This window comes from Rhodococcus sp. NPDC004095, assembly GCF_053604015.1.
Genome location: NZ_JBSGGS010000006.1, coordinates 57,672 through 113,297, shown reverse-complemented (window position 1 = coordinate 113,297; position 55,626 = coordinate 57,672). Strand labels below are relative to the sequence as shown.

Sequence of the window (55,626 nt, the reverse complement as noted above, 5' to 3'; positions counted from 1 at the left end):
AAGGGCCCGGTCGTGTACTCCACCGCTCACGGTGGGCACTGGATCGTCACGCACTACAAGGAGATTCACGAGGTCCTGCGCGATCCGGAGACCTTCTCGAGCTACCCGAACAACCTCGTCACCGGGCCGGGCGGCATGGGCAAGTTCATTCCGATCGAGCTCGACCCGCCGGAGCACACCGGCTACCGACTCGCCCTGCAGCCGCTGTTCTCCCCCAACCGGATGAAGGCGCTGACCGAGCAGATCCGGGATCTGGTCAACGAGCTGATCGACGGCTTCGCCGCGAAGGGTGAAGCGGAGTTCATCAGCGAGTTCGCGCACGAGCTGCCCACCCGCGTGTTCCTGGCGCTGATGGACTGGCCGGTCGAGGACGCCCCGATGTTCACCGCGGCAACGGACACCATCCTCGTCGGCAAACCCGGTGGAACCGAGGAAGAGTCGCAGCAGGCTCGGGCCATGGCCGGCTTCGAGATGCTGGGCTACTTCCAGAAGATCGTCGACGAGCGGCGGAAGAATCCGGGTGACGACGTCACCTCGGCGCTGATCCACACTGAGGTCGAGCTCGAGGACGGCAAGCGGCTGCTGACCGACGAGGAACTCAACCGGATGTTCTTCCTGCTCCTCATTGCCGGGCTGCACACGGTGCAGGGCTCTCTCGCCTGGGCCGTCATCCATCTCTACAACAACCCGGAGCAGCGCGCGGAGCTGATCGAGAACGACGATCTGATCGCGAGTGCGGTCGAGGAGATCCTCCGAATCGAGGCGGCGGTCGTGCCGGGGCGGTGTGCCACCCGCGACGTCGAACTCGGCGGCGTCCAGATCAAGGCGGGTGACCAGCTCATCCTGATGCTGTGCTCCGCCAATCGGGACGAGGGCGAGTTCGATGACCCGAACGACCTTCAGCTGGAACGGCATCCGAATCGGCACCTCTCTTTCGGCTCGGGCGCGCACCGCTGCCTCGGATCGCACCTCGCGCGGATCGAACTGTCCATCGCTCTCGAGGAACTGCACCGGCGGATCCCGGACTACCGCCTCGTGGAGGCGGATCCGCCGATCCTGCACGGCAGCCAGGTGCGTGGCTGCGCGCGCCTTCCGATCCAGTTCACACCGGCGGTGTGAGCGAGCCTGCCCGGCAGGAGAAGACCAGCATCGCAGGGTAGGGGTCGGCAGAGGGGGCCGGACGCCACCCGGGTGTCCCGGTGCGGCCGCAAGGGGGCGGCCACGCCGGGACACTCCTATGGGGTGGATGCGGCCGAGATACGCTGCGCCCGTGCCTCCTACGGCGCCGAGGGTGCAGTTGTCCCTGGTACCCTTTCCAGAGCCGCATGGCAGTGTCGAACCGGTGAAGTGGAGGGTCGAATGGCGCGCAGGCGCGTCGGCGTCCTGGGTGAGAGCGTGGACGATGCGCGTGCCCAGATCTTCACCGCGGCCGAGTCCGTCTTCCAGCGCTACGGAATCGTCAAGGCCACGATGGGCGACGTCGCCAAGGAGGTGGGCGTGTCGAGGCCGACGGTCTACCGCTACTTCCGGGACCGGGACACGCTGATCTCGGCCATCGTGGAGGCGCGGTCGCGCCGGCTGTTCGACACGGCGCGTGCGTTTCTCCGCGAGCGGCCGACGTTCGGCGAGCAGGTCGTGGACGGAATCGTGCACCTCGTGGACCGTGGCCGGCGCGACCCGATCATGCGGTTGCTGGTCACCCCCGAACACATGGACACCGCCACCGCCCTCCTCGGCACGTCGGGTCTCGCGACCCGGCTGAACACCGAGATGTGGTCACCGCTCATCGACGAGGCCCGCGACCGGGGCGAGATCCGACCCGGAACGACGGACGAGGAGATCTGCGACTGGATCACGATGGTGCAGCTGATCCTGATGGGGCGTAATGACTTCGGTGACAGTGACGATCCGGAGCATCGGCGCATGCTCACCCGGTTCCTGCTGCCCGCGATCGTCCGTGAGCCGGCACGCACGAGTGCCGGCCCGGCTGCGGTGTGCGGTTGAGGGCACCGTGGAATCGGTCGCCGCTCCCCGGCTCCGGCCGGTCGCCGTTTCGGTGACGACTCGTCTCGACCGGAGGTGACGGAGATGGCACGACGACGGGCGGTGAGCGTCCTCGGCACGGACGCGGACGAAGCGCGCACACGGATTCTCGATGCCGCCGAGGCGGCATTCGAGCGGTACGGCGTGGTCAAGTCGACGATGGACGACATCGCCAAGGAGGCGGGCGTCTCCCGCCCCGCCCTCTATCGATACTTTCGTGACCGTGACGCCCTCGTCTCGGCGCTCATCGCGGCCCGGTCCCGGCGCCTGTTCGCGGAGACGCACGCCTTCCTCGCCGGCTGCGACGGCCTCTCCGAGCAACTCGTCGAGGGGCTCGCCCAACTCGTCGACCGCGGGCGCAGGGACCCGCTCATCCGCCTGATCGTCGGCCCGGAACAACTGGGCTGGGACACCGCGTTGACCGGCAGCTCGGGACTGGCGGCGCAACTGACACACGAAATGTGGGCGCCGGTACTCGATGCCGCCCGTGAGCGCGGCGAGATCCGTCCCGGCCTGACCAACCGCGAGATCACCGAGTGGATCGTCGTCGTCGAACTGATCCTGGTGGGGCGCATGGATTTCGGTGCCGCGAGTGACCCCGACCATCGACGCATGCTGGCCAAGCTGCTGCTCCCCGGCATCGTGGCAGATCCGGCACCTCGGGGGCCGGAACCGGGCGCGTGACGGTCGGCCGGGCCGACCCGCGCGCCCGGCGATGTGCTTGTTGCGTGTCCCGCATCACATGCCGTAACGTATGACACAGATTGTTATTTGTAAACCTGTTGTCGGGGCAGGTTCGGGGCCGTGAACGGCTCCGCAAAGACACGCATGTCCACCAGATTCTCCGAGTGCACACCGAGTTCTCCCCGCGGCGTTCAGCCGGCGAATACGAGATCCGGGCAACAACGTCAGGAGCGACCATGGCGCACGTGATCACCCAACCGTGCTGCAACGACGCGAGTTGCGTCGCGGTATGTCCCGTCGACTGCATCCATCCGTCCCCGCGCGAGCGTGCATTCGTCCGAACAGAGATGCTGTTCATCGACCCGGACGCGTGCATCGACTGCGGCGCATGCGTGGACGAGTGCCCCGTGGACGCGATCGTGCCGCCCGAGGACGTCACGCCCGCACTCGAACCCTTCGTCGCGATCAACGCGGCCTACTACTCGGATCTGCCCGGGTCGGCCGCACCGGATGTCGTCGAACCCGTGACCGTGGCCGCGACGAGCGGCCCACTCCGGGTCGCCGTCGTGGGAAGCGGCCCGTCGGCCTGCTACGTCGTGGACGCGCTGAACACGATCCGAGGACTCGACGTCGAGATCACCGTCCTCGAACGGTTGCCCGCGCCCGGAGGGCTCGTCCGCTACGGAGTCGCACCCGACCACGCCGCCACCAAGAGCATCGCGACGTTGTTCGGCCGTACCCTCGGCAAGCGCGGATGCACCGTGCACCTGAACACCGAAGTGGGCGTGCACGTCACGCATGACGAGGTGTTGCGTCATCATCACGCCGTTGTGTACGCATCGGGTGCGAACGGAGATCGCCCGCTCGGTGTTCCGGGGGAAGGCCTTCCCGGCAGCGTCTCCGCGCGCGACTTCGTTCTCTGGTACAACGGCCATCCCGATCATGCCGATGCCACCTTCGATCTGTCCGGGGAGCGCGCGGTGGTGGTGGGCAACGGCAACGTCGCCCTGGACGTCGCGCGGGTGCTCGCCGGTGACGTGGCCAGGCTGATCGGCACGGACATCGCCGCCCACGCCCTCGAGGCCCTTGCGGCGAGCCGCATCCGGGAAGTGGTCGTGCTGGGCCGGCGAGGTCCCGAGCACGCGGCCTTCAGCACTCCCGAGTTGCTGGGCCTGGGCAACCTCGCCGGGGTCGATGTCACGGCCTCGCACTCGTTCGAGTCCGCTCACGCGAACGACGAGCTCACCAGGATCCGCGCGTCCGTCCTGAACCGCTACGCGGCGGCACAGCCGACTCCAGGCAACCGCCGGATTCACTTGCAGTTCTTCGGATCACCGACCGGGATTCTCGGCGACATCCGTACGGAGGGCCTCCGCATCGATGTCAACGAACGAACCGCCGAGGGCGGGATCTCGGCGTCCGGCCGCAGCGAGACCGTTCCCGCCGATCTGGTGATCAGGTCCGTGGGATTCATGGGCAGGCCCGTCGAGGGATTGCCCTTCGACCACGCTCGTGGGGTGCTGCCCAACCGCAACGGAGCCGTCGTCGATCCCGACTCCGGCGTACAGGTGCGTGGGGTGTACACGGCCGGCTGGCTCAAGCGTGGGCCGAGTGGTGTGATCGGATCGAATCGCGCCTGCTCGGAAGCCACCGCGGTGCAGATCGTGGCTGACTTCGCATCCGGCAAACTGGCTGTGCCGGAAGGAACTTCCGAACAGTTCGCCGACCTGGTGGAGCAACGGCAACCCGAGAGGCTGGACCTCGCCGGCTGGAAGCGTCTGGATTCCCACGAGCGGAAAGCGGGACGGAAGGTGGGACGCCCTCGCCTCAAGGCCGTCGATCGCTCGGAGATGGTCGACATCGCTCTCGGTCGACAGGCTTCACCGATCGGCTGAGGCTGCCGGCGCCCCAGTGCGCCGCGCGTGATGAACGGGGCGACTTCGTGTTGCCCGACAACGTCCTCGGGGGGACGAACGGTGACGGAGAGGCCGTGAGACGGCGTCCGTGACCGTGCTGGTGCATGTCACAGGGACCGTTTCGCTCGAGGCTCTGCTGGCGTGCACGTATGTCCACATGAATCGAATGTGTTGTGCACAAGGGTTGACGGGGTGGGAAGGAGCTTTTGAGTGGGTATCGAAGTTGCTGTGGAGGGTCTGACCAAGTCATTCGGCTCCCAGCAGATCTGGCGAGACGTGACGATGACGTTGCCCGCTGGTGAGGTGAGTGCGCTCCTCGGACCATCGGGCACGGGAAAGTCGGTCTTCCTCAAGTCGCTGATCGGCCTGCTCCGACCAGAGCAGGGATCCATCGTGATCGACGGCGTGGACATCATGACGTGTTCGGCCAAGGAACTGTACGAGATTCGCAAGTTGTTCGGGGTGCTGTTCCAGGACGGCGCGCTGTTCGGATCGATGAACCTGTACGACAACGTGGCATTCCCGTTGCGGGAGCACACGCGCAAGTCCGAGTCCGAGGTCCGGAAGATCGTGATGGAGAAGCTCGAACTCGTCGGTCTCCTCGGGGCGGAGGACAAGCTTCCCGGTGAGATCTCCGGCGGCATGCGCAAGCGCGCCGGGCTGGCGCGGGCACTGGTCCTCGAGCCGCAGATCATTCTGGTGGACGAGCCCGACTCGGGCCTCGATCCCGTTCGTACGACCTATATCTCGCAGACATTGATCGATATCAACGCCGAGATCGACGCGACGATCCTCATCGTCTCGCACAACATCAACCTGGCCCGGACGGTGCCGGACAACATCGGAATGCTGTTCCGGCGTGAGCTGGTGATGTTCGGACCCCGTGAGGTGCTGCTGACGTCGGACGAGCCTGTGGTCAAGCAGTTCCTGGGCGGAGCGATGATCGGTCCGATCGGGATGTCCGAGGAGAAGGACGAGGCGCAGATGGCGCACGAGCAGGCGCTGGTCGATGCCGGTCACCACGCGGGCGGCGTCGACGGACTGGACGGAATCGTGCCGCAGATGAGGGCGACTCCGGGTATGCCGGAGCGTCGCGCGGTAGCCCGGCGGCGGATGCGGGTTCGGCGAATTCTGCACACCCTTCCAGCTCGAGCACAGCGCGCAATCCGTGACGACCTCGAGGACGACATGCCCACGCAACGCCTGGAGGTGGTGGCCCGATGAGGATCCAGTTGACGTCACCCGCCCCGGCCACCGTGCCGGAGGAGCCGCGGAGGCAGAGCGGTGTCCGGCAGCGGGCCGGGGCGGTACTCGCCTGGCTGAGCGCGTACCTCCGGGTCAGGCCGGCACAGAGCCTCGCCACGATCGGGCGGTCCGCTCGACTCGCCGGCAACGTGATCCGGTACTGCGTGACCGATACCGTCACCGGTCGTCTGCCGGTGGGGGAGGTCGTCGAGCAGATGTGGAAGTTGCTCAAGGTGACCGCCCTGCCTGCACTGCTGATGGCGGTGCCGATCGGTGCCGAGGTGTCCGTCCAGGTCGGCGGCATCATGAACCAGGTCGGTGCGAACTCGCTCGCGGGCGCCGCGAGTGGTCTCGGTGTCGTGGGGCAGGGTGCGCCGATGGCGGCAGGCCTGCTGATGAGTGGCGCCGCGGCCTCGGCCATCGCGTCGGACCTGGGTGCCCGCTCCATCCGCGAGGAGATCGAGGCGATCCGCGTGATGGGTATCGACCCGGTTCAGCGGCTCGTCGTGCCCCGCTTCATCGCGATGATCCTCATAGCACCGATGCTGTGCATCATCATCATCGCGGCCGGTGTCGCTGCGGGCCTGCTGATCTCGGCCAACGTCAACGACGTCGTGCCCGGTAGCTTCTGGCAGTCGTTCGGCGCCTTCGCCACCCCGACCGATCTCGCGTTCTCGGTGCTCAAGTCCCTGCTGTTTGCGGCGACCGTGGTGATCATCGCGAGTCTGCGTGGCCTCGAGGCCAAGGGAGGCCCGACCGGTGTGGCCAACGCGGTCAACGCCTCCGTGGTGCTCAGCGTCTTCTGCATCTTCGCCACGAACCTGCTCGTGAGCCAGCTGCAGATGATGTTCTTCCCGGCGAGGCTGGCGTGATGGCGACCCGGACACCCGCGCACCGCGGGTCGCCGGTGGCGTCACTGGTCACCACGGTGACCGGCCCGCTCCGGAACGTGGCCGCGGAACTCGGCCAGATCACCCTCTTCGTCGGCAAGACGATCGGCCTGCTGCCCAAGACCGTTCGGCACTACCGGAAGCAGACCGTCACGACCATGAACAACATGGCCTGGGGCAACGGCTCGCTCGTCGTCGACGGCGGCGTGATCAGCCTGATGTTCTTCCTGGGCATCGCGGTCGGCGCGGTGGTGGCGATCCAGGCGTTCATGGCGTTCGACCTGCTCGGCTTCGGCGCGCTGACCGGCATCATCGGATCCTTCGGCAACGTCCGGGTCATCGCGCCCATCATCACCGGTATCGGGTTCGCCGCGCAGGCGGGCTGCCGAATGACGGCGGAGATCGGTGCGATGCGGATCTCCGAGGAGATCGACGCCACCGAATCGATCGGCCTGCAGGCCATTCCGTTCGTCGTCGGCACTCGGCTGATCGGCAGCATGCTGGTGGTGCTGCCCGGATACCTGATGGCGCTGATGGTGAGCTTCGTGACCGGCGGAATCGTCGTCAAAACCTTCCACGATCAGCCGTCCGGCACATACGACCACTACTTCGGGCAGTTCCTGACGATTCCCGACCTGGTGGCATCGGTGGCGAAGGTGCTGATCTTCTGTGGTGTCGTCACGCTGATCCACTGCTACTACGGGTATTTCGCCTCTGGCGGCCCGGCCGGCGTCGGTTCGGCGTCGGGCCGCGCGATCCGAGCCAGTCTCGTCGCCATCGTCGTGATGAATTTCGTGATGACGGTCGTGATCTGGGGGCTGAGCCCGGAACTGGTGTTCAAGGGATGAGGGCATGAGCATTTCGAGGAGTCAAGACTTTATCCGCGGTTCCGCCGAGCATCAGTCACGTCTGCTGAGCGGAACCGGTGTGGGAGTGTTCGCGCTCGCGTGCGCGGCTGCGATCGCCGGGGTCACGCTGTATCCCCGCCTGACGGCGCCGGAGGGCGTCGAGGTCGGTCTCGAGGTTCCGTACGTGGGGCCCGGTGTCGCGGCAGGGACGAAGGTCGTCCTGCACGGGCAGACGGTGGGCCGTGTCATCGAGCTCGACCGCACCGCCTCCGATTCGGTCCGGATGCAGCTGGTCCTGGATGAGGGCCAGATCGACGGACTGACCGATACATTCGAGGTCGACTACCGTCCCGAGAACTACTTCGGCACCTCCGCGGTGAACCTCGTCGCGATGAACGGGGGCAACGAACTCGAGTCGGGTCTGGAGCTGCAGCGGACGCCGCGCGGTGACTTCACGATGTCGACCATGATCGAGCAGGGATCCTCCACGATCGACGGCACGCTCACCAGCGACATGATCAGGTCGCTGGACAAGTCGGTGCACTACCTCGGCGGGGTCACACCGTGGGTGGAAACCGGTGTACTGCTCGCCGACCGCGTTGCCAAGACCCAGTACGCACTGCCGACCGACCTGCTGGCCAGGTTCGACGACATACTCGAAGCCGCACCGGAATTCAGTGACCAGGCAATCCGATCGCTGATGAACATCTATGACAGCCCGTCCTACAATCGCCTGCCCGACGGCTCCGTCGGCGTCGACGAGGGCGTCTTCGACGAGTCCGACGCCGGCCTCGCGCTCGCGGGCGACCAGCTGTTCGGCCAGGCCGGCGCCCTACTGGCGTCACACGGTGACGATCTCACCCCGCTCATCCAGTCGGTCACCGAACTCTCGGACGTCTTCCCGCATCTGAGCAGCGGAGGATTGACCCCGGAGTCGGCGCGCGACGTGGTCCGCGCACTGGACTCGGCCTTCGTCGACGTCCCGGGCGGGAAGCGTCTGCGTCTGCGCGTCGTGCTCGACGCCTTTCCCTCGATGAACGCCGCGCTCGGTCTCGGGCCCGCGGTGTCCGCGGAAGGAGGTGTGCGATGACCTCGCGTGGGGCGCTTGTCGCAACGGTCGTGAAACTTGCGGTGGCCGTGGTGGTCTCGGTCTTCCTGTTCGTCCTGGTGATCGCCGCGATGCGTAGCCCGGTCTCCGGGGAGACCCGGAGTTACACGGCGGAGTTCTCCGACGTCTCGGGTCTGGGGGACAATGGCGACATCCGCACCCGTGGTGTCCGGATCGGCAAGGTCGAGTCGATCGAGCTCGTGCGCCGCGACACCGGGACGATCGCCGAAGTTCGGTTCTCCATGGAGAAGCCCTACGAGCTGACCGGGGACACGGTGCTGTCGGTCAAGTACCAGAACCTCACCGGTGTCCGGTACATCGACGCCGACTTCGGTGACGGGTCCGCGCCGGCCACCTCGCGCCTCGGTCTCGACGGCACCAGGCCGTCCTTCGACATCACCGAGCTGTTCAACGGGCTGCAGCCGGTGCTCGCGACGATGAGCACCGAGGACATCAACCGGTTCTCGGAGAACGCGATCGCCGTCCTCCAGGGCGACGGCGGGGGACTGGAACCGATGCTCGCCGACGCCAAGAAGCTGGCCGACCTCGCCTCCAGCCGGGAACAGGTGATCTCGACGCTCACCGCCAACCTGGCACGCATCTCCGACACGATGGGCGGCCGCTCCGGCGCGGTGGTCGAGTTCATCCGCTCGGTCGACTACCCGATATCCAGCGCCATGACCGTGATCGACGAGTTCGCGAAGACCGCGAGTTACGGCCCGTACTTCCTCACGCCCATCAAGAGGCTGCTCGACGCGTATCACCTCGAACCGGGCGTGAACGTGGAGGACCAGGTCGCTCAGGTGTTCGGCTCGATCGAGGAGGCCGCGCAGGCGTTCCGTCTGCTCCCGGCGTCCATCGCGGGTATGCAGATGCCGGCGAGCGAGGGGGCGCACGGGTGTGCGAACGGTGTCGCCCAACTCCCCACCGACGTCGAGGTTCTACTCAATGGCAGTGAGGTGGTCGTATGCAGCGCCCGATGAACACCCGCACTCCACGCGGCCGGTTCGGTCGGCTGTTCTCCTGGTTCGACAACGATCTTCGGATCGGTGCCGCGGTCGCCGTTCTCGTCGCCGCGGCGCTCGTCGCCACCGCGGTGCTGTACCTGCGTCCGCCGGGACGGACCAAGGTCTCGTTCGAGACCACGGACGTGTCCGCGATATCCGTGGGCCAGGACGTCCGGGTCGCGGGAATCTCGGTCGGCTCGGTGTCGGACATGACGCTCGGCGCGGACTCGGTGCGCGTGACGATGGACATCGAGAAGGACGTCGTGGTCGGAGCGGACTCCCGCATCGACGTGCGCATGCTCACCCCGGTCGGGGGATACGCGATCACCATCGTCCCGGTCGGTGACGCCCCCGTGGGGGACAATCCGATTCCGGTGGGACAGGTGTCGGTGCCCTACTCGATCGGGGACGTCCTGCAGGCCGCTCCGAACGTCACCGACAACGTCGACGGCGGCACCGTCGACGCGAATCTCGCGCAGGTTGCCCAGGCGCTGCAGTCGAATCCGGACTCGGTCGGCTCGGTCATCTCCGGAATGTCCTCCATCGCACGGGTGATGGATCAGCAGCGCGAGCAGGTCCGGACCATCACCGCACTCGCGTCGGAGTATCTGAACACCTTCGATGCCAACCGCGACATGATCTTCGACGTGGTCCGGAAGATGGACATCGTGTTGTCCACCTACAACACCAATCATGCGGGCTTCAACGAGGCGTACCGGTTGCTCGGATATGTGCTGATGACCGTGTCGCCGTACGCGGAGTACTACCTCGACCACAGCGAGGATCTGGCCGGCGGGATCGCGCAGGTGCGGGCGACCATCGAGGAGTTCAACGCGACGATGGGCCCGTCGATCGACGCACTGACCGCGGCGCGGGACCAATTGGCCAACTGGCTCACCCCGGAGGGGATGGCCACGATCGGCGGAGGAACGCTCATGGCATCCGACATCTGCATGCCCGTCCCCGGACGGAGCTGCTGACGTGACCAACGTGAAGAAGTGGACGGCCGTCTCGGTGGTGACCGTCGCCGCCCTCGGCATCGGCACCGGCGTCACCACGGCCTCGGCCGACTCGGGGGCCGAGCCCGCGACGTACTGCGCGCAGTTGCCCGATTCGGTCGGTCTCTACACCGGTAACCCGTTGACCCAGATGGGGTTCGAGGTCGGAACGATCGACACGATCGTGGAGAAGGGTGACCACGTGGAGATCACCTTCACCACGAAGGTCGGCCGGAAGTTTCCGGCGGACGTGAAGGCGGTGACGCGGTCGAAGTCGATTCTGGCGGACCGGAGCCTGGAACTGGTCGGAAATTACACCAGCGGGCCCGTGCTCGAACCCGGGTCGTGCATTCCCCTCGAACAGGGGTACACGCCGAAGACCATCTCCGAGGTGGTCGGGTCCGCGGCGGACTTCCTCAAGGCGTTGTCCCCAGACGGCAGCGACACCGTCGCAGGTGCGATCGCGGGAGTCTCGGAGGCACTTCGATGGCAGGGCGAGCCGGCCAGGGAGATGATGCGGAGTGCGGCCGGCGCAATGGAGGACCCCGACACGCTGATCGCGAACATCGGGTCCGCGATCGGTGCCATGGCCCCGTTGAACGAGCAGGCGCTCGCCGACTGGGGTGCCATCACGTCGATCGCGAGCCAGCTGCCCGACATCGCCACCGCAGGCATCGACCTGTTCCCCGGCACCATCGACGTCTGTGTCGGCATCGGCTGGGTCGTTGCACTGCTCTACGACATCCAGACGCGCTATGGAGGCGACATCTGGCCGTTTGTACACGGACAGGTGGCCGACGCGATCGCTCTCGCGGCCGGACGTGCGGGCGACCTGTCCGGCCTGGCCGGATCGATTCCGTCGTTCACCGCCGCGCTCGACGAGCAGGCGAGCGGGACGAACGGCCTGACGATTCGGTACACGCCGCCGACGGTCGAGATCGGTGACGGGGCCCGGATCGATCCGGCGAACCTGCTGGGTGAGGTCCTCGGGACGGGAGCGGGACGGTGACCAGGAGACGTGAAGTGGCCCGGAGAGTGCAGCTGGCGGCGGCACTGATGCTCGTTCTGACTGCATCGGCATGTTCGCTCCGCCCCGAGGACCTTCCCTCGGTTCGCGGCGGAATCGGCAGCGGCTACGAGATCTCGCTCGAGTTCGAGAGCGCGCTGAACCTGCCCGCCGGCGCGGACGTGATCATGGACGGACTCCGGGTCGGAGAGGTTCGTGACGTCGCCGTCGAGGGCAACGGAGTCGCCGTCACGGCAGGCATCCGGGACGACACCCGGATCCCGGTGAGCATCCACGCGATCGTCCGGCAGAACACCCTCCTGGGCGACACATACGTCGCGTTGGTCCGTGATCCCGCCTCCCAGGTGACGGCCCATCTGTCCGACGGCGATTCGGTGCCGCTGGAGCGCACCGTCTCGCCGCCGCAGATCGAGGACACCATGGCGGTGCTGGCGACGTTCGTGAACGGCGGCAGCATCGCGCGCATCGAGGACGTGATGGCCAGGGTCAACGCCGTGATGCCTGCGGTGCCGGAGATCAGGAGCCTGGCCACGGTGGTCTCGACGGACCTTCGCGACCTCGGTGCCCGCACCGCCGAGATCGATCGCATGCTCGACGGAATGAACGCCACCGCGGTGACTCTGGGCGAGAACTCCGAGTCGCTGGCGACGATCTTCGACGGCTCCACCGTCCAGTACTGGCGGCGGCTGGCCGTCGACGTGGTCTCGCACATCGGGCAGATCCTGCCGTCCGTCGGCAGTCTCTACGCCGGCGGCCTCTGGCTCGTCCCCATGTTCGAGTCCCTGGCCGACACGACGGACACCTCCCTGAGCGGTGCCCCGTCGGCGGCCACACAACTGTCCGAGTTCCTTCGAACGACGCTGGTGCCGTTCGCGAGCAATCCGTCCGTCGACGTCGTCTCGGTCGAGACCTCGGACGGCGGCCGGTCGCTGGCCGACGCGGAGAACATCCTGCGCATGTTGGGAGCTGTGAAATGAGCAGGAAGACGGTTCTGTCCGTCCTCGGGATGGTCGCGATCGGCGCGCTGTCCTTCACGTACATGTTCCAGTCGGGCCTGCGCACCGGCGTGGCGGAGAAGGTGAACACCGCCACCGTGGGGATTCCCGACACCAACGGTCTCGTGGTCGGCGCCCGGGTCCTGCTGCGGGGAGTGGAGATCGGCGAGATCACCGACATCACCTCATCGGCGAACTCCGTCGACGTGGCGTGGAAGTACGACCGCGACCATCCCATTCCGGTGGACAGCACATTCCGGGTCGACAACCTCTCCGCACTCGGCGAACCCGTGCTCGGGGTCTGGCCGAGGTCGGCGGGTGCCCCGTACCTCCCGGACGCCGCGGTGGTCGCACCCGACCGGGTGGTGGTCCCGACGACCTTCGAGGAACTCTCGGAGCGCCTGACGAACCTGCTCACCCAGGTGGAGCCGGAGGCGGTCGGCCAGATCTTCCGCACCCTCGACGTGGCTCTGCCCGACGACCCGCGTGTGTACAGCGACATCAACGGGGCGGGGCAGAAGCTGGCCGACACCCTCACCCAGCGCTCCGACAGCCTCACCACGGTTCTGCGGACACTGCAGCCCCTGCTGCTCGAGAGCGGCCCGATCCCGCAGGGCATGCTCGAGGCGGCACCGCACCTCGCCGCTTTCGGGTCCGGATTCCAGGATCTGCTCACCGGCATCAGGTTCGCGGCCGATCGCGGTCCGCTCAACGCGGGCATCGCTCACGGCGCCAGCCCGTTCATCGGTGAACTCCAGACGTTCCTCGACGAAACCGCGTCCGATCTCAACCTCCTCGGAGTGAACCTGCTCCCGGCGGTGACCGAGGCGGCGAACGCCATCCGCTCGGTCGACATCGGACGGCTCCTCCAGAACGTCCTCGCCTCGACGGAATCCGGCGACGCGCTGACCGTGCACGTCACACCGGACGGCAACTGACCCCGCCGCACGGACACCGTGCGCGCAGACCCCACGACAACGGAAGGAAACGAGGCCACCATGTCGAACACCTCGCTGCTGCAGGACCAGGACCGGATCGACGAGGACGGCTCGGGCTCGCGGCCGTCCGCCGACGATCACGCACGCAACAACCGGTACCCGACACGGGCGATCGCAACGGGCGTCCTCGGCGCCGTCGCCGTGGCGGCGATCGGTTTCGGAGGCTGGAAGCTCTACGACACCTCCACCGAGCTCGACGCGATGCGCGCCGACGCGGACGCGCGCGCACACGCCGAACAGGTGGCGCTCGACTACGCGACAGGGGCGGCCCGGATGGACTTCCAGGACCTCGCCGGCTGGAAGCAGCGGCTCACCGCGGGCACGGCTCCCGAGCTGGAACAGCGGCTCACGCAGGCGTCGACGTCGATGGAGCAGATCATCGTTCCCCTGCAGTGGAACTCCGCCGCGCAGCCGATCACGGCCAAGGCCGAGGCGACCGGCGACGGCATCTACACCGTCGACTGCTTCGTCAGCGTGTTCACGTCGAACGCGCAGGCGCCCGAGGGGATCCAGTCGACGGCGACCTATCAGCTGACCATCGACAGCACGCAAGACTGGAAGATCACCGAGATCAGCGGTGTCGGACCCGATCTGGGCACGACCGGCGCGACACCGAAATGACGGGCGGTACACCCGCTCCCTGAGGGACGGACCGCGACAAGCGGCGGGGTGGACCGTGATGGTCCACCCCGCCGCTGTCGTTCGCCATGTTCGTCCTTCGGGAGCCGCTCAGCTCTTCATGAGATCGCGGTGGATGATCTCCTTCATGATCTCGTTGGTGCCGCCGTAGATTCGCTGGATGCGGTGGTCGAGATAGGCCTTCGCGACCGGGTATTCCATCATGTAGCCGTAACCGCCGTGGTACTGGACGCCGGCGTCGACGACCTGGCCCTGCAGTTCGGTCGCCCACAGCTTCGCCTTGGAGGCGTCCACCGCGGTCAGGGCACCCTTGTTGTATTCACGGATGCAGCGGTCGATGTAGCTCCGCGAGACCTCGATCGCGGTGCGCAGCTTCGCGAGATCGAAACCCATTCCCTGGAACTCGCCGATCCGCTTACCGAAGGCGGTCCGCTCCTTCACGTAGTCCATCGTCCACCCGAACACGGCCTCCGCCGAGACCTGCGCTGCGATACCGATGCCGAGACGCTCCAGCGGCAGCGACTGCATCAGGTACGCGAACCCGGCTCCTCGTTCGCCGAGGAGGTTCGCGGCCGGCACCCGCACGTTGTCGAAGAAGAGTTCAGCGGTGTCCTGCGCGTGCAGGCCCACCTTGTCCAGCTTGCGGCCGCGGCTGAAGCCCTCGGCCCCTTCCTCCACGACGAAGAGGCTGAAGCCCTTCGAACCGTCGTCGGGATCGGTCTTGGCGAAGACGATCACCAGGTCGGCGAGGATGCCGCTGGTGATGAAGGTCTTGGCGCCGTTCACAATCCACTCGTCACCGTCGAGAACCGCGGTGGTGGTGATCGCCCGCAGGTCGCTGCCCGCCCCGGGCTCGCTCATCGCGATCGCGCCGATCGTCCGGCCGGTCACGAACCCCGGCAGCCAGCGGCGCCGCTGCTCGTCGTTCGCATGGCGCAGAAGGTAGTTCAGCACGATGTCGTCGTTGGTGGAGAACCCGGACTGCAGCGCGGACGCACCGACCCGGGCGATCTCCTCCTGGATGACGACCCGGTAGCGGTAGTCCGTCTCACCGGGGCCGCCGAACTCCTCCGGCACGGTCAGCCCGAGCAGCCCCAGGCTGCCTGCGGCGAGCCAGGTGTCGCGATCGATCAGCCGATCGGCGTCCCACTTCTCGAGGTTGGGGACGACGTGCTTGTCGACGAAACCCCGGACCGAGTCGCGGAACAGTTCGTGGTCGTTTTCGAAGAGATCGCTCTCCACGTGAGCCTCCTACGGTCGGGACGCTCGAAGGCGCCCCGCCTTGGTGTTCGGTGTCAGTTCTCGCTGACGAGCTTCTGGATTTCCCGGCGGAAGACCTGGTTGGCGACCTCGTTGCGACCCAGGAGCATGTTGCCGGCGTTGGCGCTGGCCATGGCTCGTTGCGAGTCGCGCAGGATGGGGAAGTCCTCGTTGTGCAGGACCGCGACCAGAATCTCGACGTTCTTGTCCCAGAGCCGGTTCCAGCGCTCCTCGGCCAATCCGCTCTCCTCGACCGTCGGGCAGATCAGGCGGATCTCCATGCGGCACTGCTGCGGGTCGCTGGGATGCGGACGGAAGGTGAGCAACTGGAAGTGATCGGGCTGGCGGAGCAGGGTGCTGTTGGGCCCGATGAAGTAGGTTTCGGTGGTGTGCTCGGCCAGGCTGCGGTCGCCGGGGTCCTCCTCGATCCACCGGTCGATCGTCTTGCGCAGGTTCATGAACCGGCAGTGGTGTCCGAAGTCCTCGAAGGACATCACGTTGGTGTGAATGTGCTTGGCGGCGGTGTTCGGGTGCGCGTACTGGATGTGGTAGCCGTCGAGGAACGCGTCCTGCATCAGCTTCCAGTTGACCGGCTCCTCGAACACCTTGACACGGGTGGTCACCTTCGAGCCGAGCTCCTGCGAGGCCAGGATGGCGTCCATGTCCGGGCCGAGCCAGTCGGCGACGTCGATGGTCGCGGAGGCATCGTCGACGACCCAGATGAATCCGTGCCGTTCCTCGGTGGGCAGCTGCACGAGGTTGCGCTCGGAGCGGTCGGCCTCACCGAACGTGTTGTCACGGGTGATCGTGCGCAGCGTTCCGTCGGTGTCGTACGACCAGCGGTGGTACGGGCAGGAGAACAGGCGGCACCGACCCTTCTCCTCCTTCTCGACCATGGCGCCGCGGTGGCGGCACTGATTCACCAGGGTCTTGACGCTGCCGTCACGCTGGCGGACGACGATGACGTTGTTCCGCGGCAGCTGGAGTGTGAAGAAGTCGCCCGCGCGGGGGATCTCGGAGCCGTGGGCGACGATGGTCGGAACCCGGCCGAAGACGCGATCACGCTCGCGCTTGGCGATCTCCGGATCGGTGAACTCGACGGGTTCGAACCAGGTGATGTGCTCGAACTCGTCGGTGGTGTCGTTGCGCAGGTGCTCCAGTGCCCGCCGAATGCGTTCCTCACGGGGTGCTCCGACCTCGGTCATCGCTTCGCCTCCTGTCGTTGGTCGCCGGCCCGGGTGGAGTCCAGGGACGTGCCCATCGTGTCGATGGCGTTAAATCTAATTCATGTAGGTTTAGGTGTAAAGCCTCGGCTGCCGGTTCACCCTTGCGGCATTAACCGACAGTCATTAGATTGACACCAATCCGCTCGACGAGGAGTGAGGATGATCGCTTATCAGTGGTGCGAGGCGCTGAGCCCGGACGATCGGGGCGAGGTGCTCGAGCTCGTCCGGATCGCGGCCGAGTACGACGACGAGGCCGGATTCTCGGCGATCGCCGAGTCGGACGTCGTCGACAGGGATGGTCGGAGCGCGGAGTCGGATTCGTCTTCTGCCGACGGTGCTCGCGTGCTGCACCTTCCGATCAAGGCTCGGCGCGGCCTAGCCACCGGGCCGGACGTGCCATGGATGCTGGTTGCCTACCTGCACCTCGCCGTCGGGTCCGACGGTCTCGGCGTGGCGCAGTTCGTCGTCCACCCGGACTACCGGTCCCGGGGAATCGCGACCCAGCTCGTCGAGGAGCTCGGCCTCGACGTCGACGCGGAGGGCGGGTGGGCTGGCACCGGGGCGCGGGCGCTGCGGGCATGGGCCTACGGCAGCCATCCGGCGACCGAACGGTTGACCGCGAGGTTCGGGGTGCCTGCGGTGAGCCGGCTGTGGACTCTGCTGCGCCACCTGTCCGGGCCGTGGGCCGAGCCGCTCCCGGAACTGGAATCGCCGGAGGCGTACCGGATCGTCCCGTCCCGCCCGGTCGCCGACCCCGACGTCACGTCCGCGGTTGACGCGATCCTGGTGGATGCGTCGCTTCCGGCGCAACATCGCGAAAATCTCTCTGTTTCAGCGACTTCGGGTCAGGCGATGACTGCCATCGACGAGGCGGGGCGACCCGTGGGCGTCGCGTGCTACGACCCCACCCTCCGTATCCGGGAGGAGCTGCGCGCCGCCTGGGTCGGGGCGCTTGTCGTCACGACGGCCGCCCGCGGAGCCGGGCTCGGTTCCGTCCTGCTCGTGCGGGCACTCGAGGCCCTGCGCGAGGCCGGCGCGCAGGTCGCCTTGCTGCGCATCGACCCCGATGACGAACGGGCCCTGCGCATGTGCCGGCTGCTGTCGTTCGAGCAGGACGAGGCGCACGCGTGTTTCCAGGTGGGTCGCTGGTCGCAGCCGGTCGAGTTTCATCGGTGATACGTAGAACAAAATACGATCTTTGTCTTGACGTCACCACCTGCTGTCGGTAGCGTGCTGTGTCGGGGGTCACACACAGGGCGCAGGTTCGCCCGGCCCGCCAGCCGGGCGTCGTCCGCCCCCACTCGACATCCGCCCGCAGATCCTCGTCCGCCGGCGTCAGATACCCGAATTACCCAGTGAGAGAGGGATACACATGAAGAGGCTCGAGGGTAAGGTCGCATTCATCACCGGCGTGGCGCGCGGGCAGGGTCGTGCGCACGCGGTCCGGCTCGCGGAGGAGGGCGCCGCGATCATCGGGATGGACATCTGCGCGCAGATCCCGACCGTGTTCTACCCGATGGCCACCGAGGAGGATCTCGCCGAGACCGAGCGGCTCGTCAAGGAGGCCGGCGGCCGGATCGTCACCACCGTCGGTGACGTGCGCAAGCGTGAGGACGTGCAGCGCGCGTACGACGCCGGCGTCGAACAGTTCGGGTTCGTCGACATCGTGGTCCCGAACGCCGGCATCATGCCGGTCATCGACCAGGGCGCCGAGCCCCAGGCGTGGCACGATGCCGTCGACACGATGCTCACGGGCGTCTGGCACGTGCTCGAGGTGACCGTGCCCGGCATGATCGAGCGCGGCGAGGGTGGATCCGTCGCGATCACGAGCTCTGCCGCCGGTCTGACGAGCATCGGCCTCAACACCTTCCCCGGTCAGGCCGGTTACTCGGCTGCGAAGCACGGTGTCGTCGGTCTGATGCGGCTGTACTCGAAGCAGCTGGCCAAGCACTTCATCAGGGTCAACACGATCCACCCGACCGGCGTGAACACCCCGATGGTCGCCAACGCGGAGTACGGCGCGTTCGTGAACTCGCACCCCGAGGTGGCGAACGACGACGCATACAAGAACCCGATGCCGGTCGAGCTGATCGAGGCGGTCGACATCAGCAACGCGATCGTCTTCCTCGCCTCCGACGAGGCCCGCTACATCACCGGAGTCACCCTGCCCGTCGACGCCGGCTACAACAACCGCTGAGAGGCAACAGATGACCATCACCGACACCACCCCCTCGGCGCCCACGGTCGCCGACCGCGAGCAGGTCTTCATCGGCGGCCGCTGGGTCGATTCGACCGGCGACGAGTGGATCGACCTGATCGACCCCTGGAGCGAGCAGCGTGCCGCCCGGATCCGCAGTGCGACAACAGAAGACGTCGCCCGTGCCGTTGCCGCCGCGCGCGCGTCCTTCGACGACGGCGCGTGGGCGGGCAGGTCGATGGCCGAGCGTGCCGACGTGATCGACGAGATCGCCACCCGGCTCGAGCGCCGCCTCGAGGAGCTGACCGCGATCGGCGTCATCGAGGTCGGGATCCCGGTCAGCGTCAGTGCCGGTACCCAGCAGATGACCGCAGGCCTGTTCCAGGCGGTCGCGAACGAGGCACGCGCGTTCGAGGTCCGGGAAGACCGGACCCGGGCGGACGGGGGAATCTCACGAATCCTCAAGGAGCCCACCGGAGTCGTCGCCGCGATCATTCCGTGGAACGGACCGATCGGCACCATCGCGTTCAAGATCGCCCCGGCGCTCGCGGCCGGTTGTTCGGTGATCCTCAAGGGTGCACCGGACGCCCCGCTGTCGCCGGCCGTGTTCGCCGACGTGATCGCCGAACTGGTCGACGAGGGCCGCATTCCGGAGGGGGTGGTCAGCGTCCTGATCGCCGACCGCGAGGTGTCCGAGACGTTGGTGACCAACCCCGACGTCGACCACATCACCTTCACCGGTTCCACCGTCGCCGGCCGCCGCATCGCGGAGCTCGCGAGCCAGCGCATCGCACGAGTCTCCCTGGAGCTCGGCGGCAAGTCGGCCGCGATCATCCTCGACGACGCCGACCTGAACCACGTGCTGCAGTCGCTGCCCATGGGCGGCTGCATGCAGTCCGGGCAGGCCTGCATCGCGCTGACCCGCGTGCTCGTCTCCCGCAAGCGGCACGACGAGGTGGTCGAGGCTCTCAAGGCGGCGTACGGCTCGCTGCCGATCGGCAATCCCTGGGAGCCGACGAACTTCCTCGGCCCCCTGGCGGGGGAGCGGCACCGCGACCGCGTGCAGGGCTACATCGCCACGGCCGAGGCCGAGGGTGCGACGGTCGTGCTGGGCGGCGGCGCCCCCGAAGGCGTCGACCAGGGGTTCTTCGTCGCTCCGACCCTGATCGACGGGGTGCGCAACGACATGAGGATCGCGCAGGAAGAGGTGTTCGGTCCGGTCATCGCGCTGATCACCTACGAGGACGAGGACGAGGCGGTCGCGATCGCGAACGACTCGATCTACGGGCTTTCCGGTGCGGTGTACACGGAGGATCTGGACCGCGGGTACGCCCTGGCGCAGCGGATCCGGACCGGGACGATCAGCGTCAACGGCGCCGTCATCGACTTCACCGTTCCGTTCGGCGGATACAAGCAGTCCGGCGTCGGCCGTGAGGGCGGCGTCGAGGGTCTCGAGGAGTTCTTCGAGACCAAGACCGTGCACATGCCGGCTTAGGGCATGTCTCCCAATCCCCGTTTCGGCACACCCGGGAGGGATTAGGAGACACGCCCTGGCCGGCCGGCGATCGAAACAGGCGGTGCCCCGGAACATTTGGTTCCGGGGCACCGCTTGTGGCCGTTCCGCTGCTATTTTGAGGGGGTCGCACGGCATGGACGTGCGCGGGAGCCTAGGCGGGAACAGTGAACAACACCGATGGCGTCGGAGCGGTCGACACCGGTGACGGCGTGGCCGAACGTGGTGTCGCGAACGTGACGACCACGATCGTGCGGCGGATTCGGGCGGGCCGCGACGACGAGTTCGCCGACTGGATCCAGAGCGGCCTCGGCCTTGCTCGGATCTTCCCCGGCTTCCTCGGCGGAGGGTGGCTCAAGGAGAGCAGCGTCTCGGATGTGTGCGTGATCGTGCTTCGATTCGAAACGCAAGATGCCCTTGACAACTGGCTCCGCTCGGCGCTGCGCGGCGGGTGGCTCCGCACCGGCGAGAACATTGCCGAGGAACTGCCGAACGACCGCGCCACGACGGCCGTCGACCTCTTCGAGCGCCCCTAGGCCGATCGGGTGCCGGCGTCGGTTTCGTTCCGCATGACGCCGTACAGGAAACTGCGGACCATCTCCTCGTACAGCTTCTTCGACGTCAACTCGTTTTCGGCCAGTGCGTGCGCCAGGGTGGGCTGCGATTCGGGGTCGACGTTCGGGAAGATCGTCGTCCGCGTGCTGGGTCCGCGTACGGCCTCCGTGAGCGCCGCGCCGAGGGAGAGGCGTTCCATCCCGTCGAGGATCTGTACGTGCAGCCGGGCGGGGACTCCCGAGGCTTCCAGGAACCGGGCCGTCTCCTCGTAGCTGCCGATGAGCAGGTCGCGGGGCAGGTACTGCAGCAGGATCGGCGCCGCATTTCGGTGCTTGAGGATCGACTGCCGGAAGTTCAGTGCGAGAGACACGAAGAACTCCGGCCAGTCCGGACCCGGCTTGCGGCGCGGGATCGAGCCGGCGCCGGCGATCTGCCGGGCCACGGCCGAGAGGATCTCCGACTTGTCGGAGAAGTGGTGGTAGAGGGACGGTGCCCGGACGCCGAGGTGCTTGGCCAAACGCGGCAGGCTGAACGCCTCGAGCCCCTCCGTGTCGATGATCTCGATGGATGCTGCGACCGCGGAGGCGCGACTGATCAGCGGTTTCGACGGTCGTGGCATCTCGGGCTTTCCGCTCGGTGTCGCCGGGTCGGGCACCCGGCTCGGGTGGACCGATCGTAACGGGTGGTCGGCCTGCCACCGGTCCAGTCGATCACCGGGGCGGCACCGAGCCGTCGAGGAAATCGATCAGACCCTCACCGAGCACGTCGTTGTCGTCGCCGCTGACCATGTGCCCCGCGCCGCCGACATCGATGTGCCGGGCGCCGGGAATCAGATCCAGGAGGTCGCGCGCGCCGTCGGGGCTGACCACGTCGGACTGGGCGCCTCGGATCAGCAGTGTGGGCACGGTGATCGCGCGTGCCGCCGACCGTGCCTGCTCCTCGCGGACCCCGGCCTGCTCCGGGCCGTTCTCCCGGTGGGTGAGCATCCGCGGATCCCAGTGCCAGTACCAGCGGCCGTCGCGCAGGCGAAGGTTCTTGCGCAGGCCGTCGGCGCGCGGGGGCCTGCGGCGGTGCGGGTTGTATGCGGCCACGGCGGCGGCGGCGTCCTCGAGGGTGTCGAACCCGGCCAGGCCGTCGTGCATGAAGGCGCTGATCTTGGCGAGGCCCTCCGGTTCGGCGCGCGGGGTGATGTCGACCAGGACGAGCGCGCGGCCCAGGTCCGGATGCGAGCCCTGCGCGATCAGGGAGGCCATGCCGCCCATCGAGGCACCGACCAGGACCGGGGGCTCGTCGAGCGCGCTCGCGACGGCGACCAGGTCGCGGGCGTGCGCCGCGATGGCGTAGTCGCCGTCGTCCGCCCAGTCGCTGTCTCCGTGACCACGCGCGTCCAAGGCGAGCGCGCTCCAGCCGTTCCCGGCGAGACGCTCCCCGGTGCGCTGCCACGAGTGCCGGGTCTGCCCGCCGCCGTGCAGGAGCAGCACCGTGCCCCGCGCGGGTTCGTGGACCGGATCCCAGCGGTCCGCGACGAGGGTGAGGCCGTCGCCCGTCAGGCGTACTGCGGTGGTGGTGTCCGTCATGGTGCTCGTGCTCCTGTGGTGGTGTTCAGTGGCCCGACGTGCCGCCGTCGACGGCGAGCGTCGACCCGGTCACGTATCCCGATGCCGGGCTGGCCAGGAACACCACCGCGGCGTCGATCTCGCGCTGGGTGGCGGTGCGGCCGAGGGGACAGTCGCGCAGGAACTCGGCGAGGGTCTCCGGGGACATCTCACCGGTCATGTCGGTGTCGACGAAACCGGGGGCGATCGCGTTGACGCGAATTCCCTTTCGCCCAGACCACTGATTCGACAGATCGCGGGTCAGGCCGATCATCCCGGCCTTGCTGGACGCGTAGGCCGCCTGCGGCAGCACCGACTTGACCAGCCCGAGCATGCTCGCGACGTTGACGATGCTCGACCCGGGTCGCATCACCCGGGCGCAGGACTGGGCGGTCCAGTAGGCGCCGAAGAGGTTGACCTCGAGCACGTTCCGGTAGTCCTCGGGCCGTTCGCGGGTGGCGGGGGCGGCATGGGTCACGCCGGCGTTGTTGACCAGGACGTCGAGGCGGCCGAACTCCTCGATCGTCGCGCTCGCCAAGGCGTCGCACTGGTCGGGGTCGGTGACGTCGGTCGGCACGACCAGGCAGCGGCGGCCGAGATCGGTGACCGTCTCGGCGACCTGCTCGAGCTTGTCGCGACGGCGGGCGGCGACGACCACGTCGGCGCCCGCCTCGGCCAGTGCGCGGGCGAATCCGGCGCCGAGTCCGCTGCCTGCGCCGGTCACGACTGCGACGGCCCCGGACAGGCGGAACAGGTCGACGACCGATCCGGTGTCGGGAAGGGGGGTGTCCATGCTGTCACGGCTCCTGTCGAACATCGGCTAATGACTATAGGTTTAGACCTGAGAAGGGATGGAAGGCAAGCCCTCCTACGTCGCTCTTGCGTTCCATAAAACTAATCACTTAAGATTTAGGCAAGTTCAGTCCGAGTGGAACGGGTAGCCCGATGACCGACAACCAGACGTTCCGGAAGATGCGGGTGACGAGCAAGGAGCCGGCTGCGGCCGGGGTCGTGGCGGTGACCCTGGCGGACCCCGACGGTGCCGAACTCCCGACCTGGGAGCCCGGTGCCCACCTCGACCTCGTGTTCGGAGACATCACCCGCCAGTACTCGCTGTGCGGCGACGTCACCGACGAGACCTCGCTGACCGTAGCGGTGCTGCGGGAACCGAACGGCCGCGGCGGGTCGGCATATGTGCACGACAAGCTGGAGGTCGGCGACGTGATCGGCGTCGGCGGACCCCGCAACAACTTCACGCTGACCGCCGCGTCGTCCTATCTGTTCGTCGCCGGCGGCATCGGCATCACCCCGCTGCGGCCGATGCTCCGGTCGGTCGACGCACAGGGCCTCCCGTGGCGGTTGCTGTACGGCGGACGCACCCGCGAGAGCATGGCCTTCGGGGACGAACTGGTGGCCGCGCATCCCGACCGGGTGGAACTGCGGCCGCAGGACGAGTACGGCGTCCTCGACCTCGCCGCCGCCCTGGACGCCGCGCCGGCGGGCACTGCGGTGTACTGCTGCGGACCCGAACCCCTGCTTCAGGCCATCGAGTCCGCATGCCGGGAGCGAGATCACGTGACCCTGCATGTCGAACGGTTCGCCGCCAAACAGATCGACGCTCGCGAGGACGGCGCGTTCGAGGTCGAACTCGGCAGCAGCGGTTCCGTCGTGGAGGTCGGCGCATCGGAATCCGTGCTCGACGCGTTGCAGCGCAGTGGGGTGGCCGTCGACTTCTCCTGCCGGGAGGGCACCTGCGGGACCTGCGAGGTCGCGGTTCTCGCCGGACGGCCCGATCACCGCGACTCGATCCTCACTGAGGACGAGCAGGCCGCGAACGACGCGATGATGATCTGCGTCTCCCGTAGCTGCACGCCACGGCTCGTCCTCGACCTCTGACCCACCCTTCGAGCGATCGACCCACCAGGAGACCCGCGTGAACCGGACCGAGCCCGCCGCCCTCTACGAGGTGCGCGACCACGTCGCGATCGTGACGCTGAACCGTCCCGACGCCCGCAACTCCGTCAACGCCGCGCTGTCGGCGGCGTGCAGCGCACGCACCCGGGTCGTGATGACCGGCGAGGACGCGAAGGAGGGGCCGCGCGCCTTCGCGGCCAAACGGACGCCGCAGTGGACCGGTCACTGACGGCGGCGGCTCGCGACGCCGCCCCGGCCTCCGCCGAAGCAGGCGTCTCGGGCGTTCGTGTCGTTGCTGCACTGTGCTTCTCGGTCATGACCCTGTCGATTCTGCAGGCCGCCGTGGTGCCGGTGATCCCGACGATGGCGCGGCAACTCGGGATCGGGCCGACGGCGGTCGGCTGGGTGTTGACCGCCAACCTGCTCGCCGCCGCGGTGACCACCCCGGTGCTCGGCAGGCTCGCCGATCAGCGCGGGGGGCGCCCGGTGCTGATCGGCGTGCTCACCGTGGTCGTCGTGGGGTCGGTGCTCTGCGTCGTGGCGCCCTCCCTGCCGCTGCTGATCGTCGGACGGGCACTGCAGGGCACCGCGTTCGCCCTGTTCCCGATCGGGGTGGCGGTGCTGCGCGCGGTGCTCGACGAGCGCCGGCTCGCCCATGCCATCGGCATCATGTCCGGAATCATGGCGGCGGGAGCCGGATTCGGGATGGTCGCGGCCGGCCTGCTGGTCGCAGGCGACGGAGGCTACCGCCCGGTTTTCGGGATGTTGTTGGCCCTGAGTCTGATTGCGCTCGTGATCTCCTGGATGTCGATCCCCCGCATCGGAGCCCCGCAACGACGCGGAGGCCTCGACGTCGCGGGTGCGGCCCTGCTCGCGGTCGGGCTGTCCGCCCTCCTGCTCGCGATCGCGGAGGGCGGCCGGTGGGGGATCGGACCGGCCCTTGTCCTGGCGGCCGGCGGCCTGTCGGTCCTGCTGTGGTGGTTCCGTCACGAAAAGCGTTGTACGGAACCACTGGTTTCGCCCCGGGTGCTCGTCGGACGTGCGGTGGCACCGGCGCATGTGGCAGCGCTGCTCGTCGGTGCGGCGATGTACGTCCAGTTCCTCGGCATCGCGCAGTTCGTCCAGGCCGGTCCCGACGTCGCCGGCTACGGGTTCGGTGCCTCCGTGCTGGAGGCCAGTCTGGTGTTCCTGCTGCCCGGCTCCGTCGCGGGAGCGCTGACCGCCGCCGTCAGCGGCAGGCTGGTCCATCGGTTCCGCGCGGACCGGGTCCTCGTCGCGATGTGCGCGGTGGGGGTGGCCGGATTTGCCGTCCTGATCTTCGCGCACGAGCGGCCGTGGCAGATGGTCGTGGCCGTGGTGGTGGTCAACGTGTTCGTGAGCGGTGCCTACGCGGCCCTCCCCGCCCTGCTCGTGGACGCGGTGCCTGCCTCCGAGACCGCAGTGGTGAACGGGGTGAACGCGATCGCACGCATCTTCGGCAGCTCGCTGGCGAGCGCCCTGGTCGCTGCCCTCCTCGCGGCGATGACGGTGCCGCGCACGGGCGCGGCGACCGAGTCGGCCTACGTGCTCGCCTTCGGCATCGGTGCGGCGGCCGCGGCCGCCGCCGGAGTGGCGGCGCTGTCGGCTGGATATCAAAGGACAAATTTTGATTGACGTCTCACAGTGTGGGGCGTAGCCTGGGTCACAAGCGCCGGAGGTCGTCATCGCCCCGGAATGCACTCTTCCGCACCGTGTTCCGAATCCGGTGCACGCCAACTTTATTCACGGTCAGATTTACGGACGCCGGTTGCCCGGCGATCCCTCCCGTCGGGCACAAGGAGCTCTCACATGAAACTCAACGACAAGGTCGCGATCATCACCGGAGGTGGCTCGGGTCTCGGGCGGCAGGCCTCCCAGCTGTTCGCTTCCGAGGGCGCCCGCGTCGCCGTCGTCGACATCGACCCGGAGCGCGCGGCGGGCACCGTGAAGCTCGTGCAGGAGCAGGGCGGCACGGCCATCGACATCGTCGCGGACGTCAGCAAGAAGGCGCAGATGGTCGACGCCGTCGCCCGCACCGTCGACGAGTTCGGCAAGCTCGACATCATGTTCGCCAATGCGGGCGTCGTCTCGCGCGGCGGCGTGCCGTCGGTCGCCGGCGGTGAGCAGGTCGCCTTCGAGGACCTCACCGAAGAGGACTGGCAGCACGTCTGCGGCGTCAACCTCAGCGGTGTCATCTACTCCGCCCAGGCTGCGGTGCCCGCGCTCAAGGCCAACGGTGGTGGCGTCATCCTCGCCACCTCGTCCGCGTCCTCGATCGTGTCCTACCACGGCATCGCGCTGTACCAGGCGACGAAGGCGGGCATCAACGGGCTGGTCCGCGGACTGAGCCTCGACCTCGGCAAGTTCGGCATCCGCGTCAACGCGATCGCACCCACCCACGGCATGTCCCCGAACTTCCTCGCCCCGGCGGGCACCCCGGTCGTCGGTCAGTCCTACGAGGAGACCGCCGGCCCGTGGGATCCGATCGTCTCGCCGATCCCGCTCAAGCTGAACCGTCCGCCGTCACTGGTCGACAACGCGACGGCGGCACTGTTCCTCGTCTCCGACGACTCGGCCTACATGTCGGGTGTCACGATGCCGACCACCGACGGCGGCACCCTCTCGCGAGTCGGGATGTGGTTCGAGGAGGACCTGAACCCGACCGCGGCCTCCTGACCGAACACACCCTCACGAATCTCGACTGGAGAAGGACGACATGGCAGCCACGATCGGATCTGCACTGCACTGGTGGGCCGACACCAAGGGAGATCAGCGGGCGCTGATCGTCGACGACGAGGCGCTGACCTACCGGCAGCTGCAGGACTGGTCGAGCCGGGTGGCACGCCGGATCGCCGACGCCGGGATCGCGCCCGGCGATCGGGTGGGCGTCCTCGGACCGAACACGCTGACCTGGCCGGTACTCGCGCTCGGCGTGATCAAGGCCGGCGCCGTCCTGGTGCCGCTCAACCCGCGGCTCAAGCCGGCGGAACTGCGCAAGGTACTCGACGATTCGGGTGCGGCGATGACGATCGCGCCCAGCGAGTTCGCCGAGCAGATCGAGCAGACCCGGGCACTGGGAGGCGACTTCCAGGCCCTGTCGTTCGACGACTTCACCGGACTGCGCGACAGCGACCGCGACGACTTCCGCATCGACCGCGGGTACGACGAACCGGTCGCCATCCTCTTCACCAGCGGCTCGACCGGGCTGTCCAAGGGCGTCGTCTGCACCAACAAGACGCTGCTCAACATCGTCTTCGAGGCCACCCTCACCGAAGAGGGATTCCGTCCCGGCGGAACGTCGTTGCTGCTGCTTCCGCTCGTGTTCACACCCGGCCTCGTGTGGGGCCTGGTGATGTCGGTGGTGCTCGGAAACACCCTGGTGATCGAGAAGGAACTCAACCCCGGGCGTGCGGCGAAGCTGCTGGGTGAGCATCGGGTGAACGCCCTGTTCGGCGTGCCCCTGGTGTTCGAGGCGATCTCGCGCACGCCGGAGTTCGACGCCGCCGACATGTCGTCGCTGCGCACCGCGATCGTCGGCGGCGCCGCCGTCGCACCCGCGCTCCTGAAGTCGTGGGCGGACAAGGGTGTTCAGCTGCGTCAGATCTACGGCATGACCGAAGCCGGTGGCGTCGCGACCGCCACCACCCGGGAAGAGGCGTTCACGCATCCCGACACATGCGGGACGGGCTCGATCTTCACCGAGCTCAAGGTGGTTCGGCCCGACGGCACCCCCGCCGACCCGGGGGAGGAGGGCGAGATCGTGCTCCGCGGCCCCGGCGTGACTCCCGGGTACTGGAACGACGACGAGTCCACCGCGCAGGCCCTGCGCGACGGCTGGCTGCACAGCGGCGACCTCGGCACGCTCGACGACGGTGGCCGCGTGAAGTTCGTCGATCGGATGAAGGACCTCATCATCACCGGAGGCATCAACATCTCGCCGGTCGAGATCGAACGGGTGATCGGTGGCATCGACGGTGTCGAGGAGGTCGCGGTGATCGCCGCGGCCGACGAGCGGTTCGGCGAGACCCCGGCCGCCATCGTCACCGTCAGCGGCGACGTCGACGCCGCCGCGATCGTGGCCCACTGCGACGAGGTGGTGGCCGACTACAAGGTGCCCCGGTACGTCGTGATCCGGGACGAACCGCTGCCCCGGCTGCCCAGCGGGAAGCTGTCCAAGACCGCGATCCGTTCCGAATACCGTGACGTGGCGGAGCGATTCAGCAAGGTGCGTTGAGACGATGAGTGACGAAGGCGCGGTGACCGGCGGCCCGGTGGTGGTCGAGCGGGACGGGGAGATCGCGATCGTGCGGTTGCACCGGCCCGATCGACTCAACGCCTTCACCGACGAGATGTGCGAGCGCATCCTCGCGGTGATGGACGAGTGCGACGCGGACGACACCGTGCGCGCGGTGGTGCTCACCGGCACCGGGCGGGCGTTCTGCGCCGGCGCCGATCTCGCGTCCGGTGGCGACACCTTCGTCCTCGGCGACGACCCGGAGACCGGGGGCGCTCCCGCCGACCAGGGCGGGCGCGTCGCCCTGCGGCTCTATCGGTCCGCCAAGCCGGTGATCGCGGCGATCAACGGCCCCGCCGCGGGCGTCGGCGTCACGATGACGCTGCCCGCCGACGTCCGGATCGCCTCGGACACCGCACGCTTCGGGTTCGTGTTCACCCGGCGCGGCATCGTCCCGGAGGCGTGCTCGTCCTGGTTCCTGCCGCGGGTCGTCGGGATCTCCGCCGCGCTGCGGTGGACGCTCGGCGGCAAGATGGTGCCGGCTGCGGAGGCTCTCGAGCACGGCCTGGTCAGCGAGATCGTGCCCGCCGACCGGGTGCTCTCGCGCGCGATCGAGGTCGCGCGCGAGATGGTCGGTGGCACCGCGCCGGTGTCGGTCGCCCTGACCCGTCAGTTGATGTGGCGGATGCTCGGGGCGGACGGCCCGGAGTCCGCGCACCGGGCCGACTCGCTCGCGGTGTACCTGCGGGGGACCTCGGACGATGCGCGCGAGGGCGTCGAGTCCTTTCTGGAGAAGCGCGAGCCGGACTTTCCCGACCGGATTTCGACCGGATTGCCCGATCTCTTCGGCGAGTCCAGTTAGCCGTCGCCCACTCCCGCGGCGGTAACATCGTCGCGGGAGTAGGGCGCGGGGCCGTACACCTGGAGAAGGGTGACATGGCTCGACGGCGAACCGGCAGTGTCCTGAGTGAGAATCCGGAGGAGGCGCGGGGGCAGATCCTCGAGGCCGCGGAACGGACCTTCGAGCGTTACGGCGCGGCGAAAACCACGATGGACGACATCGCAAAGGAAGCCGGCGTATCCCGACCGACCGTGTACCGCTACTTCAGCGATCGCGACACCCTGATCACCGCGCTCATCGAGGTGCGCTCGCGGCGGATGTTCGGCAAGGCCCGCACCTTCCTGCGCAAGCGGAAGACGTTCGCCGACCAGATCGTCGACGGGCTGATCTATCTGGTGGACATGGGCCGCAAGGACCCGGTGGTGCGACTGATCGTCAGTCCCGAGCACATGGATCTGGCGACCGCCCTGGTCGGCAGCTCGGGCCTGGCGGCGCGCCTGACCGAGGAGATGTGGGCGCCGGTGATCGACGAGGCCCGCGATCGCGGCGAGGTGCGGGCGGACCGCACGAACGCGGAGATCTGCCAGTGGATCGCACTGGTCGAACTGATCCTCGTGGGACGGATGGACTTCGGTTCCGACGAGGACCCGGAGCATCGCCGGATGCTGACCAACTTCCTGGTCCCGGGCATTCTCACGCCCGAGGCGGCCGCCGCGGCCGGCATCTGAGCCGATCACGTGAACCTCGGTGGCCCCCTCGGCGCAAGATCGTCCTAGCGATCGCTAGGTAGCCATGGGATGCTGTGGCGACGGCAATCTTGCGCAAGGAGAGTTACATGGCACTGCCCTCGATCCTCAAGGACCGGCTGCGTCTGCCCGTGGTGGCGTCGCCGATGTTCATCGTGTCGAACCCGGACCTCGTCATCGCCCAGTGCACGTCGGGCATCGTCGGATCGTTCCCGTCGCTCAACGCCCGCCCGCAGTCGCAGTTGCGTGAGTGGCTGACGCAGATCGGCGAGGTGCTGGCGAAGCACGACGCGAACAACCCCGAGGCCCCGTCGGCGCCATACGCGGTGAACCTGATCGTGCACCGGTCCAACGACCGGCTCGACGAGGATCTCGCCACCATCGTCGAGTTCCAGGTGCCGATCGTGATCACCTCGCTCGGCGCCCGCGAGGACGTCAACGAGGCGATCCACTCGTACGGCGGAATCGTGCTGCACGACATCATCAACGACAAGTTCGCCCACAAGGCGGTCGAGAAGTGTGCGGACGGCCTGATCGCCGTCTCCGCGGGCGCGGGCGGGCACGCCGGCACCCAGTCGCCGTTCGCGTTGGTCCAGGAGATCCGGCAGTGGTTCGACGGACCGCTGCTGCTGTCGGGATCGATCGCGCACGGCCGCTCGATCCTCGCCGCCCAGGCCGCGGGTGCGGACCTCGCGTACATCGGTTCGGCGTTCATCGCCACCGAGGAGGCCAACGCGGTCGACGCCTACAAGCAGATGATCGTCGACTCCGGCGCGTCGGACATCGTGTATTCCAACCTGTTCACCGGCGTGCACGGAAACTACCTGCGCGGCAGCATCTCCGCGGCGGGCATGGACCCCGACAACCTCGCGACCTCCGACCCGTCCGCGATGGACTTCGGCACCGGCGAGTCCGACGGGACCGAGGCCGCGAAGAGCGATGCGAAGGCGTGGCGCGACATCTGGGGCGCCGGCCACGGCGTCGGCGCGGTGCAGGCCGTCGTGCCCGCCGCCGAGCTCGTCGAGCGGCTCAAGGCCGAGTACGCCGCCGCGAGGACCGCGCTCCTCGACGCCTGACCCCCTCCCTGGGTTCCCAAATGTCACATCGGCTCACTCGTGGGACACCCGATGTGACATTTGGGAACCGGCGCGGGCGGGGACTGCCTACTTGAACTCGGCGGCGATGTCGCGGCCGATGATCTCCTTCATCACCTCGGTGGTGCCGCCGTAGATCGTCTGGATCCGGGTGTCCACGTAGGCGCGGCCGATCGGGTACTCCATCATGAAGCCGTAGCCGCCGTGCAGCTGCACTCCGCGGTCCACGACACGCTTCTGCAGCTCGGTGGCCCACCACTTGGCCTTGGACGCGTCGACGGCGGTGAGTTCGCCCGCGTTGAGGGCGAGCACGCAGCGGTCGATGTGCGACTCGGTGACCTCGATCTCGGTGAGCATCTCGGCGAGCACGAAGCGGCTGTTCTGCAGGTCGCCGATCGGCTTGCCGAACGCCTTGCGCTCGAAGGCGTAGTTCTTGGTCCACTCGTAGGCGGCGCGGGCCGCGGTGACGGCGCCCACGGCGATCCCGATCCGCTCCAGCGGCAGGTTCTCCATCAGATGGATGAAACCGCGCCCCTCGGTGCCGAGCAGGTTCTCCGCCGGCACCCGCACGTTCTCGAAGACGAGTTCGGCGGTGTCCTGCGCGGCGAGGCCGACCTTGTGCAGCTTGCGGCCACGGCTGAAGCCGGGGTCGTCGCGTTCGACCACGATCAGCGAGAAGCCCTTCGACCCGGCGTTCGGATCGGTGCGGCACACGACGATCACCAGGTCGGAGTGGATGCCGTTGGTGATGAAAGTCTTCTGGCCGTTGATGACCCACTCGTCACCGTCCCGGACCGCGGTCGTCTTGACGCCCTGCAGGTCCGAGCCCGCGCCGGGCTCGGTCATCGCGATGGCGCCGATCAGCTCACCGGCGGCCATCCGCGGCAGCCAGCGATCCTTCTGTGCCGCGGTGCCGAGGTGCAGGATGTAGGGGATCGCGATGTCGTCCTGCAGGGCGAGGCTCGACCCGAACGACGTGGTCCCGGTGCGGGCGATCTCCTCGGACACGACATGCCGGAATCGGTAGTCGGTGACCCCCGAGCCGCCGAACTCCTCGGGGACGCCGAGGCCGAGGATGCCGGACTTGCCCGCGGCGACGTAGGCGGTCCGGTCGATCAACCGGTCCTCCTCCCACTGCAGGTAGTGGGGTTCGACCTCGCGGGCCAGGAACTCGCGGACGGTGCCCCGGTAGTCCTCGTGGTCGGATTCGAAGTGCTTGCGCTGCATGGTTCTTTGCTCCTCGATGGCTCAGGCGTTGACGGTGCGGGTGCCCCGGTCGCTGCCGAGCAGCCCGGCCAGGCGCTCGGAGATCAGGGACTCCGCGTCGGCGACGATCCGTTCGACGAGCTCGCCCGCGGTCGGGATGTCGTGGATGATGCCCTGCACGGTGCCGACGGTCCAGATGCCCGCCTCCGGGTCGCCGTTCTCGTACACGAGCCGGCCTCGGGCCCCGGCGACGAGTTCGCGCACGTCCTCGAACTGCCCACCGCGGCTGAGGATCTCGACCACCTCGCGGCTGACGGTGTTGCTGGCCACCCGGGCGGTGTTGCGCAGCGGACGGAAGATCAGTTCGGTGTCCGTCTCCTTCGCGGCGACGATCGCCTCCTTGATGGTGCGATGGATCGGGGACTCCTCGGTGCACATGAAGCGGGTGCCCATGTTGATGCCGTCGGCACCGAGTGCCAGCGCGGCGACCAGGCCGCGGCCGTCGCCGAAGCCGCCGGAGGCGACCATCGGGATGGTGATCTGCTCGGCCGCGGCGGCGATCAGCACCAGTCCGGGGATGTCGTCCTCGCCGGGGTGTCCCGCGCACTCGAACCCGTCGATGCTGATGCCGTCCACGCCGATGTCCTGAGCCTTCACCGCGTGCCGGACGCTGGTGCACTTGTGCAACACCTTGACGCCGGCGGCGTGGAAGTCGGGCAGGTGCGGGGCGGGGTTGGAGCCGGCGGTCTCGACGATCTTGACGCCGGACTCGATGATGACCTGCCGGTACTCGTCGTACGGGGGCGGGGTGATCGCGGGCAGGATGGTCAGGTTCACGCCGAACGGCTGGTCGGTCAGCTCGCGGGTGCGGGCGATCTCCTTCGCGAGATCGTCCGGGGTGGGCTGGGTGAGCGCGGTGATCATGCCGAGTGCGCCGGCGTTCGCCACGGCGGCAACGAGTTCGGCGCGACCGACCCACTGCATGCCGCCCTGCACGATGGGGTGGCGGACGCCGAAGGTCTCGGTGAATGCGGTGGTCAGCACGTAATTCTCCTCGCGGTGCGGGTTGTCAGGAAGCGGTGGGATGGCCGACCACGCGCAGGGCGATGGCGGTGTACCGGTCGGCGACTTCGTCCGGGGTGAGCGGTCCGTCGATCTGGAACCAGCGGGCGATGGACTGGCCCATGCCGAGGAGGGCGCGGACGGTCTCGGGGACGTCGTCGACAACGAAGACCTTCCGGCCGACACCGTCCGTCACCAGATCGAGAGCCATGAGTTCGAGCCTCTTGCGGGTCGCGGCGTAGTTGCGGCGGTTGTCCGGCGAGACGTGCCGCAGTTCGGAGTCGAGGGCGGACTGCCGGGCGCGGTGCGTCATGTTCAGCACCACTGCCTCGAAGAAGTACGTGAAGCGCAGGACCGGATCGTCACCGCCGTCGGTGACCGCGGCCACGCAGCGGTCGATCAGGTCGCGGACGGCGGTGTCGAGCAAGGCCACGAGAACCGCTTCCTTGTTCTCGTGGTGGTAGTACAGGGCGGGCACCGTCACCCCGACCCGGCGGGCCAGATCGCGGACCGTGGTGCCGTGGAAGCCGTTTTCGTGGAAAGCCTCCAGCGCGTGCTCGAGGATGGGGCCGAGCTGCATCGGCTCGAATTCCCGCCATTTGGTGGTGGTTTCGGGCGATGCAGACATCGGCCCCTCCTCTCGTCGCGTGTGGGTCAGCGCGGGGCCATGCGGATGGCGCCGTCGAGACGGATGGTCTCGCCGTTGAGCATCGGGTTCGACACGATGTGTGCGGCCAGCGCGCCGTACTCGGACGGATCGCCGAGGCGCGACGGGTGCGGCACCTGCCCGCCGAGGGACTTCTGGGCCTCCTCGGGCAGCGAGCCGAGCAGCGGGGTCTTGAACAGGCCCGGTGCGATGGTGACGACGCGGATCAGCAGCGATGCGAGGTCGCGGGCGATCGGCAGGGTCATGCCGACGACGCCGCCCTTGGAGGCGGAGTATGCGGCCTGGCCGATCTGACCGTCGAACGCGGCGACGGAGGCGGTGTTGATGATGACGCCGCGCTCGCCCTCGATGGGCTCGGTCTTCGCGATCCGCTCGGCGGCGAGGCGGAGCACGTTGAAGGTGCCGAACAGGTTGACGTCGACGACCTTCTTGAAGGCGTCGAGCGGGAACGCGCCCTGCTTGTTCACCGTCTTGATGGCGTTGCCGATGCCGGCGCAGTTCACCGCGACGCGCAGCGGGCCGAGGGACTCGGCCACGTCGAGGGCCTCGGCGACCGCGGTCTCGTCGGTGACGTCGGCGGCGACGAAGCGGACCCGGTCGCCGAGCTCCTTGGCGACGGTCTCGCCGTTGGAGGACGGCAGGTCGATGATGACGACCTGGGCGCCGTCGGCGAGCAGGGCCTTGGTGGTGGCCAGGCCGAGGCCCGAGGCGCCACCGGTGACGACGGCGACGCTGTCGTTGATGATCATGCGTGTTCCTTTCGAGACGTGTTGTGGATCAGAGACGTTCGATGATGGTGGCGTTGGCCATGCCCGCGCCCTCGCACATCGTCTGGAGACCGTAGCGGCCGCCGGTGTTCTCGAGGTGGTGCAGCAGGGTGGTCAGCAGCCGGGTGCCGGACGACCCGAGCGCATGACCGAGGGCGATCGCGCCGCCGAGCGGGTTCAGCTTGGCCGGGTCGGCGCCGAACTCGTGGGCCCACGCCAGCGGCACCGGGGCGAAGGCCTCGTTGACCTCGTAGGCGTCGATGTCGTCGATGCCGAGTCCGGCCTTCGCGAGGACCTTGTGGGTGGCCGGGATCGGCGCGGTCAGCATGAACATCGGGTCGTCGCCGGCGACCGAGAACGAGTGGAAGCGCGCCCGCGGGGTCAGGCCCAGCTTGGTCGCGGCCTCCTCGCTCATGATCAGCACCGCGGAGGCGCCGTCGGTCAGCGGAGAGGAGTTGCCGGGGGTGATCTGCCAGGGGGCCTCGGGGAAGCGCTCGGCGAAGGCGTCGGTGCGGAAGGACGGCTTGAGCCCGCCAAGGCCCTCGGCGGTGGTCGACGCGCGGACCGTCTCGTCGACGGTGTGCGAGACGGTCTCGCCGGCGGCGTTGGTCACGTCGATCGGCAGGATCTCGCGGTCGAAGGCTCCGGAGGCGATCGCGGCCGCCGCACGCTGGTGCGACTGCGCGGAGAAGGCGTCGAGCGTGTCCCGGTCGAACTTCCACTTGGCGGAGATCAGCTCCGCCGAGATGCCCTGGTGGACGAGGCCTTCCGGGTACCGGGCGGCGATGGACGGGCCGTGGGTGTCCTGACCCATCGGGGAGGTACCCATCGGGATGCGGCTCATCGACTCGACACCGCACGCGATGACGATGTCGTAGGCGCCGGCGATGACGCCCTGCGCGGCGAAGTGCGCGGCCTGCTGGCTCGACCCGCACTGCCGGTCGATGGTGGTGGCGGGCACCGAGTCCGGGAACCCGGCCGCGAGCAGCGCGGTCCGGGAGATGTTCAGCGCCTGCTCGCCGACCTGCTGTACGCAGCCGCCGATCACGTCGTCGACGAGGGCGGGGTCGAGGTTGTTGCGTTCGGTGATCGCGCGGAGCACGTGCGCGAGCAGCTCGACGGGATGCGTGCCGGACAGCGCGCCGCCCATCTTGCCCTTGCCGGAGGCGAGGCGGACGGCGTCGACGATGACTGCGTTCGTCATGGTGTTGGTGCCTTTCGTGGGGGTTTGGCGGTCCGGCGCCCCGGAGGGGGTCGACAGGGCACCGGACCGTGATCGTGGGGTTAGCGGCCCTGCCAGACCGGGGCGCGCTTCTCGGCGAAGGCCTTCGGGCCTTCCTGCGCGTCGGCGCTGGTGAAGACGACCTTGAGGGCCTTGAGGTTCTCCTGCCAGACACCGGCTTCCCAGTCGGCGCCGGTCGCGGTGTTGTGGATCATGGCCTTCGACTCGCGGACTGCCAGCGGCGCGTTACCCGCGATCGTCTCGGCCAGCTCGAGGGCGAGGTCCAGCGCGGTGCCGGCCGGGGCGACCCGGTTGACCAGCCCGAGTTCCTTGCCCTGCGCGGCGGTGATCGGTTCGCCGGTCAGCGCCAGCTCGAGGGCAACCTTCTTCGGGATCTGCTGCTGCAGGCGGATGACGCCACCGGCCGCGGCGAACAGGCCGCGCTTGACCTCGGGCAGGCCCAGCTGCGCGTTCTCGTCGACCACGGCCAGATCGCTGGCGAGGACGAGTTCGGTGCCGCCACCGAGGGCGAAACCGTTCACCGCCGCGATGGTCGGCTTGCTCACCCAGTGCTGGGCGTAGCCGGCGAAACCCCACTCCGGGTGGCCGTCGGCGTCGAGGGACTGGCCGGAGCCGAGCGCCTTCAGGTCCGCGCCCGCGCAGAAGGCGCGGCCCGAACCGGTGATCACGATGACCCGCACCTCGTCGTCGGCCTCGGCCTGCTCGAGCAGGGTGCCGACCGCCGTGGACAGTGCCGCGTTGACCGCGTTCATCGCGCGCGGGCGGTTCAGCGTGATGAGCGCGACGTTGCCGCGCCGCTCGTACAGCGCCGCGGGCTCGGGCGCAGTGGTCGACTCGTCGGCCATGGGTTGCTCCTCGGTTGGATCGAACGGGATTACTGAACGCTCGCTAAGACACCTATCACGGGACCCTCGGGCCGGTCAATGGGTCCCGTTAGCTAGCGACCGCTCAGTGAGGTCTGGTACTGATGAAAACGGCCGCGGCGTGCGGCCGAACCGAGCAACCAGGGAGACGGCATGCGGGCAGTGCAGGTGGTCGAGGCGATCGGACCGGACGGCCTCCGCGTCGTCGACATCCCCGAACCGGATCCGGCCGGCCTGGTCGTCGTCGACCTCGAAGCCGCCGGCGTCTCCTTCCCCGACCTGCTGCAGACGTCGGGCGGCTACCAGGTGGTCCGCCCGACCCCGTTCGTCCCCGGCGTCGAAGGCGCGGGAATCGTGCGGGAAGCCCCCGCCGACAGCGGATTTCACGTCGGTGAACGCGTGGTCGCGCTGGCGCTGGGTGGCGCGTGGCAGGGGACCGTCGCCGTCCCGGCGTCGATCGTGTTCCGGTTGCCGGACACCGTGTCGCTGACCGCGGGCGCCGGGTTCCTGATGAACTACCTCACCGCACACTTCGCCCTCACCGAACGCGCCCGGTACCGGGCCGGCGAGACGGTCCTCGTGCACGGCGCCGCCGGCGGCCTCGGGACGGCGTGCCTGCAGGTCGCGGCCGCCCTCGGCCTGGACACCATCGCGGTCGTGAGCACCGAGGAGAAGGCGCGGGTCGCCGCCGCCAACCGCGCCACCCACACCGTGCTCGCCGACGGATTCAAGGACTCGGTCGCCGAGATCACCGCAGGCCGCGGCGTCGACATCGTCCTCGACCCGGTCGGCGGCGATCGCTTCCTCGACAGCCTGCGCAGCCTGGCCACGAACGGCAGGCACGTCGTCCTCGGCTTCACCGGCGGCGAGATCCCCACCGTCAAGGTGAACCGGTTGCTGCTCAAGAACATCGCGGTGCTCGGCGCCGGATGGGGCGAGTACGTCCGCGAGGACTTCGGCTACCCGGCCCGCCAGTGGGCCGAACTCGAACCCCTCCTGGAGTCCGGCGCCCTGCAGGTCGCCGAACCGACCGTCCACCCCCTCGAGCACGCGGGCGACGCGCTGCGCAGCCTCGAATCCCGCAGCGCCACCGGCAAAGTGGCGCTCACATTCCGATCCTGACTCCCCGAGAAGGACAGATCATGAGCACCGACACCCCCGATGTCCTCGTCGACCTGACCGACGGCGTCCTGCGCATCACCATCAACCGGCCGTCCCGGATGAACGCCGTCGCCACCGAGACCCTCGCCGCCGCAGCCGACGCCCTCGAGAAGCACGCCGGTGACCGCGCGGTCCGCGTCGTCGTCCTCACCGGCGCCGGCCGGGCGTTCTGCACCGGAGCCGACCTGTCCACCATCGACGACCTGACCGGCCCGCCCGACAGCGCCACCATCGACGCCGCCAACCGGCTCGTCGCCGCGCTGCGCGCGTTCCCGCGCCCGGTCGTCGCCGCCGTCAACGGCCCGGCCGCCGGGGTCGGGGTCTCGCTCGCCCTCGGCGCGGACCTCACCGTCGCCACCGAGTCGAGCTACCTGCTGCTCGCATTCACCAAGATCGGCCTGATGCCCGACGGTGGTGCGACCGCTCTCGTCGCGGCGTCCATCGGGCGGGCCCGCGCACTGAAGATGGCGCTGCTCGCCGAGCGGCTGCCCGCGACCGACGCGCTCGACGCGGGCCTGATCGCCCGGGTGTATCCCGATGCCACGTTCGCCGCCGACGTCGAGGCGCTCGTCCGGGGCCTCGTCGACGGACCGTCGGATGCCTTCGCGGCCACCAAGACCGCGATCAACGACGCCACCCTCGGCCAGCTCGACCCGGCGTTCGCCCGCGAGCGCAGCGGTCAGCTCGAACTGCTCGCCGCCGCCGACTTCGCGGAGGGCGTCGACGCGTTCCTGAACAAGCGGCCTGCGGTCTTCGGCCAAGGCTGACCGTCTTCGTCCGCTCGCTCCACCGCCACACCGTCGCGGGTGGAGGTGCCCCTCGTCCGGTTGGGCCGAGCGAAGGTGCCCTTCATCCACACGGGGTGGGGCGGTGTGGCGTGGGAACGTTCACCTCGGCTTTGCCCCAACGGTTTTCATCGCGATCGCCACGTACTTCTTCGCGACCTCTTCGGGGGACAGGGTGCCTTCCGCGTGGTACCAGCGGGGGATGGACTGGCACATGCCGAGCAGCGCGCGGGTGGTCTCGGCGGGGTCCTCGACGTCGAAATCCCCACTGGCCGTACCGTCCTGGACGATCCCGAGCACGACCTCCTCGATGCCCTTGCGCACCGCGCGGTACCGCTGCCGGTTCTCCGTGCTCAGGTACCGCACCTCGCCCTCGAGCGACGCGAGCCGCGAACGCGTCGTCATCCGCAACACGATCGCCTCGATGACGTTCGCGAGCCGCTGCACCGGATCGTCGCCGCCGTCGGCGTCCGCGGCGTGCGCCCGCGCCAGCACGTCCGCCGTCGACAACTCGAGCAGGGCGATCAGCAGCCCCTCCTTGCTGTCGTGGTGGTAGTACAGCGCGGGCACCGTCACCCCGACCCGGCGGGCCACCTCGCGCACCGTCGTCCCGTGGTAGCCGAGTTCGTAGAACGCGTCGAGCGACGCCGACAGGATCGGGGTCAGCTCGACGTCCTTCAGTCGACGCCAGTCGCCGGCCGTCTCGTCTGGAGCCGGTTCCTCGACGGGTTCACCCATTGCCCTACCAAACGTCTCGATCGCCAGAATGTCACTGCAAAGGGTACCGGTCACCCGACAGCGCCCCGTCGAACACAGTGGCCCGTCAGACCGATTCGGCAGCACCCGCCGCGTCGAGCAGTTCCCGCACCGCCTGCCGGACCCGCGCATCCCCGCCCGGGCCGAGCGTGCACCACGCGGCTCCGTCCGCGGCCGCGCTCGTGGTGCCGACGATCCGGCCGTCGCCGGTGTCGAACACCGTCACCGGGCCGGACGTGCCCGTCCGGCCCTCCCGGTGCGTGAGCGCGACGATCTCCGCGTGCGCCCGGCACGAGCCGAGCGCGTGCGCGAGCCGGTCGGCGTCCCGCTCCGCCACGCCGAGGGACATCAACCGGCGCGCGACCGCGGGAGGGTCGGTGACATCGTGCAGGGCCGCCGCCAGCGGTTCGGTCGGCGCGCTGACCGAACCGACGTCGAGCCCGCCGCCGCGGCCGATCACGTCGAGCACCAGGTCTGGTTCGGCGGTACCGACGTCCGCCAGCACGTAGGTGTCCGCCGCTCGCAGCGCCAGCACCACCCCGGCAGGGCCCTGGGCCAGACACATCCGGGACACGGCGCCGTCGCCGGGGTACCAGCGCAGGGCGAGCTCGACGGTCGGGCGGGCGAGCACCGCCAGTCGATCGACGATCCCCGGGTGCGGATGGTCACCGCGCAGCAGCCCCCGCGCCTGCAAGGACTCACGAGCCGCGGCGAACGCCACATCGCGGGCCGCGACCGTGTCGAACCGGGACGCCGCGGCGAGCACCACCGGCAGTTCGTCGACCCCGAGCAGGTGCAGCAGCAGGTCGATTTCGTCGCCGCTCAGCGTCACCGACCCCAGCCGGCCGCCGATCAAGGGCGTGGTCACCGGTCGCCGCCGATCACCGACGGGATCACCACCCGGCCGTCCTCGAAGTGCTCGAAGCTCTTCAGGTATCCCGGCGTCCGGTGCTCCTCGTCCTCGGCGCCCTGCGACGCACCCGCACCGAGCGGGGCACCGAGGTGCCCGGGCCGGGCCGCGGCCGCGGCCTCCACCCGGGCGACGGGCGCCGGTTCGAGCCCGGGGACTGCGCCCATCGCGGCCCCGCGGCCCGCGATTCCCGAGCCGCCGGTGCCGGTGGCGCCGCCCCAGCCCTCCGGCAGGGTGATCCGCGGGGCACCCGCAGGCCCGCCGCGTCCGGGACCGCCGGAGTACCCCGCCGCGCCGACGGTCCGGGCGGATCCGCCGGCTCGAGCCTCCGGGGCGGCACCCGTCACCGTCGGGGCGCCCGCATCGCCGAACCGGCTGCCACCGATCGCAGCCGCCGCCGGGGCCAGCGCCGACGCCGCCCCCGCGACCGTGCTCACCCCGGTCCCGGCGATCGCCCCGACCTGTGATGCCGCGGCCACCACCGTCGGGCTCTGCGCCTGCGCGAGCACCGTGCCGAGCGCGGCCTGCGCGGCCTGCGCCGGGTTGACCGCGAAGTCGGACAGCAGGGTGTTCTGGGGAACGGGAGCAACGGGCGCGTCCGGCGGCGCCGCGCCGCCCGCGTTCGCCAGCGGCGGTGGGGGACTGAAGCCCTGCTGCACCGAGACGATGCTCGACGCCGACTCGTACGCCTCCATCACCAGCGCCGCCCGCAGGTCCATCGCCTTGTCTGCGGCCTCGGCGGCCGCGCCGGCGCCGGCCAGCGAACCACCGACGGTGTGGGCGGCGACGGTCGCGGCCTTGACCGCGGCGATCTCGGCGAGGCTCGGCATCGTGGCCCGCGCGATGGTGTGCGCGGCGGCCTCGACGCCTGCCTTCGCGGCGGTCGCGGTGGCCACCGCGGCGGCCTGCTCCGTCCACGTCAGGAACGGGGCGAGCTTCGCGAGCGCCGCGTCGGATGCGACCCCCTCCCAGCCGACCCGCAGTTCCGTCATCACCTTCGTGACGGTGGCGGTGGCGTCGGTCAGGCCGGTCGCGACGGCGGACCAAGCGGTGCCCGCGGCCGCGAACCCGGCCGGTCCGATGCCCGCGTTCAGCGCGGTCGAGTTCCAGGTGGCACCCCGGGGGAACCAGACGACGCCGGTGAAGCCCAGTGTCATTTCGTGCTCCTTCCTACGGTCGGATCGGCTCGGATCACATGCCCGCGGCGAGCGCGGCGCCGAACGAATGGTCCAGGCCCTCGTACTCGGCGGCCTGCTTGCGCAGCGTCGCGGCCGCCGCCCACAGTTCCGCGATGCCCGTCGCCGCCGCAGGCAGGAAGCTGTCGGCGACCGAGTTGAAGTACGACGCGGCCAGCACCGACACCTCCTCCGTGCCGGCGGGCGCCATGTGCAGTGCGGGCGCGTTGGCGTCGACGGTTGCCTGGAGTCGCTGCGCGAGGGCCTCGAGTTGGGTGGCCGCGGAGATCAGGGCGTCGGGTGAGACGAACACGTGTCCGGTCATGGGCGGTCTCCTGGCTGGCTCGATCGAAATGATCCGTCAGGGGGTTGGACGCGCCCGTCGGTCGAACGGTTCCCGCAGATTCCACCCGCCGGCCACCCGCCGAGGGAGGGTGGGCGGCGGTGCGGTGGGGCTCAGCCCCAGCCGAGTTCGTGCAGCCGGTCCTCTTCGATACCGAAGTAGTGCGCGATCTCGTGGATGACGGTGATCGCCACCTCGTCGACCACGTGCTCCTCGTCGTCGCAGATGTCGAGGATCGCCTCGCGGTAGATCGTGATGGTGTCGGGCAGCGAACCGCCGTAGTGGCTGTCGCGTTCGGTCAGCGCGATGCCGTGGTAGAGCCCGAGCAGGCCCGGGTCCTCCTCGTCGCGGTCGTCGACGAGGACGACGACGTTGTCGATGGCCGCCGCCAACTCCGGCGGGATCAGGTCTAGGGCTTCGGAGACCAGTTCGTCGAACCTGGCCTCGGACATCTGCACCGCCATCAGTTCCCCAGCGGAGCGGCGCCCGGCAGCGGCGTCGGGATGGACCGGCCCTCGGGCAGCGGCGGCGGCGCGACCGGGGGCGCTCCGTTGATCAGGATGTCGCCCTTGGCCGAACCCACGATCGGCGCGAAGCCGCCGCCGTCGATCTCCTTGCCGACCGAGCAGTTCACCTTCCGGCTGCCGGCGAGCCAGCTGCTCAGGTCGAGGTTGTCCCAGAACAGGGTCAGGGTCTTGCTCCGCAGCGCGTCCGGCGATCCGAGGTACTCGTTCGCCGCCTGCGTGCACGTCTCCTCCAGGTACTTGTCCTGGTCGGCGACGGCGGGGAAACCGCCCGGGAACTTCGCGCCCAGGTCCACCACCGAGATGACCTCGAAGGCGTGCGCCTGCGAGCAGTCCACCGGGTCGGCGGGCACGTTCTGGTTGATACCGATGCAGGTGCCTGCCTCCCACACCTTCGACTGGTCCTGACCCTGGACCGCACCGGTGACCGCGAGCACGGTTCCGGTGGTGCTCGACCGCTGCAGCCCGCAGCGGATGGTCCGCTCGCCGGCCGCCCAGCCGGCTTCACCGGGGTTGATCAGGCCGACGCTGTACTTGCCGTGCGGGTCGAAGTGCGCGCCGAGGTACTCGGTGACGGCGGGGGTGCAGTGTTCGTCGCGCAGTTGCGAGAACCGGAGCACGCTCGGGAAGCGGGAGCCCGGGCCGAACTCGGCGCCGGGGAAGACGCTCAGGTCCACCTCGGAGGCCACCTCGAACAGGTGCTCCTCGGCGCAGTCGACCTTCGACAGGTCGCTGGCGTCCGCTTCCGTCCACGTCAGGCAGTCGCCGGCGGCGGCGGTGCCGAACGCCTTCCCGGCCACCGCGCCGGTCGCCATCGGTCCGCCGCTGTTCGCGTCGGGTTTCAATTCGTCGCCGCCCTTGAACCCGCCGGAGATGACGACGGTGGCGATCGCCGCGATCACCGCGCCGAGCGCGACCGCGATCAAGGCCCGGCGGGTGACCTTCGCGGACAGTTGCCTGCCGCCGGTCCAGCGCTCGGCCGCGGACCAGCCGCCAGTGGGTGCGGCGTCGTCCCGTCCCCCCTGCGGGCCGTCTGCCGGGGCCGGGGTCGGGTCGTCGTGAGCTGAGCTGTGTTCGTCGGACATCGCCCTCCATCATGCCTGCCGCGCGCGTCCCGATCGCCGACACACCGAAACGGAAATGAGGCGTTCCCGACACCCGGCCACTGGGCAGGCTCCGCGCCAAACGGCGACCAAGTAGGGTTTCGGTCGTGATTGACCTCAAGTTCCTGCGGGAAAACCCCGACGTCGTCCGCCAGTCGCAGCGCACTCGGGGAGAGGATCCCGCGCTGGTCGACGCACTGCTCGCGGCCGACGAGTCCCGCCGCGCCGCGGTGCTGGCCGGGGACAACCTGCGGGCCGAGCAGAAGGCCCTCGGGAAGAAGGTCGGGCAGGCATCGCCGGAGGAGCGGCCCGCGCTGCTGGCCGGTGCGAAGGAACTTGCGCAGCAGGTCAAGGACGCGGAGGCCGCGCAGCACGAGGCCGACGCCGCCCTGGAGGCCGCGCAGCGCGCCATCTCCAACATCGTCCAGGACGGCGCCCCCGCCGGCGGTGAGGACGACTTCATCACCCTCGACACGGTCGGCGAACTGCCGACGTTCGACTTCGAGCCGAAGGACCACCTCGAGCTCTGCGAGTCGCTCGGGCTGCTCGACATGGAACGCGGCGCGAAGGTCTCCGGCGCGCGCTTCTACTTTCTCACCGGGTTCGGTGCGCTCCTGCAGCTGGGCATGCTGCAGCTGGCCGCGCAGAAGGCCACCGCCAACGGGTTCACGATGATGATCCCGCCGGTGCTGGTGCGCCCCGAGATCATGCAGGGCACCGGCTTCCTCGGCCAGCATTCCGAGGAGGTCTACCACCTCGAACAGGACGACCTGTACCTCGTCGGCACCTCCGAGGTTCCGCTCGCCGGCTACCACTCCGGGGAGATCCTCGACCTGTCCGCCGGCCCGAAGCGGTACGCCGGCTGGTCGTCGTGCTTCCGTCGCGAGGCGGGCAGCTACGGCAAGGACACCCGCGGCATCATCCGCGTCCACCAGTTCGACAAGGTGGAGATGTTCACCTACTGCAAGCCGGAGGACGCGGACGCCGAGCACCAGCGCCTGCTCGGCTGGGAGCGGGAGATGCTCGCCGCGATCGAGGTGCCGTACCGCGTCATCGACGTCGCCGGCGGCGACCTCGGCTCCTCGGCGGCCCGCAAGTTCGACTGCGAGGCGTGGGTGCCGACCCAGCAGCGCTACCGCGAGCTGTCGTCGACGTCGAACTGCACCACCTTCCAGGCGCGCCGCCTCGGCGTCCGGTACCGCGACGAGAACGGCAAGCCGCAGATCGCCGCGACCCTCAACGGCACTCTCGCCACCACCCGCTGGATCGTCGCGATCCTCGAGAACCACCAGCAGGCCGACGGCTCCGTGACGGTGCCCGCCGCGCTGCAGCCGTTCGTCGGCACGGACGTGCTGCGCGCGCCGTAAACCCCCCACCATTTTCGACCGAATGTGGCCTTCGTTCAATCCGACTGAACGAAGGCCACATTCGGTCGTACAGGCGATTGGGTAGCGTCGGACGGTATGACCGACGAACCGATCGATCCGCGGTTGCAGGAGATCGCGCAGCGCGTGTTCGACGCCGCCCGGGCCGGTGACGCCGACACCCTCGCCGCGTACCTCGATGCCGGGGTCCCGGTGAACCTGACCACCGGCACCGGCGACACCCTCGTGATGCTCGCCGCGTACCACGGGCACGCCGCCGCGGTGCAGCTGCTGGCCGACCACGGCGCGGACGTGAACCGGCTCAACGCCCGCGGCCAGTCGCCGGTCGCCGGCGCGATCTTCAAGGGCGAGGAGGCCGTGGTGCGGGTGCTCGCCGCCGCCGGCGCCGACCCCCGGGCCGGGCATCCCACCGCCGTCGACGCCGCGACGATGTTCGGCCGCGAGGACTACCTCGCGCTGTGGGACCGCGCATAGTCGACGCCGCCCGCCGCGGTCACCCGGGAACGCCGGAGAGGCCGAACGGGTTGTCGTCCGTTCGACCTCTCGGTGGATCGGCACGCTCAGTCGAGGTCGCCGAAGAGCCCCTCGACCGCGGCCGTGCGAATCGACGTCCGCATCGCCTCGCAGCCTCGTGTCAGTGACGCGGTGTCACCGCGGGCGGCGAGGGGTGCCAGCGCGGGGCACGCCGCGACCGCGTCCTCGGTCCACTGCACACCGGTGTGTTCCCAGCTGAACTTCTCCACGAGCACGGACACCCCGCACTCGCGGCACTGCACGGATTGCATCGGCTCAGCCCTGCGCGGCCGAGCGAGCGGCGAGGTTCTCCTCGACCTCCTGCCGCCACGACTCGACCGGCCTGGTGGTGTCGAGTTCGAACTCGAAGCGGTCGGTCATGTCCGGCGTGATGTCGGCGACGTCGACGTAGAACTGCTCGTACCAGCGGCGCAGCTGGTAGACCGGGCCGTCCTGCTCACACAGCAGCGGGTTGTCGATCCGGGTTTTGTTGCGCCAGATCTCCACGTCCTGCTCGAAGCCCTTGTTGATGAACGTGCTCATGCCCTCGGCGAGCTTCTCCGCGGCATCGGGGGCGAGGTGCTCGGAGTACTTCACGATCACGCCGTAGGTGAGCACGAAGGTGTTCGCGTCGATCGGGTAGTGGCAGTTGAGCAGGATCGCCTCGGAGTCGAATCCCTCGTAGTGGTACGTCAACTCGTCGATCATGAAGGCCGGACCGTAGTAGGCGGCGGACGACGAGTTGCCGAGCACGCGCGGCTCACCGGGCTTCGCCGGAGGTCGGATGTCGTCGCGCGCGACGCCGTTCATGTACTGCGCGGCGACATGGCCTTCGAACACGTTGCGGAAGAACGTCGGGAACGAGCCGTGCACGTAGAAGAAATGCGCCATGTCGACGTTGTTGTCGATGAGCTCGCGGACGTTCGTGTGGACGATCGTCTGCTTGAAGCCCTTCCAGTCGGTCCAGTCGGCGGCCAGGGCACCCGGGATGCGCGGCGGCCGCACCTCTTCCGGTGGCGGGTTGCCCTCGGGGTCGTTGTAGACGAACAGCAGGCCGTCCTGGTCGAGGACGTGCCAGGCGCGGGTGCGGGCCAGCGGTGGCACCCGGCGGGCGTAGGGGATGCCGGTGCACTTGCCGTTGCCGCCCCAACGCCAGTCGTGGAACGGGCAGGCGACCGAGTCGCCCTTGACCTCACCCTGGCTGAGGTCGCCGCCCATGTGCCTGCAGTACGCGTCGAGGACCTTGATCGCGCCGGTGCTGTCGGCGAACACCACCAGCTTGGTGCCGAAGGCGTTGAGCGAGTGCGGCTTCCCGTCGTTGAAGTCCCGGGACAGGCCGACGCAGTGCCAGCCGCGGGCAAACCGCTGCGGCACCGCACCGCCCTCGATCTCGCGGATCTCGTCGTTCGTTGCAGTGGTCATCGGCTGATCTCCTCTCGTGGTCAGGCGGTGACGCGGGCGGCGTTGCCGGCGTCGACGGGCAGGACGGTGCCGCTGACATGCGCGGCCGCCTCGGCGGTGAAAAACAGCACCGCCCGGGTGATCTCGGCGGGATCGAGCCACGCGACCGGCTGGGCGTGCAGGCCGCGCAGGATGTCCTCGACGTCGTCGGGGCCCGGGTTGTCGAGATCGGGCCGCAGGTGCCGGTACAGGGCGTCGTTGTGCAGCATCCCGGTGGCGATGTTGCCGGGCGCGATCGCGTTCACCGTGATCCCGTGCGCGGCCAGGTCGAGTGCGGCGCTCTTGGTCAATCCGATCACACCCCACTTGGATGCGCAGTAGGCGGCCTGGTTGGTGTTCCCGGTGCGGCCGAGCATCGAGGAGATCGTCACGATCCGGCCGTAGCCACGTTCGATCATGCCCGGGGAGACGGCGGCGAGGGTGTTGAACACGCCGGTCAGGTTGGTGCCGACCACCTCGTCCCACATCGCGGTGCTGGTGGACTGCACCGGGGCCGCCGCCGACACCCCCGCGTTCGCGACGGCGATGTCGATCCCGCCGAACTCGGCCGTCGCCCGGGCGACCACCTCGTCCAGGGCGGACCGGTCCGCGACGTCGGCCCGGGTTGCCAGGCAACGGCCTCCGGCGGCCTCGACGAGGCGCACCGTCTCGGCCAGGTCCTCCTTCGTCGCCATCGGATGACCGATCACCTCGCGGTCCTCGCACCGGTCGACCAGCACCACGTTCGCGCCGCGCTCCGCGAATGCGAGCGCGTGGGAGCGGCCCTGACCTCGGGCGCCGCCGGTGATCAGTGCGACCCTGCCGGTGAAATCGTCCATTTGTCGCGTGACCCTCTCGTCGTTGTTGCGACCAAGTGAGCCAAAAGACTTGTGTGACCGTGCGTACTCGTCCCGTTGGGTGAGACCGTGGTCACACATTGCTCCGGGCGCTCGATCGCGGCGTGGACGCGTGCGGCGGGTCGTCGGTGGGTTTTCAGCTCCCGGGAAGCTCGACGCCTCGCCGCTGCGCCAGTTCGCGGAGCTTCTCGGCGTCGTTGATGCCGACCGCGACGTAGGCGCGCAACCCCTCGGGATCGCGACGCAGCAGGTACTCGTAGTCGCTGTCGGTGAGCTCGGCCCCCGCGTCGTCGAGGAAATGCCAGCGCACCCGGATTCGGACCAGCGCGTCGGTCAACGGCGCGTACTCGAGCAGCGTGTGCGTGGCCCCGCCCAGTCCGAGGGCCCGGTACACCGGATGGCCCTGAGACAGCCCGAGCATCATCTCCTCGCGGGTGGTCAGCGCGCCCACGAACGCGTCGGTGACCAGCGTTCCGGGCAGGCCCCACAGTTGCGTGGTCGCGACCGCGTCGAAGGTGGCCAGTGCCCGGCCGTAGCTGGTGAGGAATTCCTCGACGGACTCCCGACTCGGTGCCATCACCCCACCCTAGGGGTGGTCAGCCGTGCTCGCCGCGAACCGACTGCCACACCCGTTCGATCTACGAGGTCACCGCCCCCGCGTGATGTTCCGTAATGTCACATTGGGGATCGTCAAGTGAGCCAATGTCACATTACGGAACCTTCGGGGGTGGGGTCAGAGCTTGGTCGAGCGGAGCTCGTGGCCCTTCGAGGTCTTGCAGCGGCCGGTCTCGAGGTCCCACTGCCAGCCGTGCAGGTTGCAGGTCAGGTTGGTGCCGTCGACGACACCGAACTTGGACAGGTCCGCCTTCAGGTGCGGGCAGCGGCGCTGGATCTCGTAGCCGCCCACCTCGATCGACGCCGAGTCGTCGTGCGCCTCGGCGAACCAACCGTCCGCGTACGCGATCCGCTCGTCGGTCAGGCACTTGAAGAACGTGTAGAGGAACTCGTTGTAGCCGCCGACCCGCCACGCCTGGAAGCGGGTGGACAGGAAGATGGTGTTCACCCAGTCCGGCTCGTCGTCACGCAGGACGGTGCGCACCAGCTCGGGTGCGATGCGGAAGCCGTAGCGGTACTTGCCGTCGTCCTCCTTCGGCTCGCGCACCACCCGGTTGGGGAAGTCCAGTACGACCGTCTCGTCGCCCATCTCCAGGCCGACGGGGTAGCCGATGCCGTCGCAGATCAGCGTCGACTGCGCCATGATCGGCTCGAACTTCGCCTGCAGCGGCCCGAGCAGCGGCTCGCCCTCGGCGGGTGCCCATGCGGCCTTCTCCGCGGCGATGACCGGGGCCATCCGCTGCGCCATGTCCTCGATGTACGCGGCCTTGTCGGAGAAGATCTTGTCGACCTCGGCGTCCGGAATCGGGTGCGTGAGCGCCGCCTGCGAGCCGTGGATGTCGACGACCGACCCGGGGATCATCAGCAGTCCGCCGTCGTTGCCGTGGATGCGCATCTGCTCCAGGAAGACGATCTGGTCGGGGAAGATGTTGCCCGGATCGTCGTGGTCGTCGTTCAGATCGCGCAGCGCCTCGTCCAGGAACACCGGCGGGCCGGCGGACGGCACCACCCAGGTTGCCCCGACCTGGTCGATGTAGCTGCGGCAGCGGTCCATGCCACGCTGACGCTTCTGCTTGCCGAAGTTGCGCTTTGTGCCTGCCGGGATGTCGTAGACCATCGGGTACCAGATCGCCCCCGAGTACTGCAGCAGGTGGATGTCGACCTTGCCGAACTGCTCGCCGAGTACGTCCATGTCCACCGGGCGGGCGTCGTTCATGTTGAAGCAGGTGGTCTCGCCGTCGGAGACGACCAGACCGGAGTCGCCGATCGGGCCGTCCGCGGGCGCCCTCAGCGCGATGATCATGACGTCCAGGTCGCCCTTGGGGCCGCTCACCGTGTGCTTGACCGAGTCCTGGGTCTCGAAGAACTTGGTGAAGCCCAGCTTCTCCAGCTCGCGGCGCAGGTCCGGGACCGGGTAGTCCGGCAGCAGCACCGTCGCGTCCTTGTTGACGTGGTCGACGAGGGTCTGCGGGTCGAAATGGTCCTTGTGCAGGTGCGAGACGTACAGGTAGTCGACGTCACCGAGGGCGTCCCAGTCCAGGCCGGTGTTGTCGGGGAACGGGAACCACGACGCGAAGTAGGCCGGGTTGACCCACGGGTCGCAGAGGATGGACCCCGCTTCGGTCTGGATGTGGAATCCGGCGTGTCCGACGCTCGTGACCTGCACTTCGACTGCCTCCTACGGTGGTGCGACGCCTACCAGGGTAGGTGGTGCGGCAAACCGAACCCTGCACACGCGGGTCCGCCGCCCGGATTGGGGCGCACGTCACCCCTCCCACTCCGGAGGACCTGTGGGCGGGCACACACTAGGCTGGCGGCCGTGGAACCCTTCTACAGAACGATCATCGGTGTCGCCCGCACGCTGTTCTTCGCGGAGGGGCTGAGGTTCACCATCAGTGGTGCCGAGCACATTCCCGCCTCGGGTGGCGCGGTGATCGCGATCAACCACACCGGCTACATGGACTTCACCTATGCGGGTATTCCGGTGCGCGAGGTGAAGCGATACGTGCGCTTCATGGCGAAGAAGGAGGTCTTCGACAACAAGATCTCCGGGCCGATGATGCGCACGATGCGGCACATCCCGGTGGACCGGTCGGCGGGTGCCGATTCGTACCGGGCCGCGGTCGACGCGCTGCGCGCCGGGGAACTGATCGGGGTGTTCCCGGAGGCAACGATCAGCCGCAGCTTCGAGATCAAGGACTTCAAGTCCGGTGCCGCCCGGATGGCGATCGAGGCCGGCGTTCCGATCATCCCGTTGGTGATCTGGGGGTCGCAGCGGGTGTGGACGAAGGGGCATCCGAAGCGACTCGGCCGCACGAACACGCCGATCTCGATGGCCGTCGGTGAGCCGATCGCCCCGTTCGAGCCTGCCGACGAGCTGACGGCGAAGGTGCACGCGACGATGGAGTCGATGCTGCACGCGCTGCAGGAGAGCTACGAGCACCCCGCCGGGGAGTACTGGGTTCCTGCCCGTCTGGGGGGCGGTGCGCCGACCCTCGAGGAGGCCAACCGGATGGACGCCGAGGAGGCCGCGGCGAAGGCCGCCCGGCGGGCCTCGTCGGGCGGTGACGGGGCCTGAGGTGCGGGGCGATCGGCCGCGGCGGACGCTTCGCCGACGGCTGGCCGTCGCGGGCGCGGGTGTCGTCGCGGTGGGTGCGGTGGCGGCCGTCGGCTCGATGGTGGTGATCGCGTCCGCGGCGTCGGGACGCGTCCACGACCTCGCCGACGCCCCGGAGGCGCCGGTGGTGATCGTCCTCGGCGCGAAGGTGCAGGACGGCAGGCCGATGTCGTTCCTCGCCGGCCGACTCGACGTCGCGGCCGCGTTGCTTCGCGATGGGAAGGCGCGGGCGGTGCTGGTGTCCGGGGACGCGAACGGCACCTCCGGGAACGAGATCGCCGCGATGACAGGGTATCTCGTGGAACGCGGGGTCGACCCCGCGCTGATCGTCGGCGACGATCACGGCCTCGACACGTACGACACCTGCGCACGGGCCGCCCAGACCTTCGGGGTGCGACGGGCGTTGATCGTCAGCCAGGACCCGCACGTAACCCGGGCGGTTGCGTTGTGCCGCCACGCGGGTATCGACGCCGACGGGGTCCGCGGCGACTGCGACTGCCGCACGATCACCGTCGCCCGCAACACCGCCCGCGAGTGGCTGGCCCGGCCGAAGGCCGTCGCCGACATGCTCTCGGATCGGCCGCCGAAGGTCACGACGCCACCGACGGACGCCCTGGATCGGGCGCTGGCGGTGGCGGCCGGATAGCTCTCTCCCGCAAGGGAAACCGGTGCGGGTTCGCGGGTCCGGCCTGCCTGGCCGGTGGCCCGGCCCGCGTCTGCTCCCTGTGAGCCGGTTGAGATTCTCGTCCGACCTCGATCCACACAGCAGTCGACCGAACAGGCCGGTCCGTCACGCGGACCGGCCTGTTTCATCGGAGACGAGGTCAGGAGCCGAAGATCTCTGTCACGGAGCCGAAGTCGACCGAGCCGGTGCCCGTTTCGGGGTCGGTGCCCGGATCCGGGTCGGGGCCGGGATCGACAGTGCCCGCTCCGACGGTGATCGTCGCGAGGCCCTGGCCGCCCCTGTTGACCGGGACGTCGTTTGCAGGCCGGGTGCCGTCCTTGGGGGTGCAGAAGGTCGGGGCGTTCTGGGTGCTGCCGAGCGCGTTGGCGCGGGCCAGGAAGGTGTCGTAGTTCTTGTCGCTGTTGTAGTTCGCCGAGTCCCCGGAGACCCGGACCGTCGGGGCGATGACGCCCTCGGCGAGCGCCGTGACGGTCACCTCGACTGCGGGGAGCTGGAACTTGGTGGAACCGTCGGCGGTGGGATTGCCGTCGAGATCGGTCTTGGTCTTCTCGACCGCGATGCCACCGGGCGTGTTCGTGCTGGACTTCGGTCCGTTGGCGACCGTCTCGTTGTCCCCGGAGAGCCGGAGGATGGTGCCCGCTGCGTCCGGCTCACCTGCGTCGTTGACCCGGATCACGGTGGGGGCGACACCGGAGATGCCCTTCCCGGTTCCGGGAACGACTGTTGCGGAGACGAATTCGGCATTCGACGGGAGGTCCCAGTCGATCTTCAGTCGCTGGATGTCGATGGTGGTGGCGATCGACTCCTTGTCCGGCAGTGAGCTCACGGTCGGCTGCAGCGTGTAGCTGAAGGTCTCGCCGACCTTCGCCGAATCCGGTGCGGTGATGCCCATGCCCAGCGGTTGCGACATGTGCTGGGTGAGGATCGCGCGGGCCTGGCAGGCGCCGGCGAATTCGACGGTGTTGGTCGCCGCGGAGGCGGGGGAGGCGCAGAGCAGTGCGCTGGCGGCGACGGCTGCGGCAGCACCGGCGGGGACGGCGGCGCGGCGCAGGGGGGTGAACTGCATTGGACTCCTCAAGGTCGGGTCGTTGCTTGCCCAAGGAAACGTGTTTGCGATGTGGACCATAAACGAGAACGTGTTCTGTGGTCAGGGAATCGGCCCAAATCGGATAAACCGCAGGCGGGCAGCTAAAAGTCGGCAAAAGTTAGTCTAAGCAATCACACGTGTTGCAGGTTCGGATTTGGCCTGGGTGCGGCACGAACTCGGCCCGGATTCTCCGTCCGTGAACCGCATTGGGGCGCCGTCTCCGCCTCGGCATTGGCGGCCGGTTCCCGCGGGCGCCGCGCTCACGCAGAGCGGCCCCGAGGCGGCGTTCGGCGCGGCCGGCGTCGGTGTGTCCGATGTCGCCTCACCGGGTCGCGGCTCGACCGGCGAGCCCTCGTACCGTGAAAACGGCTAAGCCGCAACCACAGTGACGTCACCGACCGCCGGGTGGAGTCGGCCGTCCCCGGCGCGTCTGCGGCACGCGGGTGCCCCGTGCGGCAAGATGGGTGCAGTGCAGGATCACCGCCACACCAAGCCCGAACTGATCGCCAGCGACGTCGACGGCACCCTGATCGACGACGACGAGCGGATCAGCGACCGCACCCGCGCCGCCGTGCACGCCGCCGTCGCCGACGGGGTGCCGTTCGTGCTGGCCACCGGCCGCCCGCCCCGCTGGATCGGCCCGGTCGTCGACGGCCTCGGCTACGCCCCGCTCGCGGTCTGCGCCAACGGGGCGGTCATCTACGACAGCGACACCGACCGGGTGCTGAGCGCGCAGACCCTCTCCACCGACACCCTGACCTGGGTCGCCGAGCTGGCCGAGGCGGCGTTGCCCGGCGCGGGGGTCGCGGCCGAGCGCGTCGGGGCCAGTGCCCACGACGCGGCCACCCCGCAGTTCGTCAGTTCGCCCGGGTACGAGCACGCCTGGCTGAACCCGGACAACACCGAGATGTCCGCGGAGGACGTGCTGGCGCACCCGGCGGTCAAGTTGCTGATCCGGTTGCCGGGCATCGCCAGCGCCCACATGATCTCCCGGCTCGCACCGCTCGTCGGCGACCGCGTCGACCTGACCTACTCGACGAACAACGGGCTGATCGAGGTCGCCGCACCGGGTGTGACGAAGGCATCCGGGCTGGCGGTGCTCGCCGAGCACCTGGGCATCACGGATTCGGCGATCCTCGCCTTCGGTGACATGCCGAACGACGTGCCGATGCTGAGCATGGCCCGGCACGGCGTCGCCGTCGCGAACGCCCACGACGACGCGATCGCCGCCGCCGACGAGGTGACCGCGTCGAACTCCAACCACGGCGTCGCCCGGGTGCTCGAGCGCTGGTGGGTGGGCTGACCGGGGACGGCTTCCGGCCGTCGGTTGATCGGGGGGCGGGGACCCCGAGTCCTTCGATCCGGACCGGTTTCTGCCCGAGCGGCCGCGGACCCGCCCGGCAGGCATCTACAAGCCGTTCGGCACCGGCGCGCGGGCATGCATCGGACGCCAGCTGGCCCTGCACGAATCGGTGCTCGCACTGGCGTTGATCCTGCACCGCTACGACCTCGAGCCGGTGCCCGGCTACGAACTCGAGGTGGCCGAGGAGTTCACCCTCAAGCCCGCCGCGCTGCGGCTCGGGCTGCACCGGCGGTGAAACGGATGAAGGTGCCCCTCGTGCGGTCGAGCCGCACGAGGGGCACCTTCAGCCGTATCGGGGTGGGGTGCCGGGCGTCAGCCTGCCGGGGCGGGCGCCGGGACCAGCGCTTCGGCCGGGGCGGGTGCCGGGACCGGCGCCTCCGCGACCGGCGCGGCGACATCGGCGGGCGCGTTCTCCGTCAGTGCCTGCCCATAGGCCTCGTTGTACGCCTTGAGCACCGTCGTCACGACCCCGGTGACCTCGTTGAAGATCAGCGAGCCCTGCTCGAAGTCGGCGCGCTTGCCGTCCGGCACCGAGTACTCGTCGCTGATCGGCAGGCCGAGCGATCCGGCGTCCAGCCCGCTCTGCTGCCAGGTGTCGTAGATCTTGCCGAGCACGGTCCACACTCCACCGTTCGGTGACGTCGAGATCACGCCGTTCGTGAACTTGACCAGCAGGTTCCCCGCCTTCGCGGGCAATTCGCCGGTCAGGGCCGCGCCGAGCCTGCCGGTGTCGCCGCCCTCGGCGATCCACTTCTGTGCGATCGGGGACTGGTCGGTGAGCTTGAGGATCTCGGTGACCAGCGCCTCCACCGAGCCGGTGTCGAGCAGCCCGCCGCCGGTGCCGGTCTCGTTCGTGGTCGCGGGAACGGGTGCCGTGGCCGCCGCGTCGGTCGCCGGCTTGGCCGGTG

At 69.0% G+C, this 55,626-nt stretch carries 57 protein-coding genes and 1 pseudogene (2 of these 58 running past the window's edge); 34 read left to right on the top strand and 24 right to left on the bottom strand.

Translation table 11 applies throughout. The annotated features are described in order from the left end of the window. From ACWEPG_RS13585 to ACWEPG_RS13520, 14 genes are all read left to right on the top strand, one after another. Window positions 1-1,119 carry the 3' portion of a cytochrome P450 gene (locus tag ACWEPG_RS13585; protein ID WP_345348481.1) on the top strand. 120 nt of this gene lie to the left of the window's left edge, so only the last 1,119 of its 1,239 coding nucleotides appear in the window; the start codon falls outside the window, past its left edge; its stop codon occupies window positions 1,117-1,119. Between the two features lie 240 nt (window positions 1,120-1,359). Next, entirely contained in the window at window positions 1,360-2,004 is a 645-nt protein-coding gene (locus ACWEPG_RS13580; protein ID WP_450112576.1) for a TetR/AcrR family transcriptional regulator, read from the top strand. Window positions 2,005-2,088: 84 nt separating this feature from the next. After that, the gene (locus ACWEPG_RS13575; protein ID WP_450112577.1) at window positions 2,089-2,727 is read left to right on the top strand and encodes a TetR/AcrR family transcriptional regulator; all 639 of its coding nucleotides are present in this window, start codon (window positions 2,089-2,091) and stop codon (window positions 2,725-2,727) included. A 236-nt stretch (window positions 2,728-2,963) separates the two neighbouring features. Then, window positions 2,964-4,622, top strand: coding sequence for an FAD-dependent oxidoreductase (locus ACWEPG_RS13570; RefSeq protein WP_452594577.1), 1,659 nt, complete (start codon window positions 2,964-2,966; stop codon window positions 4,620-4,622). A 231-nt stretch (window positions 4,623-4,853) separates the two neighbouring features. Further along, window positions 4,854-5,867 carry an ABC transporter ATP-binding protein gene (locus ACWEPG_RS13565; protein WP_450112579.1) on the top strand — a complete coding sequence of 338 codons (1,014 nt, stop codon included), beginning with the start codon at window positions 4,854-4,856 and terminating at the stop codon, window positions 5,865-5,867. Further along, window positions 5,864-6,760, top strand: a complete 897-nt coding sequence (locus ACWEPG_RS13560; protein ID WP_450112580.1) for an ABC transporter permease — start codon at window positions 5,864-5,866, stop codon at window positions 6,758-6,760. Before ACWEPG_RS13565 ends, ACWEPG_RS13560 begins: the two co-directional genes overlap by 4 nt. Further along, window positions 6,760-7,626, top strand: a complete 867-nt coding sequence (locus ACWEPG_RS13555) for an MlaE family ABC transporter permease (RefSeq protein ID WP_450112581.1) — start codon at window positions 6,760-6,762, stop codon at window positions 7,624-7,626. Before ACWEPG_RS13560 ends, ACWEPG_RS13555 begins: the two co-directional genes overlap by 1 nt. Before the next feature lie 79 nt (window positions 7,627-7,705). Further along, on the top strand, window positions 7,706-8,716 hold the full coding sequence (locus tag ACWEPG_RS13550) for an Mce family protein (protein ID WP_450112582.1): 1,011 nt from the start codon (window positions 7,706-7,708) through the stop codon (window positions 8,714-8,716). Next, window positions 8,713-9,717: an MlaD family protein gene (locus ACWEPG_RS13545; RefSeq protein WP_450112583.1), complete on the top strand. Its 1,005-nt coding sequence runs from the start codon at window positions 8,713-8,715 to the stop codon at window positions 9,715-9,717. The genes ACWEPG_RS13550 and ACWEPG_RS13545 overlap by 4 nt, the downstream gene beginning before the upstream one ends. Continuing rightward, the gene (locus ACWEPG_RS13540; RefSeq protein WP_452594576.1) at window positions 9,714-10,721 is read left to right on the top strand and encodes an MlaD family protein; all 1,008 of its coding nucleotides are present in this window, start codon (window positions 9,714-9,716) and stop codon (window positions 10,719-10,721) included. Before ACWEPG_RS13545 ends, ACWEPG_RS13540 begins: the two co-directional genes overlap by 4 nt. Window position 10,722: 1 nt before the next feature. Then, window positions 10,723-11,748 (top strand): MlaD family protein, encoded by a 1,026-nt coding sequence (locus ACWEPG_RS13535; RefSeq protein ID WP_452594575.1) that lies wholly within the window; start codon window positions 10,723-10,725, stop codon window positions 11,746-11,748. 14 nt (window positions 11,749-11,762) lie between these two features. Continuing rightward, entirely contained in the window at window positions 11,763-12,743 is a 981-nt protein-coding gene (locus tag ACWEPG_RS13530) for an MlaD family protein (RefSeq protein ID WP_450112586.1), read from the top strand. Beyond that, complete coding sequence (locus tag ACWEPG_RS13525) at window positions 12,740-13,699, top strand: MlaD family protein (protein ID WP_450112587.1); 960 nt, start codon at window positions 12,740-12,742, stop codon at window positions 13,697-13,699. The genes ACWEPG_RS13530 and ACWEPG_RS13525 overlap by 4 nt, the downstream gene beginning before the upstream one ends. 60 nt (window positions 13,700-13,759) lie before the next feature. Next, a complete protein-coding gene (locus ACWEPG_RS13520) occupies window positions 13,760-14,380 on the top strand; it encodes a hypothetical protein (protein ID WP_452594574.1) in 621 nt (206 codons plus the stop codon). Window positions 14,381-14,488: 108 nt separating this feature from the next. On the opposite strand, the gene ACWEPG_RS13515 is transcribed toward ACWEPG_RS13520, so the two are convergent. After that, entirely contained in the window at window positions 14,489-15,640 is a 1,152-nt protein-coding gene (locus ACWEPG_RS13515; protein ID WP_450112589.1) for an acyl-CoA dehydrogenase family protein, read from the bottom strand. A gap of 53 nt (window positions 15,641-15,693) precedes the next feature. Beyond that, window positions 15,694-16,863, bottom strand: coding sequence for an aromatic ring-hydroxylating oxygenase subunit alpha (locus ACWEPG_RS13510; protein ID WP_450112590.1), 1,170 nt, complete (start codon window positions 16,861-16,863; stop codon window positions 15,694-15,696). A gap of 180 nt (window positions 16,864-17,043) precedes the next feature. On the opposite strand from ACWEPG_RS13510, the gene ACWEPG_RS13505 reads away from it, so the two are divergent. The 4 genes from ACWEPG_RS13505 to ACWEPG_RS13490 all read left to right on the top strand — a co-directional run bounded on the left by ACWEPG_RS13505 (window position 17,044) and on the right by ACWEPG_RS13490 (window position 21,130). Beyond that, window positions 17,044-18,060: a GNAT family N-acetyltransferase gene (locus ACWEPG_RS13505; RefSeq protein WP_452594573.1), complete on the top strand. Its 1,017-nt coding sequence runs from the start codon at window positions 17,044-17,046 to the stop codon at window positions 18,058-18,060. Between the two features lie 196 nt (window positions 18,061-18,256). Further along, window positions 18,257-19,081 carry a mycofactocin-coupled SDR family oxidoreductase gene (locus tag ACWEPG_RS13500; RefSeq protein WP_452594572.1) on the top strand — a complete coding sequence of 275 codons (825 nt, stop codon included), beginning with the start codon at window positions 18,257-18,259 and terminating at the stop codon, window positions 19,079-19,081. Window positions 19,082-19,091: 10 nt separating this feature from the next. After that, a complete protein-coding gene (locus tag ACWEPG_RS13495; protein WP_452594571.1) occupies window positions 19,092-20,576 on the top strand; it encodes an aldehyde dehydrogenase in 1,485 nt (494 codons plus the stop codon). Window positions 20,577-20,761: 185 nt separating this feature from the next. Further along, window positions 20,762-21,130, top strand: coding sequence for an antibiotic biosynthesis monooxygenase (locus ACWEPG_RS13490; RefSeq protein ID WP_452594570.1), 369 nt, complete (start codon window positions 20,762-20,764; stop codon window positions 21,128-21,130). On the opposite strand, the gene ACWEPG_RS13485 is transcribed toward ACWEPG_RS13490, so the two are convergent. The 3 genes from ACWEPG_RS13485 to ACWEPG_RS13475 all read right to left on the bottom strand — a co-directional run bounded on the left by ACWEPG_RS13485 (window position 21,127) and on the right by ACWEPG_RS13475 (window position 23,537). Beyond that, entirely contained in the window at window positions 21,127-21,768 is a 642-nt protein-coding gene (locus ACWEPG_RS13485) for a TetR family transcriptional regulator (protein ID WP_450112595.1), read from the bottom strand. The two genes, ACWEPG_RS13490 and ACWEPG_RS13485, sit on opposite strands and share 4 nt — an antisense overlap. 91 nt (window positions 21,769-21,859) lie before the next feature. Further along, entirely contained in the window at window positions 21,860-22,726 is an 867-nt protein-coding gene (locus tag ACWEPG_RS13480; protein ID WP_452594569.1) for an alpha/beta fold hydrolase, read from the bottom strand. A 25-nt stretch (window positions 22,727-22,751) separates the two neighbouring features. Further along, window positions 22,752-23,537: an SDR family NAD(P)-dependent oxidoreductase gene (locus ACWEPG_RS13475; protein WP_450112597.1), complete on the bottom strand. Its 786-nt coding sequence runs from the start codon at window positions 23,535-23,537 to the stop codon at window positions 22,752-22,754. A 152-nt stretch (window positions 23,538-23,689) separates the two neighbouring features. Here ACWEPG_RS13475 and ACWEPG_RS13470 point away from each other — a divergent pair, with 152 nt between their 5' ends. The 8 genes from ACWEPG_RS13470 (at window position 23,690) to ACWEPG_RS13435 (ending at window position 31,573) form a co-directional block, all read left to right on the top strand. Continuing rightward, window positions 23,690-24,640, top strand: coding sequence for a PDR/VanB family oxidoreductase (locus tag ACWEPG_RS13470; RefSeq protein ID WP_452594568.1), 951 nt, complete (start codon window positions 23,690-23,692; stop codon window positions 24,638-24,640). A 37-nt stretch (window positions 24,641-24,677) separates the two neighbouring features. Continuing rightward, complete coding sequence (locus tag ACWEPG_RS13465; RefSeq protein WP_450112599.1) at window positions 24,678-24,887, top strand: hypothetical protein; 210 nt, start codon at window positions 24,678-24,680, stop codon at window positions 24,885-24,887. After that, window positions 24,872-26,311: an MFS transporter gene (locus ACWEPG_RS13460; RefSeq protein WP_450112600.1), complete on the top strand. Its 1,440-nt coding sequence runs from the start codon at window positions 24,872-24,874 to the stop codon at window positions 26,309-26,311. Before ACWEPG_RS13465 ends, ACWEPG_RS13460 begins: the two co-directional genes overlap by 16 nt. A 174-nt stretch (window positions 26,312-26,485) precedes the next feature. Then, window positions 26,486-27,352: an SDR family NAD(P)-dependent oxidoreductase gene (locus ACWEPG_RS13455; RefSeq protein ID WP_452594567.1), complete on the top strand. Its 867-nt coding sequence runs from the start codon at window positions 26,486-26,488 to the stop codon at window positions 27,350-27,352. 40 nt (window positions 27,353-27,392) lie between these two features. Then, window positions 27,393-28,910 carry a class I adenylate-forming enzyme family protein gene (locus ACWEPG_RS13450; protein ID WP_450112602.1) on the top strand — a complete coding sequence of 506 codons (1,518 nt, stop codon included), beginning with the start codon at window positions 27,393-27,395 and terminating at the stop codon, window positions 28,908-28,910. A gap of 4 nt (window positions 28,911-28,914) precedes the next feature. Next, complete coding sequence (locus ACWEPG_RS13445) at window positions 28,915-29,772, top strand: enoyl-CoA hydratase-related protein (protein WP_450112603.1); 858 nt, start codon at window positions 28,915-28,917, stop codon at window positions 29,770-29,772. A gap of 74 nt (window positions 29,773-29,846) precedes the next feature. Beyond that, window positions 29,847-30,479 carry a TetR/AcrR family transcriptional regulator gene (locus tag ACWEPG_RS13440; protein ID WP_450112604.1) on the top strand — a complete coding sequence of 211 codons (633 nt, stop codon included), beginning with the start codon at window positions 29,847-29,849 and terminating at the stop codon, window positions 30,477-30,479. Window positions 30,480-30,586: 107 nt separating this feature from the next. Then, window positions 30,587-31,573, top strand: coding sequence for an NAD(P)H-dependent flavin oxidoreductase (locus tag ACWEPG_RS13435; protein WP_450112605.1), 987 nt, complete (start codon window positions 30,587-30,589; stop codon window positions 31,571-31,573). 87 nt (window positions 31,574-31,660) lie between these two features. Here ACWEPG_RS13435 and ACWEPG_RS13430 read toward each other — a convergent pair whose 3' ends face one another. The 6 genes from ACWEPG_RS13430 to ACWEPG_RS13405 form a co-directional block, all read right to left on the bottom strand. After that, window positions 31,661-32,818 (bottom strand): acyl-CoA dehydrogenase family protein, encoded by a 1,158-nt coding sequence (locus ACWEPG_RS13430; protein ID WP_452594566.1) that lies wholly within the window; start codon window positions 32,816-32,818, stop codon window positions 31,661-31,663. Window positions 32,819-32,839: 21 nt separating this feature from the next. After that, the gene (locus tag ACWEPG_RS13425) at window positions 32,840-33,841 is read right to left on the bottom strand and encodes an NAD(P)H-dependent flavin oxidoreductase (RefSeq protein WP_450112607.1); all 1,002 of its coding nucleotides are present in this window, start codon (window positions 33,839-33,841) and stop codon (window positions 32,840-32,842) included. Between the two features lie 25 nt (window positions 33,842-33,866). Then, complete coding sequence (locus ACWEPG_RS13420; RefSeq protein ID WP_450112608.1) at window positions 33,867-34,487, bottom strand: TetR/AcrR family transcriptional regulator; 621 nt, start codon at window positions 34,485-34,487, stop codon at window positions 33,867-33,869. Window positions 34,488-34,513: 26 nt separating this feature from the next. Then, window positions 34,514-35,275 (bottom strand): 3-hydroxyacyl-CoA dehydrogenase, encoded by a 762-nt coding sequence (locus tag ACWEPG_RS13415; protein WP_450112609.1) that lies wholly within the window; start codon window positions 35,273-35,275, stop codon window positions 34,514-34,516. 28 nt (window positions 35,276-35,303) lie between these two features. Next, the gene (locus tag ACWEPG_RS13410) at window positions 35,304-36,497 is read right to left on the bottom strand and encodes a thiolase family protein (protein WP_450133990.1); all 1,194 of its coding nucleotides are present in this window, start codon (window positions 36,495-36,497) and stop codon (window positions 35,304-35,306) included. Between the two features lie 80 nt (window positions 36,498-36,577). After that, window positions 36,578-37,381, bottom strand: a complete 804-nt coding sequence (locus ACWEPG_RS13405) for a crotonase/enoyl-CoA hydratase family protein (RefSeq protein WP_450112611.1) — start codon at window positions 37,379-37,381, stop codon at window positions 36,578-36,580. 171 nt (window positions 37,382-37,552) lie between these two features. On the opposite strand from ACWEPG_RS13405, the gene ACWEPG_RS13400 reads away from it, so the two are divergent. Continuing rightward, complete coding sequence (locus ACWEPG_RS13400; protein WP_450112612.1) at window positions 37,553-38,521, top strand: NADPH:quinone oxidoreductase family protein; 969 nt, start codon at window positions 37,553-37,555, stop codon at window positions 38,519-38,521. 20 nt (window positions 38,522-38,541) lie between these two features. Beyond that, a complete protein-coding gene (locus tag ACWEPG_RS13395; protein WP_450112613.1) occupies window positions 38,542-39,327 on the top strand; it encodes an enoyl-CoA hydratase in 786 nt (261 codons plus the stop codon). 120 nt (window positions 39,328-39,447) lie between these two features. Here the strand turns inward: ACWEPG_RS13395 and ACWEPG_RS13390 are convergent, their stop codons facing one another. The 6 genes from ACWEPG_RS13390 to ACWEPG_RS13365 form a co-directional block, all read right to left on the bottom strand. Next, window positions 39,448-40,083 (bottom strand): TetR/AcrR family transcriptional regulator, encoded by a 636-nt coding sequence (locus ACWEPG_RS13390; RefSeq protein WP_450112614.1) that lies wholly within the window; start codon window positions 40,081-40,083, stop codon window positions 39,448-39,450. Window positions 40,084-40,168: 85 nt separating this feature from the next. Then, window positions 40,169-40,969, bottom strand: coding sequence for an ESX secretion-associated protein EspG (locus ACWEPG_RS13385; RefSeq protein WP_452594565.1), 801 nt, complete (start codon window positions 40,967-40,969; stop codon window positions 40,169-40,171). After that, window positions 40,966-42,168: a PPE domain-containing protein gene (locus ACWEPG_RS13380; protein WP_450112616.1), complete on the bottom strand. Its 1,203-nt coding sequence runs from the start codon at window positions 42,166-42,168 to the stop codon at window positions 40,966-40,968. Before ACWEPG_RS13380 ends, ACWEPG_RS13385 begins: the two co-directional genes overlap by 4 nt. Window positions 42,169-42,202: 34 nt before the next feature. Beyond that, on the bottom strand, window positions 42,203-42,511 hold the full coding sequence (locus ACWEPG_RS13375) for a PE family protein (RefSeq protein WP_450112617.1): 309 nt from the start codon (window positions 42,509-42,511) through the stop codon (window positions 42,203-42,205). A 131-nt stretch (window positions 42,512-42,642) separates the two neighbouring features. Further along, window positions 42,643-42,993: a metallopeptidase family protein gene (locus ACWEPG_RS13370; protein WP_450112618.1), complete on the bottom strand. Its 351-nt coding sequence runs from the start codon at window positions 42,991-42,993 to the stop codon at window positions 42,643-42,645. Further along, window positions 42,993-44,138: a septum formation family protein gene (locus ACWEPG_RS13365; RefSeq protein ID WP_452594564.1), complete on the bottom strand. Its 1,146-nt coding sequence runs from the start codon at window positions 44,136-44,138 to the stop codon at window positions 42,993-42,995. The genes ACWEPG_RS13370 and ACWEPG_RS13365 overlap by 1 nt, the downstream gene beginning before the upstream one ends. Window positions 44,139-44,263: 125 nt before the next feature. Between ACWEPG_RS13365 and serS the strand changes: the two genes are divergently transcribed. After that, window positions 44,264-45,523, top strand: coding sequence for a serine--tRNA ligase (gene serS, locus ACWEPG_RS13360; RefSeq protein WP_450112620.1), 1,260 nt, complete (start codon window positions 44,264-44,266; stop codon window positions 45,521-45,523). Between the two features lie 96 nt (window positions 45,524-45,619). Then, window positions 45,620-46,015, top strand: a complete 396-nt coding sequence (locus ACWEPG_RS13355) for an ankyrin repeat domain-containing protein (protein ID WP_450112621.1) — start codon at window positions 45,620-45,622, stop codon at window positions 46,013-46,015. Between the two features lie 86 nt (window positions 46,016-46,101). On the opposite strand, the gene ACWEPG_RS13350 is transcribed toward ACWEPG_RS13355, so the two are convergent. From ACWEPG_RS13350 to ACWEPG_RS13330, 5 genes are all read right to left on the bottom strand, one after another. Further along, complete coding sequence (locus ACWEPG_RS13350; protein ID WP_450112622.1) at window positions 46,102-46,326, bottom strand: hypothetical protein; 225 nt, start codon at window positions 46,324-46,326, stop codon at window positions 46,102-46,104. Between the two features lie 4 nt (window positions 46,327-46,330). Beyond that, the gene (locus tag ACWEPG_RS13345) at window positions 46,331-47,476 is read right to left on the bottom strand and encodes a Rieske 2Fe-2S domain-containing protein (protein ID WP_452594563.1); all 1,146 of its coding nucleotides are present in this window, start codon (window positions 47,474-47,476) and stop codon (window positions 46,331-46,333) included. A gap of 20 nt (window positions 47,477-47,496) precedes the next feature. Beyond that, complete coding sequence (locus tag ACWEPG_RS13340; RefSeq protein ID WP_452594562.1) at window positions 47,497-48,333, bottom strand: mycofactocin-coupled SDR family oxidoreductase; 837 nt, start codon at window positions 48,331-48,333, stop codon at window positions 47,497-47,499. Window positions 48,334-48,487: 154 nt separating this feature from the next. Next, window positions 48,488-48,928 carry a hypothetical protein gene (locus tag ACWEPG_RS13335; RefSeq protein ID WP_452594561.1) on the bottom strand — a complete coding sequence of 147 codons (441 nt, stop codon included), beginning with the start codon at window positions 48,926-48,928 and terminating at the stop codon, window positions 48,488-48,490. A 156-nt stretch (window positions 48,929-49,084) separates the two neighbouring features. Next, on the bottom strand, window positions 49,085-50,632 hold the full coding sequence (locus tag ACWEPG_RS13330) for a Rieske 2Fe-2S domain-containing protein (protein WP_450112626.1): 1,548 nt from the start codon (window positions 50,630-50,632) through the stop codon (window positions 49,085-49,087). A gap of 153 nt (window positions 50,633-50,785) precedes the next feature. Between ACWEPG_RS13330 and ACWEPG_RS13325 the strand changes: the two genes are divergently transcribed. Continuing rightward, window positions 50,786-51,544 carry a lysophospholipid acyltransferase family protein gene (locus tag ACWEPG_RS13325; RefSeq protein WP_450112627.1) on the top strand — a complete coding sequence of 253 codons (759 nt, stop codon included), beginning with the start codon at window positions 50,786-50,788 and terminating at the stop codon, window positions 51,542-51,544. A gap of 97 nt (window positions 51,545-51,641) precedes the next feature. Next, on the top strand, window positions 51,642-52,229 hold the full coding sequence (locus ACWEPG_RS13320) for a SanA/YdcF family protein (RefSeq protein ID WP_452594684.1): 588 nt from the start codon (window positions 51,642-51,644) through the stop codon (window positions 52,227-52,229). Window positions 52,230-52,407: 178 nt separating this feature from the next. Here the strand turns inward: ACWEPG_RS13320 and ACWEPG_RS13315 are convergent, their stop codons facing one another. Further along, the gene (locus ACWEPG_RS13315) at window positions 52,408-53,334 is read right to left on the bottom strand and encodes an Ig-like domain-containing protein (protein ID WP_452594560.1); all 927 of its coding nucleotides are present in this window, start codon (window positions 53,332-53,334) and stop codon (window positions 52,408-52,410) included. A 481-nt stretch (window positions 53,335-53,815) separates the two neighbouring features. Between ACWEPG_RS13315 and ACWEPG_RS13310 the strand changes: the two genes are divergently transcribed. Beyond that, complete coding sequence (locus ACWEPG_RS13310) at window positions 53,816-54,658, top strand: HAD family hydrolase (RefSeq protein WP_450112629.1); 843 nt, start codon at window positions 53,816-53,818, stop codon at window positions 54,656-54,658. A gap of 34 nt (window positions 54,659-54,692) precedes the next feature. Beyond that, window positions 54,693-54,953, top strand: a pseudogene (locus ACWEPG_RS13305) (cytochrome P450); the annotation flags it as partial. Window positions 54,954-55,030: 77 nt separating this feature from the next. On the opposite strand, the gene ACWEPG_RS13300 reads toward ACWEPG_RS13305, so the two are convergent. Further along, a protein-coding gene (locus ACWEPG_RS13300; RefSeq protein WP_452594559.1) for an N-acetylmuramoyl-L-alanine amidase crosses the window boundary here: on the bottom strand, window positions 55,031-55,626 show its 3' end. It continues 1,525 nt past the right edge of the window; the window shows 596 of its 2,121 coding nt (coding positions 1,526-2,121); its start codon lies off the right edge, out of view — the gene reads right to left on this strand; its stop codon occupies window positions 55,031-55,033.

Excerpts from the sequence above, each read along its gene's own strand:
- ACWEPG_RS13445 (WP_450112603.1), top strand. The coding sequence starts at position 28,915 with ATGAGTGACGAAGGCGCGGTGACCGGCGGCCCGGTGGTGGTCGAGCGG.
- ACWEPG_RS13540 (WP_452594576.1), top strand. The coding sequence starts at position 9,714 with ATGAACACCCGCACTCCACGCGGCCGGTTCGGTCGGCTGTTCTCCTGG.
- ACWEPG_RS13345 (WP_452594563.1), bottom strand. The coding sequence starts at position 47,476 with ATGACCACTGCAACGAACGACGAGATCCGCGAGATCGAGGGCGGTGCG.
- ACWEPG_RS13475 (WP_450112597.1), bottom strand. The coding sequence starts at position 23,537 with ATGGACACCCCCCTTCCCGACACCGGATCGGTCGTCGACCTGTTCCGC.
- ACWEPG_RS13355 (WP_450112621.1), top strand. The coding sequence starts at position 45,620 with ATGACCGACGAACCGATCGATCCGCGGTTGCAGGAGATCGCGCAGCGC.
- ACWEPG_RS13545 (WP_450112583.1), top strand. The coding sequence starts at position 8,713 with ATGACCTCGCGTGGGGCGCTTGTCGCAACGGTCGTGAAACTTGCGGTG.
- ACWEPG_RS13470 (WP_452594568.1), top strand. The coding sequence starts at position 23,690 with ATGACCGACAACCAGACGTTCCGGAAGATGCGGGTGACGAGCAAGGAG.
- ACWEPG_RS13350 (WP_450112622.1), bottom strand. The coding sequence starts at position 46,326 with ATGCAATCCGTGCAGTGCCGCGAGTGCGGGGTGTCCGTGCTCGTGGAG.
- ACWEPG_RS13505 (WP_452594573.1), top strand. The coding sequence starts at position 17,044 with ATGATCGCTTATCAGTGGTGCGAGGCGCTGAGCCCGGACGATCGGGGC.
- ACWEPG_RS13480 (WP_452594569.1), bottom strand. The coding sequence starts at position 22,726 with ATGACGGACACCACCACCGCAGTACGCCTGACGGGCGACGGCCTCACC.
- ACWEPG_RS13555 (WP_450112581.1), top strand. The coding sequence starts at position 6,760 with ATGGCGACCCGGACACCCGCGCACCGCGGGTCGCCGGTGGCGTCACTG.
- ACWEPG_RS13420 (WP_450112608.1), bottom strand. The coding sequence starts at position 34,487 with ATGTCTGCATCGCCCGAAACCACCACCAAATGGCGGGAATTCGAGCCG.
- ACWEPG_RS13395 (WP_450112613.1), top strand. The coding sequence starts at position 38,542 with ATGAGCACCGACACCCCCGATGTCCTCGTCGACCTGACCGACGGCGTC.
- ACWEPG_RS13525 (WP_450112587.1), top strand. The coding sequence starts at position 12,740 with ATGAGCAGGAAGACGGTTCTGTCCGTCCTCGGGATGGTCGCGATCGGC.
- ACWEPG_RS13580 (WP_450112576.1), top strand. The coding sequence starts at position 1,360 with ATGGCGCGCAGGCGCGTCGGCGTCCTGGGTGAGAGCGTGGACGATGCG.
- ACWEPG_RS13390 (WP_450112614.1), bottom strand. The coding sequence starts at position 40,083 with ATGGGTGAACCCGTCGAGGAACCGGCTCCAGACGAGACGGCCGGCGAC.
- ACWEPG_RS13485 (WP_450112595.1), bottom strand. The coding sequence starts at position 21,768 with ATGCCACGACCGTCGAAACCGCTGATCAGTCGCGCCTCCGCGGTCGCA.
- ACWEPG_RS13320 (WP_452594684.1), top strand. The coding sequence starts at position 51,642 with ATGGTGGTGATCGCGTCCGCGGCGTCGGGACGCGTCCACGACCTCGCC.
- ACWEPG_RS13410 (WP_450133990.1), bottom strand. The coding sequence starts at position 36,497 with ATGACGAACGCAGTCATCGTCGACGCCGTCCGCCTCGCCTCCGGCAAG.
- ACWEPG_RS13430 (WP_452594566.1), bottom strand. The coding sequence starts at position 32,818 with ATGCAGCGCAAGCACTTCGAATCCGACCACGAGGACTACCGGGGCACC.
- ACWEPG_RS13560 (WP_450112580.1), top strand. The coding sequence starts at position 5,864 with ATGAGGATCCAGTTGACGTCACCCGCCCCGGCCACCGTGCCGGAGGAG.
- ACWEPG_RS13520 (WP_452594574.1), top strand. The coding sequence starts at position 13,760 with ATGTCGAACACCTCGCTGCTGCAGGACCAGGACCGGATCGACGAGGAC.
- ACWEPG_RS13440 (WP_450112604.1), top strand. The coding sequence starts at position 29,847 with ATGGCTCGACGGCGAACCGGCAGTGTCCTGAGTGAGAATCCGGAGGAG.
- ACWEPG_RS13495 (WP_452594571.1), top strand. The coding sequence starts at position 19,092 with ATGACCATCACCGACACCACCCCCTCGGCGCCCACGGTCGCCGACCGC.
- ACWEPG_RS13450 (WP_450112602.1), top strand. The coding sequence starts at position 27,393 with ATGGCAGCCACGATCGGATCTGCACTGCACTGGTGGGCCGACACCAAG.
- ACWEPG_RS13370 (WP_450112618.1), bottom strand. The coding sequence starts at position 42,993 with ATGGCGGTGCAGATGTCCGAGGCCAGGTTCGACGAACTGGTCTCCGAA.
- ACWEPG_RS13405 (WP_450112611.1), bottom strand. The coding sequence starts at position 37,381 with ATGGCCGACGAGTCGACCACTGCGCCCGAGCCCGCGGCGCTGTACGAG.
- ACWEPG_RS13570 (WP_452594577.1), top strand. The coding sequence starts at position 2,964 with ATGGCGCACGTGATCACCCAACCGTGCTGCAACGACGCGAGTTGCGTC.
- ACWEPG_RS13415 (WP_450112609.1), bottom strand. The coding sequence starts at position 35,275 with ATGATCATCAACGACAGCGTCGCCGTCGTCACCGGTGGCGCCTCGGGC.
- ACWEPG_RS13575 (WP_450112577.1), top strand. The coding sequence starts at position 2,089 with ATGGCACGACGACGGGCGGTGAGCGTCCTCGGCACGGACGCGGACGAA.
- ACWEPG_RS13455 (WP_452594567.1), top strand. The coding sequence starts at position 26,486 with ATGAAACTCAACGACAAGGTCGCGATCATCACCGGAGGTGGCTCGGGT.
- ACWEPG_RS13365 (WP_452594564.1), bottom strand. The coding sequence starts at position 44,138 with ATGTCCGACGAACACAGCTCAGCTCACGACGACCCGACCCCGGCCCCG.
- ACWEPG_RS13315 (WP_452594560.1), bottom strand. The coding sequence starts at position 53,334 with ATGCAGTTCACCCCCCTGCGCCGCGCCGCCGTCCCCGCCGGTGCTGCC.
- ACWEPG_RS13335 (WP_452594561.1), bottom strand. The coding sequence starts at position 48,928 with ATGGCACCGAGTCGGGAGTCCGTCGAGGAATTCCTCACCAGCTACGGC.
- ACWEPG_RS13310 (WP_450112629.1), top strand. The coding sequence starts at position 53,816 with ATGGGTGCAGTGCAGGATCACCGCCACACCAAGCCCGAACTGATCGCC.
- ACWEPG_RS13510 (WP_450112590.1), bottom strand. The coding sequence starts at position 16,863 with ATGACCGAGGTCGGAGCACCCCGTGAGGAACGCATTCGGCGGGCACTG.
- ACWEPG_RS13375 (WP_450112617.1), bottom strand. The coding sequence starts at position 42,511 with ATGACCGGACACGTGTTCGTCTCACCCGACGCCCTGATCTCCGCGGCC.
- ACWEPG_RS13400 (WP_450112612.1), top strand. The coding sequence starts at position 37,553 with ATGCGGGCAGTGCAGGTGGTCGAGGCGATCGGACCGGACGGCCTCCGC.
- ACWEPG_RS13340 (WP_452594562.1), bottom strand. The coding sequence starts at position 48,333 with ATGGACGATTTCACCGGCAGGGTCGCACTGATCACCGGCGGCGCCCGA.
- ACWEPG_RS13500 (WP_452594572.1), top strand. The coding sequence starts at position 18,257 with ATGAAGAGGCTCGAGGGTAAGGTCGCATTCATCACCGGCGTGGCGCGC.
- ACWEPG_RS13435 (WP_450112605.1), top strand. The coding sequence starts at position 30,587 with ATGGCACTGCCCTCGATCCTCAAGGACCGGCTGCGTCTGCCCGTGGTG.
- ACWEPG_RS13380 (WP_450112616.1), bottom strand. The coding sequence starts at position 42,168 with ATGACACTGGGCTTCACCGGCGTCGTCTGGTTCCCCCGGGGTGCCACC.